Here is a 56,883-nt window from a genome sequence, read left to right on the forward strand (position 1 = left end):
ACGCGCTACAAGAGCGTGATGCAGCGCTGGCCGGATTCGATCGCCAAGGGCGCTGAGTTCACCATGCCGGTGGCGAAGTAGATTATTGTGCCTATCGGGCGGGGATCGCTTGACGGTCCCCGCTCCGTTCAGGCGCCAGCGGCCGCTTCTATGTGCGTGATCCGTTCGGGCGGCTGGTGAATATCCTCATGCATGCCTGAGCGAGGTTACCCGGCGCTGCACGTGCTGGCTTGCCGATAGGCGGGATCCTGTCGGCGCCCGGCTGCGGCGGCTGACATTCTCCTTCCGCAGCTTTGCTTGCAGTCAGTGCCGGCCAGCCTGGCCTTTCCTATCATTCGATGACGTGCCTGCCGCGCGCGGGCGCGCAATGTGACGCCTTCGCGCTGTGGCGGGCGTAAACTACCGCCCTTTTTCCGGGCCCGCGCGCCTTGCCGCCGCGTGCCCGGCCACAGTTGCAGGGAGTCTGAATGAGCTTGTTCCGCACCAAGGACATCGACGCGATGCTGGCCGTCGCGCGCGATGACGGCCTGAAGAAGGTGCTGGGTCCGACCGACCTGGTGATGATGGGCATCGGCGCCATCATCGGCACCGGCATTTTCGTGCTGACCGGCACCGGCGCGCTGACCGCGGGGCCGGCGCTGACGGTGTCGTTCGTGATCGCGGCACTGGCGTGCGGCTTTGCCGCGCTGTGCTACGCGGAGTTTGCCTCGGCGATCCCGGTGTCGGGATCGATCTATACCTACAGCTATGCCACGCTGGGCGAGATCGTCGCGTGGATGATCGGCTGGGACCTGCTGCTGGAATACGGGCTGGCCACGTCCGCCGTGTCGGTGGGATGGTCGGGCTACTTCCAGTCGCTGATGGCAGGCTTCGGGCTGAAGCTGCCGGCGGCGCTGACCGCGGCGCCAGGCTCGGTGCCGGGGGTGAAGACCATGCTGAACCTGCCGGCGTGCCTGATCATGCTGGCCATCACCTGGGTGGTGTCCTACGGCGTGCGCGAATCCACGCGCATCAACAACCTGATGGTGGCGGTCAAGATCGGCGTGGTGCTGCTGTTTATCGCGGTGGGCGTGTGGCATGTGCAGCCGGCCAACTGGCAGCCATTTGCGCCATTCGGCTTTGCCGGCATCTTCAATGCGGCGGCGCTGGTGTTCTTTGCCTTTATCGGCTTCGACGCGGTGACCTCGGCCGCGGAAGAGGTGCGCAACCCGCGCCGCGACCTGCCGATCGGCATTATCGGTTCGCTGGCGGTGTGCACGGTGCTGTATGTGGTGGTGGCGGCGATCATGACCGGCATCGTGCCGTTCGCGAAGTTTGCCGGCGTGGACCACCCGGTGTCGCTGGCGCTGCAGTTCGCGGGCCAGAACTGGGTGGCGGGCTTTGTCGACCTTGGCGCGATCCTGGGCATGACCACGGTGATCCTGGTGATGACCTACGGCCAGACCCGCGTGATCTTTGCGATGTCGCGCGACGGCCTGCTGCCCGAGCGGCTGTCCTCAGTGCACCCGGTGCATGCCACGCCGTATTTCGCCACCTGGACCGTGGGCATCGTGTTTGCCGCGATTGCCGCCTTCGTGCCGCTGAACGTGCTGGCCGAGCTGATCAATATCGGCACGCTGGCGGCTTTCACTCTGATCTCGGTGGCGGTGCTGGTGCTGCGCAAGACGCGCCCGGAACTGCCGCGCGCATTCCGTTGCCCGGGCGTGCCGGTGGTGCCGCTGCTGTCGATCGGCTTCTGCCTGTTCCTGATGGCGCACCTGCAGGCGCTGACCTGGATTGCCTTCCTGGTGTGGCTGGCGGTGGGGCTGGTGATCTACTTCGGCTACGCGCGGCGCAATGCCGTGCTGCATAACCACGGCGGCTGAGCGCCTTCAGCTGCCGCGCCCGGCCGCGGCCTTCATGAAGGCCACCGCGCGCGGCTCGTTGGCGTAGGCGGCGTTGATCCGGATCCATGCCGAGGTCTCGCCGCCCGGGCGGAAGTAGTTGCCCGGCGCCAGCGTCACGCCGTATTCCTCGCCCAGCGTCACCAGGTCGCGTGAATCCTCGATGCCGGGTGGGCGCGCCCACAGGAAGTTGCCGCCGGACGGCTGGCAGAACACCTCCCAGCCGTTGCCGGTCAGCTGCCGCACGGCATTGGCGCAGGCCTCGCGCACGCGCAGGCGCAGCCGCTCCACATACTTGCGGTAGCCGCCGCGCTCCAGCAGCGCCGCCGTGACTGCTTCCGCGAAGTGCGAGCCGGCCACGCTGGTCAGCACCTTCACATCGACCAGGTCCTTGACCAGCGCCTTGTCGGCCACCAGGTAGCCGACCCGCAGCGAGGCCGACACCGTCTTGGAAAAGCCGCCGATGTAGATCACGTGCTCAAGCTGGTCCAGCGTGGCCAGCCGGTCGGTGAAGTGGGTCTGGAAGTCCGAGAAGATATCGTCCTCGACAAAGCGGAAGCCATGCCGGCGCGCCAGCTCCAGCAGCCGGAATGCCACCGGCGGCGCCAGTGTCGACCCGGTCGGGTTCTGCAGCACGCTGTTGGTGAAGAACAGCTTGGGCTTGTGCTGGCGCAGCAGCGCCTCGGTGGCGTCCGGGTCGGGGCCGTTGGGCGTGTGCGGCACGCCCACCAGCTGCACCCCGTGCAGCCGCAGCAGGCCGAACAGGTTGTAGTAGCCGGGATCTTCCACGAACACCGTATCGCCGGGCTTGAGCAGGTGGCGCACCACCAGGTCCAGCGCCTGGCTGGCACCGGTGGTGATCAGCACTTGCGGCAGTTCGGCGGCGATGCCCAGCTGGCGCACGCGCAGCAACACCTGGCGGCGCAGTTCCGGATGCCCCATCGGCGTGGCGTAGTGGATCACGCTGTCGATCTCGTTGCGCGAGATCGCGCGGATCGCCTGTGTCAGCCCCTCAACGTCGCGCCAGGTCTCGGGCACGAAGCCGCCGGCCAGCTTGAGCGTGCCGCTGGGGTGGTTGAACTGCTCGAGGATGTGGTCGGAAAGATCCTCGGCCAGGCTCGGATCCGACCAGCCGCACGCTGAGCGCCCCGCCAGCGGACTGTCCGCCACATAGAAGCCCGAACCCTGGCGCGAATCCAGCAGCCCCTGCGATACCAGCCGGTCATAGGCTTCGATCACCGGGAAGCGGCTGATGCCATTCTCCGCCGCCAGCTGCCGGATCGACGGCAGCTTTGCGCCAGGCCGAGCCTCGCGGTTGCCGATCCACGACTTCACGCCGTTGACGATCTGATCGGTCAGTGGAATTCCGGTAGAAGCATCTAAGATTAGTTTCATAAGGCAGGGCAGCCGGGGGAAACCGGAGGGCGCAACTGTCAGGGAAAACTACTGAACAGTTCATCGAAAACTGTTCACAACTGTACATGGGATTGTAGTGAGGGATGCGAATAATGGAAGCGTGGCGGAGACAGGCGCCGGCTCCTGTGGTCATTCGGCATCCAGGAGTCGGCACCGGACCAGACCGCCGGGCTGATGAGGAGTGCGACATGCGCGAACTACGGACTTTCGAACTGGACGAGCCCGGACAGCCAGTGAGCTGGCGCGCCGGTTACGGGCAGACCGTCTGCGCGGCGGCGGGCAAGCTGTGGGTGACGGTGGAAGGCAATCCCAACGACATCTGGCTGGAGCCGGGCGCCGAACTGCCGTTGCCGGAAGGCTACCGGGTGTGGCTGTCGGGCGATGGCGCGGGCGCGCGCTTCACGCTGGCACAGGTGCCGGCACCGTGGTCGCTGCGGCGGCTGGCGGCATGGCTGCGGGTGATGCGGCACCGGGTGGAGGAGCACAGCACGGATGCGTTCGGGGAGTGCCCCAGGATCTGGGCCTGAGCGGCCACTCACGCTTTGCCGGAACGGCCACCTGCGGGTGGCCTTTTGTTTGCCCGGGCGCTTGCGCGGCGCGTGCCGCGGGCGCCTACTCTATAGGGACAGCCCGTCCCACGCACGCCGGTCTCGGGGTTCCGCCTCATTGCTTTACGTTAACGTCAACGTCATATAATCGATCGGCCCCGACCCGGGGGCGCAGCCCGCGCGTTTGCAGCCAAGCCGGCACAGAACGGCACTTCCGGCGCACGCCGCGGTGGCAGCCAACACCAGAAACGGTGGAGACAATGACCGACCTTTCCGATGTGCATGATGTGCGCCGCGGTGCGCCCCAGCCCAAGCCCACCGCGCAAGGCCGCGGTCCGGTCAACAAGGTGCGCTTTGTCACGGCGGCGTCGCTGTTCGATGGCCATGACGCCTCGATCAACATCATGCGCCGCATCCTGCAGTCGCATGGCTGCGAGGTGGTCCACCTCGGCCACAACCGCTCGGTCGAGGAAGTGGTGACGGCGGCGCTGCAGGAAGACGCGCAGGGCATCGCGATTTCCAGCTACCAGGGCGGCCATGTCGAATACTTCAAGTACATGGTTGACCTGCTGCGCGAGAAGGGCGGCGAGCACGTGCAGGTCTTTGGCGGCGGCGGCGGCGTGATCGTGCCGGACGAGATCCGCGAGCTGCAGGCCTATGGCGTGGCGCGCATCTTCAGCCCCGAGGACGGCCAGCGCATGGGCCTGGCCGGCATGATTGCAGACATGGTGCAGCGCTGCGACATCGACCTGTCGCGCTATGCGCCGGCCACGTTGGAACCCGTTGCCGGTGGCGACCGCCGCACGCTGGCCCAGCTGATTACCGCGCTGGAGAACGGCAAGGCCGATGCGGCGCTGGTGCAGGCGATGCATGCGCAAGCGGCAGCGGCATCGAGCCCGGTGCTCGGCATCACCGGCACCGGTGGCGCCGGCAAGTCGTCACTGACCGACGAACTGATCCGCCGCTTCCGCCTCGACCAGCAGGATGCGCTATCGATCGCCGTGATCTCGATCGACCCGTCGCGGCGCAAGTCGGGCGGCGCGCTGCTGGGCGACCGCATCCGCATGAATGCGATCAACCACCCGAACATCTTCATGCGCTCGATGGCGACGCGCGAGGCGGGCTCGGAGATCTCGCAGGCGCTGCCGGACGTGATCGCCGCGTGCAAGGTGGCGGGCTTCGACCTGGTGATTGTCGAGACCTCCGGCATCGGGCAGGGCGATGCGGCCATCGTGCCGCACGTGGACCTGTCGCTCTATGTGATGACGCCCGAGTTCGGCGCGGCCAGCCAGCTCGAGAAGATCGACATGCTGGACTTTGCCGACTTCGTCGCCATCAACAAGTTCGACCGCAAGGGCGCGCAGGACGCGTGGCGCGACGTGGCCAAGCAGGTGCAGCGCAACCGCGAGCAATGGCACGGCAAGGCCGAGGACATGCCGGTCTACGGCACGCAGGCGTCGCGCTTCAATGACGATGGCGTGACCATGCTGTACCAGGGGCTGCGCGCGGCGCTGGCCGAACGCGGCCTGAAGCTGCAGCCGGGCGTGCTGCCGGCGCAGGCGGGGCGCATCTCCACCGGCCAGAATGTGATCGTGCCGCCGGCGCGCAGCCGCTACCTGGCGGAACTGGCAGACACGGTGCGCGGCTACCACCGCCGCGTGATGGAGCAGAGCCGCATTGCACGCGAGCGCCAGCAACTGCGTGAATCGAGCCGCATGCTGCAGGCCGCGCAAGGCGATGGCGCCGCGCTGGATGCGCTGGCGGCGGAGCGTGACAACGCGCTGGGCCAGGTTGAGCGCAAGCTGCTGGCGATGTGGCCGCAGATGCGCGAAGCCTACAGCGGCGACGAGTACGTAGTGAAAATCCGCGACCGGGAGATCCGCACCGGGCTGGTTACGACCACGCTGTCCGGCACCAAGGTGCGCAAGGTGGTGCTGCCGCGCTTCGAGGATGACGGCGAGGTGCTGAAGTGGCTGATGCGCGAGAACGTGCCCGGCAGCTTCCCGTACACCGCCGGCGTGTTCGCCTTCAAGCGCGAGAACGAGGACCCCACCCGCATGTTCGCCGGCGAGGGCGATGCTTTCCGCACCAACCGGCGCTTCAAGCTGGTGTCCGAAGGCATGGATGCCAAGCGCCTGTCGACCGCGTTCGACTCGGTCACGCTGTACGGCGAAGACCCGCACGTGCGCCCCGACATCTACGGCAAGGTCGGCAACTCCGGCGTGTCGATCGCCACGCTCGACGACATGAAGGTGCTGTACGACGGCTTCGACCTGACCAGCCCGAGCACCTCGGTGTCGATGACCATCAACGGCCCGGCCCCGACCATCCTGGCGATGTTCATGAACACTGCCATCGACCAGCAGCTCGACAAGTTCCGCGCCGACAACCAGCGCGAGCCCACCGCAGACGAGGAAGCGAAGATCCGCGCCTGGGTGCTGCAGAACGTGCGCGGCACGGTGCAGGCCGACATCCTCAAGGAAGACCAGGGCCAGAACACCTGCATCTTCTCCACCGAGTTCTCGCTCAAGGTGATGGGCGATATCCAGGAGTACTTTGTCCACCACCAGGTGCGCAACTTCTACTCGGTGTCGATCTCCGGCTACCACATCGCCGAGGCCGGCGCGAACCCGATCTCGCAGCTGGCGTTCACGCTGTCCAACGGCTTCACCTATGTGGAGGCGTACCTGGCGCGCGGCATGCATATCGACGATTTCGCGCCCAACCTGTCGTTCTTCTTCTCCAACGGCATGGACCCCGAGTACAGCGTGCTGGGCCGCGTGGCGCGCCGCATCTGGGCCGTGACCATGCGCGACAAGTATGGCGCCAACGAGCGCAGCCAGAAGCTGAAGTACCACATCCAGACCTCGGGCCGCTCGCTGCATGCGCAGGAGATCGATTTCAACGATATCCGCACCACGCTGCAGGCACTGATCGCGATCTATGACAACTGCAACTCGCTGCACACCAATGCCTACGACGAGGCCATCACCACGCCCACCGGCGAATCGGTGCGCCGCGCGCTGGCGATCCAGCTGATCATCAACCGCGAGTGGGGCGTGGCCAAATGCGAGAACCCCAACCAGGGCAGCTTCCTGATCGAGGAGCTGACCGACCTGGTGGAAGAGGCGGTGCTGCAGGAGTTCGAGCGCATCGCCGAGCGCGGCGGCGTGCTCGGCGCGATGGAGACCGGCTACCAGCGCGGCAAGATCCAGGAAGAGTCGCTCTACTACGAGCAGCTCAAGCACGACGGCACGCTGCCCATCATCGGCGTGAACACGTTCCGCAACCCGGACGGCGACCCGACCCCGCAGAAGCTGGAGCTGGCGCGCTCCAGCGAGGCCGAGAAGCAGAGCCAGCTCGACCGCCTGCATGCGTTCCAGCAGGCCCACGCGGCCGAGGCCCCGGCCATGCTGGCGCAGTTGCGCCAGGCGGTGATCGACAACCAGAACGTATTCGCGGTGCTGATGGACGCGGTGCGGGTTTGCTCGCTGGGGCAGATCACGCATGCGCTGTTCGAGGTGGGCGGGCAGTACCGGCGCAATATGTAGAGCCGGCGGCACCGCGCAGCAAGCAGTGCCCGATTACCGCGCAGGGCGGCCGCAGTGAAGGGCCGCCCTGCGTTACACTCGAAGGCTGTGCCGGCGGCCGCGCCACGGCAAACGTATTCGAGACAACCGCAAGCCAACGATCATGGACACCCAGTACAACCCGACCAATATCTTCGCGAAGATCCTGCGCGGCGAGCTGCCGTGCATCAAGGTCTACGAGGACGACGACACCATCGCCTTCATGGACATCATGCCGCAGGCCGACGGCCATACGCTGGTGGTGCCCAAGGAAGCCGCGGTCAACCTGTTCGACCTGTCCGAGCAGGGCGCGCAGGCCGCCATCGTCGCCACGCAGCGCGTGGCGCGCGCGGTGCGCGCGGCGTTTGCGCCCGACGGCATCTCCATCGGCCAGTTCAACGGCGCGGCCGCGGGCCAGACCGTGCCGCACGTGCATTTCCATATCGTGCCGCGCTATGCCGACAGCGCGCTGCGCGGCCATGCGCGCGAGATGCAGGATCCGGAACAGCTCAAGGGCCATGCCGAGCGCATCATCGCAGCGCTGCGCGAGCAGGGCGCCTGAGCCGCGCCTGAACCGATCAATCAGCAATCCAACCAAGCAGAGGAAGACAAGATGAGCATCAGGACAGTGGGCATCGTCGGTGCCGGCACCATGGGCAATGGCATCGCCCAGGCCTGCGCAGTGGTAGGTCTCAACGTGGTGATGGTCGACATCAGCGATGCCGCCGTGCAGAAGGGTGTTGCCACCGTGGCGGGCAGCCTGGACCGGCTGATCAAGAAGGAAAAGCTGACCGAGGCCGACAAGGCCAGCGCGCTGGCGCGCATCAAGGGCAGCACCTCGTATGACGATCTCAAGGCCACCGATATCGTGATCGAGGCCGCCACCGAGAACTACGACCTGAAGGTCAAGATCCTCAAGCAGATCGACGGCATCGTCGGCGAGAACGTGATCATCGCGTCCAACACCTCGTCGATCTCGATCACCAAGCTGGCTGCCGTGACCTCGCGCGCCGACCGCTTTATCGGCATGCACTTCTTCAACCCGGTGCCGGTGATGGCGCTGGTGGAACTGATCCGCGGCCTGCAGACCAGCGACCCCACCCACGCCGCCGTCGAGGCCCTGTCGAAGCAGCTCGGCAAGTACCCGATCACGGTCAGGAACAGCCCGGGCTTCGTCGTCAACCGCATCCTGTGCCCGATGATCAACGAGGCCTTCTGCGTGCTGGGCGAAGGCCTGGCCTCGCCGGAAGAGATCGACGAAGGCATGAAGCTGGGCTGCAACCACCCGATCGGGCCGCTGGCGCTGGCTGACATGATCGGCCTGGACACCATGCTGGCCGTGATGGAAGTGCTGTACACGGAGTTTGCCGATCCGAAGTACCGCCCGGCGATGCTGATGCGCGAGATGGTCGCTGCCGGCTACCTGGGCCGCAAGACGGGCCGCGGCGTGTACGTCTATAGCAAGTAAGCTGCCCGGCACTTGCCGCGTGGTACAGCGGCCGCCTGCGGGCGGCCGCTGCTTTTTCCGGTGCCGGTTCCGGTTGCCGCCAAATCCCGCTTACACGGCGTTATATGCCGAAACACTCCGCCGCATCCGGTAACAGGAATGCGCGGTAGAGTGCACCCATTCCCTTTACGACAAGACAAGCTCCATGGCTCACCCGATTCTCTTTGCTGCGCTGCTCGCGGGCGCAATGTCCCTGCTGGCGGCCCGTTCGGCGATGGCCCATGTGGACGTGGGCGTGCAGATCGGCGCGCCGGTTTATGCGGCGCCGGCCCCGGTCTATGTGGCACCCCCGCCGCACGTGGTGTATGCGCCGCGCCATCACGGCTGGCATGGCGACCGTTATTGGGATGGCCGTCGCTGGTATGGCCGCCATGAGTGGCGCGGCCGCCATCACCACTATCATCGGCATCATCACTATCGCCACCACGGCCATGGGCATCGCGGTCATCACGGGCATCACGGCCATCGCGGTCATCACGGCCACTGATCGCCGCACCGGCTGAGGCGCCGCCCGGCACCACCGCCCGGCCGGCGTTCAGCGCAGCAGCACCAGCCGCGGCACCGCGTCCGCGCCGCTCCAGACCACCGCGTTCTGTTCGTATTTCTCGCCGAGTGCCCGTGCATCCGCCAGCGACAGCCCCGGCACCAGGAAGCTCGGCTCGGCCGGCCAGCCGTTGCGCGGATGCTCGCCGGCGGCTTCGATTGCGCGCAACCCCATCCTTGCCACGTCCTGCGCCAGCGCCTGCTGGCGCTTTGCGTTGGCGTCGTCGTCGCAGCGCAGGCTGAACGGGTTGGCGGCGGTAATGAAGGCGCTCGCTGCCACGCCCAGCGCGCGGTGCAGCGCCGCCAGCGGGGCGCTGGGTTGGTCTACCCGCAATATCATCGGCGGGTCGCCCAGCACGCGGTAATGGGTCTCGCGATAGGCCTGCAGCGTGGCGTCGTCGATGGTGCTGGCCATGTTATTCGCCGTACTGACGCAACCCCTCCAGGTCCAGCACCTCGATCACGCCGTAGTCCACCCGCACCAGGCCCTGCTGTTCCAGCACCTTGAGCGCCTGGTTGGCGCGCTGGCGCGAGATGCCAGCGAGCAGGCCGATCTCTTCCTGCGAGATCTCCAGCGTCTTGCCGATCCCCGGATACAGGTGCTCATTGAACAGCGACGACACCGCGCGCGCCACGCGCGAATCGATGTCGAGCAGCCGCTCGTATTCCACGGCGGCGATGAACTGTCCCAGGCGTTCGTTGAACTGGGTCAGCAGGAAGCGCGTGAACGGCAGGCTGGTATCCAGCAACCACAGAAAAGTGTCGCGCGGCAGGAAGGCGATGGTCGAGCGGCGCAGCGCCATCACGTCGTACTTGCGGATTTCCGACTTGAGCACCGCGCCTTCGCCGAACCAGCCGCCGGTGGGCACGCCGGTGAAGGTGACCGACTTGCCCGAGGGCGAAACCGTGGTGATCTTGACGATGCCTTCGAGCACGCCCATCCAGTGCTCGGCCATGTCACCCTTGTGACAGACGTAGTCGCCCTGGGTGTACTCGTGCACGAACATGGCGCGGCGCACGCGCTCGCGCTGCTCGGGACTCAGGTCTGCTGCCCACACGCAGCGGTCGACAAAATCGTTCAGCATGGCCTGCAGAAGCTCCCGTAGGGATTAACCCGGAATTGTCACCGGCGTGACAACCGGGGTTGTTGGCATGGGCTATCGTACGATCACAACGGAACCGCGGGTGCCACCAGCGGCACGCCGGGGCAAGGCGAAAACGCTTTCCCGGCGGCCTGACGCAAGGCACACCGGGCTTGATGCCAGGCGGCAATTGCTGCCGGGCAAAGCAAGCCAAGTATAACGATCGGACCGGCGCTTGACACCGGGCGTGGATCCCCACGCCGGAGGGACAGGAGACAGCGATGCAGGAATCGTCGGCGACGACCTTCCCGCGATGGCTGCTGGCGCACGCCCAGCAGCGGCCGGATCATCCGGCTCACCGCGAGAAGGATCTCGGCATCTGGCAGACATACAGCTGGGCCCAGGCGGCGCAGCAGGTGAGGGCACTGGCTTGCGGGCTGGCCGCACTCGGTTTCAGGCGCGGCATGAACCTGGCGGTGGTGGGCGACAACCGCCCGCGGCTGTACTGGGCCATGACCGCGGCGCAGGCGCTGGGCGGCGTGCCGGTGCCGCTGTACCAGGACGCCATCGCCAACGAGATGGTCTACGTGCTCAACGATGCGGAGATCGAGTTCGCCATCGTCGAGGACCAGGAGCAGGTCGACAAGCTGCTGGAAGTGGAAGCGCAGCTGGCCGAGTCCGGCCGCGCCGTGCGCCACGTCATCTTTGAAGACCCGCGCGGCCTGATGGACTACGACCATCCGTCGCTGATGTCTTATGAACAGCTACAGGAACTTGGCCGCGAGTTCGACCAGGCGCACCCGGGCTTCTATGACGAGGCCATTGCCGCCGGCCAGCCCGACGACACCGCGATCATCCTCTATACCTCCGGCACCACCGGCAAGCCCAAGGGCGTATGCCATTCGCACTACGGCCTGATCGGCGCGGCGCGCAACGGCTGCGCCTTTGACAAGCTCAGCGCGGACGACGACGTGCTGTCCTACCTGCCGATGGCATGGGTGGGCGACAACCTGTTCTCGTACGCGCAGGCGATGGTGGCGGGCTTCACGGTGAACTGCCCGGAATCGCGCGAAACGGTGATGACCGACCTGCGCGAGATCGGCCCCACCTACTACTTTGCGCCGCCGCGCATCTATGAAGGGCTGCTGACGCAGGTGATGATCCGCATGGAGGATGCCGGCTGGATCAAGCGCAAGCTGTTCCACTGGGCCATGGACGTGGCGAAGCGCTGCGGCACCGATATCCTCGACGGCAAGCCGGTATCGCTCGCGGACCGCGCGCGCTACGCCCTGGGCGAAACGCTGGTCTACGGCCCGTTGCGCAATGTGCTGGGCATGAGCCGCATCCGTGTGGGCTATACCGCGGGCGAGGCGATCGGCCCGGACCTGTTCCGCTTCTACCGCTCGATCGGCGTGAACCTGAAGCAGTTCTACGGTCAGACCGAGACCTGCGCCTATGTGTGCCTGCAGCCGGACGGCAAGGTCAAGTTCGATTCAGTCGGCCCGGCCGCGCCCGGCATGGAAATCCGCATCGCCGACAACGGCGAGGTGCTGGTGCGCGGCGTGGGCCTGCTCAAGTCCTACTACAAGCGCGACGAGGCCACGCGCGAGGCCATCAACGACGAGGGCTACTTCATGACCGGCGACGCCGGCGTGATCGACGCCGACGGCCACCTGAAGATCATCGACCGCGCCAAGGACGTGGGCAAGCTGGCCGATGGCTCGATGTTCGCGCCCAAGTACATCGAGAACAAGCTCAAGTTCTTCCCGTACATCAAGGAAGCGGTGGCCTTCGGCAATGACCGCGACCAGGTCTGCGCGTTTATCAATATCGACTTCGAGGCCGTGGGCAACTGGGCCGAGCGCCGCCACCTGCCGTATGCCGGCTATGTCGACCTGGCCGCGCAGCCCGAGGTGCTGGAAATGATCGGCGAGTGCGTGAACCAGGTGAATGCCGACCTGGCCAACGACCCGATGCTGGCCGGTTCGCAGGTGGCACGCTTCCTGGTCCTGCACAAGGAACTGGATCCGGACGACGACGAGCTCACGCGCACGCGTAAGGTGCGCCGCGGCTTTATCGCCGACAAATACGGCGTGCTGGTGGACGCGCTCTATGCGGGCAAGTCCGAGCAGTTCATCGAGACGCGCGTCAAGTTTGAAGACGGACGCGAGGGCAGCGTGTCGGCCACGCTGAAGCTGGTCAATGCGAAGCGCCTGCCTGTGGCGGCGCGCGCGGCATGAGCGAGGGCAGCAAGATGACACAAGTAGCCTGGCAAGGCGCGGGGCAGCGCGAATGGGCGGGGACGGCACGCACGGATGCCAGCGGCACGGGCAGCGGCGGCGCGATCGCCCCGGCAGGCCCGATGTCTCCCGCGGGTCTGGCGGATGACAGCGGTGCGCATCCCGGCGCGCAGCGCGCGCAGCGCACCGGCGAGCAGGCGCGCACCGGCGGCGAGGTGATCCTGGACCTGCAGCATATCTCGCTGTCGTTCGGTGGGGTCAAGGCGCTGACCGATATCTCGTTCGATGTGTGCGAGCACGAGGTGCGCGCCATCATCGGCCCCAACGGCGCCGGCAAGAGTTCCATGCTCAACGTGATCAACGGCGTCTATCACCCGCAGCAGGGACGCATCGTGTTCCGCGGCGAGGAGCGCAAGCAGATGCACCCGACCGCCGCGGCGCGCCAGGGCATTGCGCGCACCTTCCAGAACATCGCGCTGTTCAAGGGCATGACGGTGCTGGACAACATCATGACCGGGCGCAACACGCAGTTCCGCACCGGGCTCTTCGCCCACGCGCTGTGGTGGGGCCCGGCGCGCAACGAGGAGATGCGCCATCGCCAGAAGGTCGAGGAAGTGATCGACTTCCTCGAGATCCAGTCGATCCGCAAGACCCCGGTGGGGCGCCTGCCGTATGGCCTGCAGAAGCGCGTCGAACTGGCGCGCGCACTCGCGGCCGAGCCCTCGATGCTGCTGCTGGACGAGCCCATGGCCGGCATGAACGTCGAAGAGAAGCAGGACATGTGCCGCTTCATCCTGGACGTGAACCGGCAGTTCGGCACCACTATCGTGCTGATCGAGCACGACATGGGCGTGGTGATGGATATCTCCGACCGCGTGGTGGTGCTCGACTACGGCAAGAAGATCGGCGACGGCACGCCGGAAGAGGTCAAGGGCAACCCTGACGTGATCAAGGCGTACCTGGGCACTTCGCACTGAGGCTCTGAACCATGACGTTCTTCTTTGAAATCCTGATCGGCGGCTTGCTCTCTGGCCTGATGTACTCGCTGGTGGCGCTGGGCTTCGTGCTGATCTACAAGGCCTCGGGCGTGTTCAACTTCGCGCAGGGTGCGATGGTGTACTTCGCCGCGCTGGCGGTGGTGGGGCTGATGGACAAGGGCCTGCCGATGTGGGCCGCGGTGATCGGCGCCTTCGTGGTGATGATCCTGGTCGGCATGAGCACCGAGCGCTTCGTGCTGCGCAAGCTGGTCAACCAGCCGCCGATCACGCTGTTCATGGCGACCATCGGGCTGTCGTTCTTCCTCGAGGGCCTGGGGCCGCTGCTGTTCGGCAATGAGGTGCGCCCGATCAACCTGGGCATCGTCGACGAGCCGATCGAGTCGATCATGACCAACTTCAACATCGTGCTGTCCAAGTTCGATATTGCGGCGGCGGCCATTGCCGGCCTGCTGGTCGGATCGCTGGCGCTGTTCTTCCAGTACACCAAGGTCGGGCGCGCGCTGCGCGCGGTCGCTGACGACCACCAGGCAGCGCTGTCGCTGGGCATCCCGCTGCAGAACATCTGGGCGATCGTGTGGGGCGTGGCGGGCTTCGTCGCGCTGGTGGCCGGCATGCTGTGGGGCTCGCGCAATGGCGTGCAGTTCGCGCTCACGCTGACCGCGCTCAAGGCGCTGCCGGTGCTGATCCTGGGCGGCTTCACCTCGGTGCCCGGCGCCATCGTCGGCGGGCTGATCATCGGCGCCTCGGAGAAGCTGGCCGAGATCTATATCCCGCCGGTGTTCCAGTCGATGTTCGGGGGCAACTTCGGCGGCATCGAAGGCTGGTTCCCGTATGTGTTTGCCTTGCTGTTTCTGCTGGTGCGGCCCGAAGGGCTGTTCGGCGAGAAACACATCGATCGCGTCTGACCGACTTCGCACAGGAGACTTGCCATGTTTTATCGTGAAGCCGGCCAGTTCAAGACCAGCTACGTCGCCGACAGCCAGATCTTCCCCATCCGCCAGGACCGCATCGGCTTTGCCGTGCTGATGGCGGTGGCCTTCGTGGCGATCCCGTTCGTCGGGTCGGAATACTGGTTCTCGGCCATCCTGATCCCGTTCCTGATTTTCTCGCTGGCGGCGCTGGGGCTGAATATCCTGACCGGCTATGCCGGCCAGCTGTCGCTCGGTACCGCGGCCTTCATGGCGGTGGGTGCCTACGCGGCCTACAACTTCCAGCTGCGCGTGGAAGGCATGCCGGTGCTGCTGACATTCGTGATGGCGGGCCTTTCCGCGGCATTGGTGGGGGTGGCCTTCGGCCTGCCGTCGCTGCGCATCAAGGGCTTCTACCTCGCGGTGGCGACGCTGGCGGCGCAGTTCTTCGTGGTGTGGGCGCTGACCAAGTTCCCCTGGTTCTCCAACAACAGCTCGTCGGGCGTGATCACGGCGCAGCGGCTGGACCTGTTCGGCTTCGCCATCGACACCCCGGTGAAGAAGTACCTGTTCGTGCTGGCCATCGTCACGGTGCTGGCGCTGGCGGCCAAGAACCTGGTGCGCTCGGCCACCGGGCGCGCATGGATGTCGGTGCGCGACATGGACGTGGCGGCCGAGGTGATCGGCATCCCGCTGATGCGCACCAAGCTGCTGGCGTTCGCGGTCAGCTCGTTCTACTGCGGCGTGGCCGGCGCGCTCTATGCGTTCTGCTACCTGGGCTCGGTCGAGCCGGACGGCTTCTCGCTGGACCTGTCGTTCCGCGTGCTGTTCATGATCATCATCGGCGGCGTGGGCAGCATCCTGGGCTCGTTCCTGGGCGCGGCCTTCATCCTGCTGCTGCCGATCTTCCTGGACAACGTGCTGCCGCCGCTGGCCGCGCTGCTGCACCTGCCATTCACCAATGCCACCGTGTCGCACATCCAGCTGATGGTGTTCGGCGGGCTGATCATCTTCTTCCTGATCGTGGAGCCGCACGGGCTGGCCCGGCTGTGGCAGATCGCCAAGGAGAAGCTGAGGCTGTGGCCGTTCCCTCATTGACGGGAGGGGTGCCTGTATTACCGCAGTTCCTGTGTGAAGTTCTGAAGCTTACGCATAACGAAACGCTCCCTTGAGGGCGATGGAGACTGTCATGACCAACCTGATTCGCAATGTGCAACGCGCCGCCCTGGTGGTCAGCGCCGCGGCGGCACTGCTGGCGCCGGCGGCGCCGGCCATGGCGCAGACCAACGAGCAGTTCGTGGCGCTGCCAAGCTACCGCGTGGGGCCGTATGGCGCCAACGGCCAGTCCTGGTATGGCGGCTTCATCGACTACCTCAACTACGTCAACCTGAAGGAAGGCGGGGTCAATGGCGTCAAGCTGTCGTGGGAAGAGTGCGAGACCGAGTACAACAACGCCAAGGGCGTGGAGTGCTATGAACGCCTGAAGTCCAAGAACGCCACCACCAAGGGCACGGCCTACCACGCCATGTCCACCGGCATCTCGTACGCGCTGGTCGACAAGACCGCCGCCGACAAGGTGCCGCTGGTGATGATGGGCTACGGCCGCACCGACGCGGTGGATGGCTCGGTGTTCCCGTACGCGTTCCCGCTGGTGACCACGTACCAGATGCAGGTCTCGGCCATCGTCAAGTACCTGGCCTCGAAGAACGGCGGCTCGCTGGCCGGCAAGAAGATCGTCTACCTGTACCACGACTCGGCCTATGGCAAGGAGCCGATCGTGGCGCTGCAGGCCGAGGCCAAGCTGGGCAAGTTCAACCTGGTGGAGATCCCGGTGGCGCACCCCGGCAACGAGCAGGGCGCGCAGTGGCTGAAGATCCGCCAGGAGAACCCCGACTACGTGATCTTCTGGGGCTGGGGCGTCATGAACCAGACCGCGCTGAAGGCCGCGCAGAAGGTCGGCTTTGCGCGCGACAAGATGATCGGCTCGTGGTGGGCCGGCTCGGAAGAAGACACGGTGCCGGCGGGTGATGCCTCCAAGGGCTATATGAGCGCCACCTGGAACGTCGCCGGCCGCAACGTGCCGCTGATCGCCGATATCGAGAAGGTGGTCTACGGTGGCGGCAAGGGCAATATGCAGGACAAGAACAAGGTGGGTTCGGTGCTGTACAACCGCGGCGTGTCGGCGGCGGTGGTGACGGTGGAAGCGGTGCGCGTGGCGCAGGCCAAGTTCGGCAAGGGCAAGCCCATGACCGGCGAGCAGATGCGCTGGGCCTTCGAGAACCTGAACCTGACCAACGCGCGCCTGCAGCAACTGGGCGCGACCGGCCTGCTGCCGGAAATCAAGACCAGCTGCGACAACCACGAGGGCTCCGGCAAGGTGAAGATCCAGCAGTGGGATGGCACCAAGTGGGTGGTGGTGTCGGACTGGATCGAGGGCAACAAGAGCCTGATCCACCCGCTGTTCAAGGCCACGGCGGCGCAGTACGCGAAGGAGAAGGGGATTACGCCGGCTTGTTCGAAGTCCTGAGGCCGCCCCAATCGCGACTGGGTTCTCCCACTCCCGCTTGCGGGAGTGGGAGAACCCAACAGGCAAGCTGGAAACCGCAACACCAACACGAGCCGCACCATGAGCCTTCTGTCCGTCAACAATATCGAAGTCATCTACGATCACGTGATCCTGGTGCTCAAGGGCGTCTCGCTCGAAGTGCCGGAGGGCAAGATCGTGGCGCTGCTCGGCGCCAACGGCGCGGGCAAGACCACCACGCTCAAGGCCATCTCCAACCTGCTGCAGGCCGAGCGCGGCGATGTCACCAAGGGCTCGATCGAATATCGCGGCGACCGCGTCGACCAGCTCACGCCCAACGACCTGGTGCGCCGCGGCGTGATCCAGGTGATGGAAGGGCGCCACTGCTTCGCGCACCTGACCATCGAGGAGAACCTGCTCACCGGCGCCTACACGCGCGGCCTGTCGCGCGGCCAGACGCGCGACGAGCTGGAAAAGATCTACGAGTACTTCCCGCGGCTGAAGACGCGCCGCAAGTCGCAGGCCGGCTATACCTCCGGCGGCGAGCAGCAGATGTGCGCGATCGGCCGGGCCATGATGGCCAAGCCCGCGATGATCCTGCTGGACGAGCCTTCGATGGGGCTGGCGCCGCAGATCGTCGAGGAGATCTTCGAGATCGTGCGCGGCCTGAATTCGCGCGAGAACGTCAGCTTCCTGCTGGCCGAGCAGAACACCATGGTGGCGCTGCGCTATGCCGACTACGGCTACATCCTGGAAAACGGCCGCGTGGTGATGGACGGCGACGCCGAGTCGCTGCGCACCAACGAGGACGTCAAGGAGTTCTACCTGGGCGTGGCCGCCAACGATGCGGACGACGGTGCCGGGCGCAAGTCGTTCCGCGATGTGAAGAGCTACCGGCGCCGCAAGCGCTGGCTGGCGTAGGCACCCGACCGATTTCATCCGGCATTGCCACCACGCGCCCAGCGGCGCGGCGGCATGCCGCATCCCATTCCCTGACGCATAGCACCATGCCAGAACACTTCGATTCGCTCGAAACCCGCGCGCCGGAAGTCCGCGAGCAGGCGCTCCTTGCCGCCCTGGCACGCCAGGTGGCCCATGCGCGCGACAACGCGCCTTACTTTGCCGAGATGCTGGGCGGCGTCGACCCGCGGCTGCTGAGCTCGCGCGCGGCGCTGGCGGCGCTGCCGGTCACGCGCAAGTCGGACCTGACCGCGCGCCAGCGCGCGCTGCCGCCGCTGGGCGGGCTCAACGCCACGCCGCTGGGCAAGCTGCGCCATGTGTTCCAGTCGCCCGGCCCGATCCATGAACCCGACGGCCATGACGCCGACTGGTGGCGCGTGGCCCGCGCCATGCATGCGGCGGGCTTCCGCGCCGGCGAGCTGGTCTACAACACCTTCTCCTACCACTTCACCCCGGCCGGCATGATGATGGAGACCGGCGCGCACCGGCTGGGCTGCTGCGTGTTCCCGGCCGGCGTCGGCCAGACCGATTCGCAGGTGCAGGCGCTGGCCAGCCTGCAGCCGACGGCCTACGCCGGCACGCCGTCGTTCCTGAAGCTGCTGCTGGAGCGCGGCGACGAGCTGGGCACGCCCTGCACCAGCCTGGCCAAGGCGCTGGTCTCGGGCGAGGCGCTGCCGCCGTCGCTGCGGGCCTGGTTCCAGGCGCGCGGCGTGCGCGTGCAGCAGATGTATGGCACCGCGGATGTCGGCCTGATTGCCTATGAGACCGAGGGCGGCGATGGCTGGGTGGTGGACGAGGGCGTGCTGGTGGAGATCGTCGAGCCTGGCGGTTCCCGGCCGATGCCCGAGGGCGAGACCGGCGAGGTGGTGGTGACGGTGCTGGGCAACGGCGACTACCCGCTGATCCGCTTCGGCACCGGCGACCTGTCGGCCATCGTGGCGGAGTCGTCGCAGCGGCCCAGCCCGTGCGGGCGCACCAATATCCGGCTCAAGGGCTGGCTGGGCCGTGCCGACCAGGCCACCAAGGTCAAGGGCATGTTCGTGCATCCCGGGCAGGTGGCGGACGTGCTGCGGCGGCATCCGGAGATCCGCGCGGCGCGGCTGGTGGTGACTGGCGACCCAGGCGCGGACGTGATGACGCTGCGCTGCGAGGCCACGCGCGAGGATGGTGACTTGCAGCGTGCGGTGGCGGAATCGCTGCGCGAAGTGATGCGGCTGCGCGGTGAAGTGGCTTTCGTTGCGGCGGGGTCGTTGCCGCAGGATGGGAAGCTGATCGAGGATGCGCGCAGCTACGATTGAGTTGGGTGGCGGCTGGCAGGATCGATTTCGTTGATACGCTGGCCCTCTCCCCCGGCCCCTCTCCCGCAGGCGGGAGAAGGGCCGGCCGGGGAGAGGGCCGGTGCGTCGACGGAGTGACGCGCTTCAATACGCCCGCATCCTCAAGACTTTCCCTCCTCCACCGGCCGCGTCGGCAGCCTGACCATCCAGACACTCACCCCCACCGCGCAAGCCAGCAACGCCGCGGAGGCAATCGGCCGCGCGCGCAGCATCCACGCGGTCGTCCCCATCGACGCCCACATCATCGACAACGCCAGGCACTTGGCCCGGAAGGGAATGCTGCGATGGCGCTGCCAGTCGCTGACCAGCGGCCCGAAGCGCGGATGTCCCAGCAGCCATTCATGGAAGCGCCGGGACCCCCGCGCGAAGCATGCCGCGGCCAGCAGCACGAATGGCGTGGTCGGCAGCACCGGCAGGAAGATGCCGATCACCCCCAGCAGCAGGAAGACCGCGCCCAGCACCACCCACATGGCGCGCAGCGCCTGCTGCCGGCGGCTCAGCGTGGCGTCGGAATCGGGCGGGGTGGTGGAGCTTGGACCAGGCAATGGTTGAATGAAGGGCCGCAATAGCGGCCCGGTGAAAACTTCGGTTAGCGCGCGATACCCAGGCGCGCCTTGGCGGCATCGTACTCCGCTTTCATGCGCGCGACGATTTCGCCGGCGGTGGGGATGTCGTGGATCTGGCCCACGCCCTGGCCGGCGCCCCAGACGTCCTTCCACGCCTTGGCCTTGGAGGCGCCGCTGGAGAAGTCCATCTTGCTCTTGTCGGCCACCGGCAGGTTGTCCGGATCCAGCCCCACGTTGCTGATGCTTTCGCGGATGTAATTGCCGTGCACGCCGGTGAACAGGTTGGTGTAGATGATATCGGCGGCGGCCGAGCTGGTGATCGACTGCTTGTACGATTCGGCAGCGTGGGCCTCCTGCGAGGCGATAAAGCGCGTGCCGACGTAGGCAAAGTCCGCGCCCATGGCCTGCGCGGCCAGCACCGCCTCGCCGGTGGCGATCGAGCCCGACAGCGCGATCGGGCCGTCGAAGATCTTGCGCACCTCGCCCACCAGCGCGAACGGCGACAGCATGCCGGCATGGCCGCCGGCGCCGGCCGCCACCAGGATCAGGCCGTCGACGCCGGCCTCGATCGCCTTTTCGGCATGGCGCATGCTGATCACGTCGTGCAGCACGATGCCGCCATAGCTGTGCACCGCGTCGATCATTTCCTTGACCGGTGCGCGCAGAGAGGTGATGAAGATCGGCACCTTGTGGTCCACGCACACCTTTACGTCATGTTCCAGCCGCGCGTTCGACGTATGCACGATCTGGTTGACCGCGACCGGGCCCACCTGCGCGCCCGGGTTGGCGGCCTTGAAGGTGGCCAGCTCGCCTTCGATCTGGGTGAGCCACTCGTCGAGCAGCTCCGCCGGGCGCGCATTGAGCGCCGGGAACGAGCCGACGATGCCGGCCTTGCACTGCGCCAGCACCAGCTCCGGGTAGCTGACGATGAACATGGGCGAGGCGATGACGGGCAGGGCCAGGTTCTGCAGGGCCTGGGGCAGTTGCTTGGCGGCGGGCATGGTGTCTCCTGAACTACTGACGGGCACGTTGCAGGTGCCCTAAATGAACGGTCGTTCGATTATAGGGAGTTTCAGCGCGGTCACGTTAGAAGCCCCAGTCTATGCCGGTCCGGTCACCTCGTCGAACTACCCGGCCGGAAGGGTCAGTTCCGCCAGCGCGCCGCCGCCGGGGCGGTTGGCCAGCGTGACATCGCCATCATGCAACGTTGCCACCTCGCGTGCAAAGCACAGGCCCAGGCCGGTGCTCTTGTCCGCACCGTGCGGGCGCGGCAGCGAGTAGAAGCGCTCGAACACGCGCGGCAGGGCGTAGTCGGGGATGCCCGGGCCCTGGTCGGCGACGGCGATGGCCAGCGCGCCGCCGCGGCGCTCCAGCCGCACCGTGACTTCGCTGTCCGGCGGGGCGAAGTCGATGGCGTTCTCCAGCAGGTTGGCGATGGCCTGGCGCAGCAGGAACGGATCGCCGGCAACCAGGTCCGGGCTGGCGTCGGCGGCCAGCCGCAGCGTCACGCCGCGCTGGCGCGCGCGCGGTTCCAGTTCGCTGCCCAGTTGCGCCAGCAGCGGGGCCAGCCGCACCGGCTCGCGCACTTCCAGGCGCTGGCGCTGCTCCACATCGGCCAGTGCCAGCAGCTTGCGGATCATGGTTTCAAGCCGGCCCGACTGGGCCCGGATATTGGCGATGAAGCGCTGGCGGTCCGCCGCCGGCATCTCTTCCTGCAGCAGCTCGGCGGCGCCGCCGATCGCGGCCAGCGGGCTCTTCATCTCATGGGTCAGCGTGTGGATGTAGTGCTCGACATACTGCTTGTCTTCCAGCCGCTCGCGCATGCCCTGCACCGCGCGGCCCAACTCGGCCAGCTCGCTGCCGCCGCGCAGCGGCATCTCGGCGCGCTCGCCGGCCGCCACCGCGCGCGCATACCCGCGCAGCCGGCTCAGTCCATGCGCCAGCCACAGCGTGCAGGCCAGCCCGATCACGCAGGCAGCGCCGATCAGCAGACCGCCGTAGAGCAGGATCTTGCGCTGGCTGCGCTCGATAAACGGCGCCATCGCCGCATTGGGCTTGGCCACGGTCAGCACGCCGATGATGCGCTCGCCGTCCGCGTCGCGTATTGGCGCGGCCACGTGCATCACGGTGCTGGCCTCGTCGTCGGGGTCGGTGCGCGTGCTGCGTGCGCCGTACTTGCCGCGCAGCGTCAGGTAGACATCGTTCCAGCGCGAATAGTCGCGGCCCACGTCAGTACCGGTGGAGTCAAAGCGCACGATGCCGTTGGCATCGGTCACGTAGACGCGGTAGCCGATGCTGTCCTTGTGCAGGCCCGACACATCGGCATTCACCGGCACATCGCGCAGCGCCGCCATGTGCCGCGCGAAATCGCCGTCGGCAATGCGGCCGGCCTTCATGTCGTCGGCGGCAAGCGCCGCGAGCACGTGCGCGGTGTCGATCAGCGTGTCTTCCATGGCCTGGCGCACGCCGGGCTTGACCTCCTGCACGAACACGCGCAGCGTCAGCACCGTGGCCAGTCCCACGATCAGGAAGAAGCCGAAGAAGATGCGCAGGCCGATATGCATGGCGTGCGCTCAGGGTTCCAGCGAATAGCCCATGCCGCGATGGGTGCGGATGCGCTCGGCGCCGTCGGCGGAAGCCTCCCGCAGCTTGGCGCGCAGGGTCTTGATATGGGTGTCGACGGTGCGGTCGCTGGTGTCGAGTGCATCTTCCCAGACGCACTCCATCAGCTGCGCGCGCGAGTAGATGCGGCCCGGATGTGTCACCAGCCAGGCCAGCAGCAGGTACTCGTAGCGGGTCAGTTCCAGCCAGCGGCCGCGGTAGGCCAGGCGCGCGCCGTCCTTGTCGTGCGTGAAACCGGCGACCTCGTCGCCCTTCGCCGCCGCTGCACCGCCGCCGCGCGCCCGGCGCAGGATGGCGCGCACGCGCGCGGCCAGCTCGCGCGGCGAGAAGGGCTTGACCACGTAGTCGTCGGCGCCGATCTCCAGCCCGACGATGCGGTCGATCTCTTCATGGCGCGCGGTCAGGAAGACCACCGGCACATCGCAGAAGGTGCGCAGCGTGCGGCAGACCTCGAAGCCGCTCAGATCCGGCAGGCCCACGTCCAGGATCACCAGGTCGGCCGGGTCGGCGCGCATGCGCTCGAGCGCGGCGCCGCCGAGCGTGCAGTGCTCGGCCAGCATGCCGTCGGTGCGCAAGGCATAGAGGATGGTGTCGGCGATGGCCTGCTCGTCTTCCACCACCAGGATCCGCGGTTGTTCCATGCCCGGCATTTTAGTCCACTGAATCACAGAAATCGGTCGGCGCCTGCCATGTCATGCGGGCGCATCGCGTCGTTGCAAATGCTCGCAATAGCCGTGCTATTGCTGCGCTTTGCGTCTAGCGCTGCATCCCGCATGACATGTCCTTCGCCTCCCATTTCAGTGATTCAGTGGACCAGCCGGTCAGGCGCTGGTGGCTGCGCGCGGCGGCGGCGCGGGATCCTCGCCTCGGCGCTTGTGGAAATAGATCTGCTCCGCCGCCCAGCGCAGCGGCGGCGAGTACAGCATCAGGTCGAAGGGCCAGTCGCACTGGAAGCGGTCGAACATCCAGCGCAGCGCACGCTTGGCGCGAAAGCACGGCGCACTGGCGGTGGCGACGGCCTCCGGGGCCGGGCCGCCGCGCAGCAGGTGCGCGGCCACGGCCTGGCCGACCGACTCGCCATGGGCAAAGGCATAGTGGATGCCGCCTGCGGTGACCGGCGACACGATGCCGGCGGCATCCCCGGTCAGGATCACGCCGTCGCGCGCCAGCGGGAAGGCCGGGCCGCCGCATGGGATCAGCCCCGCGCGCGTCGCCGCAGGCTGCGCCAGCTGCGGCAGGCCGGCGCGCTCGCGCACATGCGCCAGCAGCCCGTCCAGGTCTGGCGCGCGGCCGTGCCGAGGCAGGTAGCGCAGCGCCAGGCCGGCCTGCACGCCGATGGGGTTCTGCGCGATCCAGCCGATATAGCCGGGCGCGAAGCGCCGGGTGATGAAGCAGTGCAACGCGCCCGGCTCGGGCAGCGCCAGTCCCGGGAACTCGTACTCCACGCCATACAGGAAGCTGTGCACGCGCCCCAGCCCGGCACACTGGGCCACGCGCGACTTCGCGCCATCCGCGCCGACCAGATAGCGCGTATTGCCCACGCCGGTCACATGCCAGCCGCCGTTGCGCGGCACCGCGCCCACGAACGCCTGGCCCAGGCGCAGTTCGACCCGGTGACGCACCAGTTCGGCGGCCATCCAGCGCATCAGCCGCGGCGTATCGGTGGTGTGGAAGTAATAGCCGGGCGCGCTCAGGTCGATGCTGCGCAGCCTGGGCGAGTACAGCCGCACCTGCTCCACGCGGTGCACGCAATCGGCCGGTGCGCGGCCCAGCCAGGTCTGTTCGATGGCTTCCTTGACCAGGATGCCGGTGGTGTGGAGCTTGTCGCCCGGATCGGTCTTGCGTTCCAGCACCAGCACGCGCAGGCCGGCGCGCGCCGCGGCCAGGGCGCAGGCGGCGCCGGCAAAGCTGGCGCCGGCGATGACGATGTCGTAGTCGAAAGAGGGCATGGCAGTTCCCGGAGATGGCAGGGCTCCAGTCTGGCCAGCGGGGGTGAGGGGAATGTGTGGCGAGTGTGAAGTGGCGGGGCGGGGTGAACAACCCCAAAAAAACGCCCCGCATACGCGGGGCCGTCAATTACCACGAAGATTGATACACACGGCGGGCACCTGCCAATGCCGCAGCCGCCATTGAAGAATAGGCCGCCAATGTGACGGCGGCATGGCAGCGCAATGAAGGCAGCATGACATCACAGCCCGTAGCGCTTGATCTTGTCATAGAGCGTGGCCTTGCCGACTTGCAGCAAGTCCGCCGCCTGGCTGACCGCGCCGCCGGTGCGTGCCAGTGCATCCGCAATCACCGCGCGCTCGAAGTGCTCCATCCGCTCTCGCAGCGGCGCGGTTTCATCGGGGCCCGCGGCCTGCGCACCTGCCTGCCCGCCCTCCGGCACGCCCAGCACCATCCGATCCGCCGCATTGCGCAGCTCGCGCACATTGCCCGGCCACGGACGCTGGGCCAGTGCCTGGCGTTGCGCCTCGGACAGGAGCGGCGCCGGCCGCTGGTAGCGCACCGCGGACACCAGCGAGAAATGCTCGAACAGCGGCACGATGTCCTCGCGCCGCTCGCGCAGCGGCGGCAGCGCGATGGTGACCACGTTGAGCCGGTAATACAGGTCCTCGCGGAAGCTGCCCTGTGCCACCAGCGCATCCATGTCGCCCTTGGCCGCGGCGACGATGCGCACATCGATCTTCACCGAGGCATTCGAACCCAGCCGCTCCAGCGAGCCTTCCTGCAGTACCCGCAGCAGCTTGACCTGCAGCGCCAGCGGCATGCTCTCGATCTCGTCGAGGAAGAGCGTGCCGCCCGAGGCATGTTCGAGCTTGCCGATGCGGCGCTTGCCGGCACCGGTGAAGGCGCCGGCCTCGTGGCCGAACATCTCGCTCTCGAAGATGGCCTCGGGCACCGCGCCGCAGTTCAGCGCGATGAACGGGCCTTCGGCGCGGCCGGACAGCGCATGCAGGCTGCGCGCCACCAGTTCCTTGCCGGTGCCGGTCTCGCCGTTGATCATCACCGGCACGTCGGTGGGCGCGACATTGGCCACCAGCGCGCGCACCTGCCCGATCGCGGGCGAGCGGCCGATGATGCGCGTGCCCGCCGCGGGGCCGGCCAGTTCGCGGCGCAGCGCCTGGTTTTCCAGTTCCAGCGCGCGGCGTTCCAGCGCGCGGCGCACGGTGTCGGTGAGGCGGTCGGCGCCGAAGGGTTTTTCGATGAAGTCGTAGGCGCCTTCGCGCATGGCCTGCACGGCCATGGTGATGTCGCCGTGGCCGGTCACCAGGATCACCGGCACGCCCGGCGCGGCGTTGCGGCAGTGCTGCAGCAGGTCCAGCCCGCTGGCGCCGGGCAGGCGCACGTCGGTCACCACCACGCCGGCAAAGGCGCCGTGCAGGTGCGGGATCGCGGCCTCGGCTGAGGCCAGCGCCAGCACCGCGAAGCCGGCCAGCTCCAGGCTCTGCGCGGTGGCCTGGCGCACCAGCGGCTCGTCTTCGACAAACAGGACACGCAGACCGTCTTGCATGGCAATACTCATTGAGAGGCGGAAACCGATGGCGCCGGATCGATGGCGGGCGCGCGCGCCAGCACCAGCGTGAACTGCGCGCCGCCGCCGGGCAGGTTGGCCACGCTCAGCTGGCCGCCGAACTCGCGCACGATCGACGACGAGATTGCCAGCCCCAGCCCCAGGCCCTGCCCGGTTTCCTTGGTGGTGAAGAAGGGTTCGAACAGGCGCGGCAGCGCTTGCGGCGCGATGCCGGTGCCGTTGTCGCGCACGACGATGGTGACGGCGTGATCCTCTGCCTGCATGTCGAGATCGATCTGTCCCTGCGTCGGCGCGGCCGCAGCAATCGCATCGAGCGCATTGCCGAGCAGGTTCAGCAGCACTTGCTCCAGCTTCAGCTCGTCGGCGCGCACGGCCAGCCCGGGCAGGGCGTCCAGGCCGGTGACGTTGACGGTGACCGCGCCAAGGCGCGGTGCCAGCAGCGCCAGCACGTGATCGACCGCCGCGCGCAGCGCGACCGGCCGGTGCACCGGGCGCGCCTTGCCGGCGAACAGCTTGAGTTGGCCGGTGATCTTGCCCATGCGCTCGGTCAGGTCGGCAATGGCGGTCAGGTTGCCTTCGGCCGCGGCCAGCTGGCCGCGCTCCAGCAGCACGCGGGTGTTGTCCGAGAACGTGCGCAGCGCCGCCAGCGGCTGGTTCAGCTCATGCGTGATGCCGGCCGCCATCTGCCCCAGCGCGGCCAGCTTGCTGGCCTGCACCAGTTCGTCCTGGGCCGCGCGCAGCTCGCTTTCAGCACGGGTACGCTCGGCCACTTCGTCTTCCAGCTTTTCATTGATCGCCATCAGGTCGGCGGTGCGGGCCTCGACGCGGCGCTCCAGCTGGTCGTAGGCGGCCTCCAGCAGGCGGCGGCTGTACTGCATGTCGCGCGCGCGCTGGCGGCGCTGGCGCCAGTTGACCAGCAGCAGGCAGATGCAGGCATAGGCAAGCGCCGCCGCCACGGTGGCGTTGCGCGCATTGGCCAGCACCGGCTCCAGCGGCGCCATCACCTGCATGGTCCAGCCAGCCGGGCCGACCGTGCGGTCCAGTTCCAGGTAGCGGACGGCGCGTTCGGCGCCGTCCGGGGCAAAGGTGGTCTTGCTGGCGGGCGATTCGTCGCGCACGCGCACCAGCCGCGCGCCGTCGGCCAGCGTGGTGTCCGCCAGCCAGCGCGTGACCGGCGAGGTCAGCGGCTTCAGCGGCAGCGGCGTCACCGCGCGGCCGTGGTACTGGCGGGTCTTTTCCATGTCGGCCTGCAGCGCCGGCGGCAGCGGGCGCAGGGTGCGGTACTGCCAGGCCGATACCGACGACAGGAAGATCACGCCATGGTCGTCGCTGACCATCAGCGGCTCGGCGCCGCTGCCGGCGCGCTGGAACCACTCCAGGTTGAGCTTGACGACGGTCACGCCGATGACCTTGCCGCCGGACTCGACCGGCTGCGCGAGGTAGTAGCCGGGCTCGTCGCTGGTGATGCCGATGGCATAGAAGCGCCCCATCTTGCCGCCCGCGGCGGTCTGGAAGTAGGGGCGGAAGCGGTAGTCGGTGCCGACAAAGCTGCCGGGCTGGCCGTGGTTGCTGGCCGCCAGCGCAATGCCGTTGGCGGCGATCACATAAGTGGCCGAGGCATGCGCGCGGCGGTTGACCTCCGCCAGGTACTGGTTGGCGGCGGCCACGCGTTGCGGGTCGTTGGGGGAGTCCAGCAGCCCGCGCACGAAGGGGTGCAGCGAGACCAGCGCGGGCAGGAATTCGTAGCGGTCGAGGGTGCTTTCCAGCGTGGCGGCGTAGCGGTCGGCGCGCGTGGCCGTGCTTTGCTGCAGGCTGGCCAGGCCGCGCTGGACCGAGACCAGCCAGGTCAGCACGCACAGCAGCAGGAGACCGGCGGCCAGCGCCACGGCAAAGCCCCACCACCGCCCGCTGCCGGCGTCCGGCGCGTGGGCCGGACGGGTGGCGGCGGGGTCATGCACGGCGAGAAAATCGTCTGAGTGGGTCATCGGCGCGCGCGGGGGCTGTCGCGCCGATGATACCCGCTGGCGGGCGGCCGGGGCAGCCGTCCGCGCAGCGGTGGTGGCGCCCTCAGCGGACGCCCTGGCCCACGTCGGCAAGATCCGCCACATCGCCGCTGCCGCCGTTCAGCACGCTGGCCAGGCGCTTGCGGTCAAGCTCGCGCTCCCACGCAGAGACCACCACCGTGGCCACGCCGTTGCCGATGATGTTGGTCAGCGCGCGGCACTCGCTCATGAAGCGGTCGATGCCGAGGATCAGCACCATGCCCGCCACCGGGATGGCCGGCACCACCGCCAGCGTCGCGGCCAGCGTGATGAAGCCCGAGCCGGTCACGCCGCTGGCGCCCTTGGAGGTGATCATCGCCACCGCCAGGATGGTCAGCTGCTGCATCAGCGTCAGTTCGATGCCGGTGGCCTGCGCGATGAAGATCACCGCCATCGTCATGTAGATGTTGGTGCCATCCAGGTTGAACGAATAGCCGGTGGGCACCACCAGTCCCACCACCGAGCGCGAGCAGCCGAGCTTTTCCAGCTTCTCCATCATGTGCGGCAGCGCCGCTTCCGACGAGCTGGTGCCCAGCACGATCAGCAGCTCTTCCTTGATGTACGAGATAAAGCGCACGATGCTGAAGCCGGTCATGCGTGCGATCGTGCCCAGCACCACCAGCACGAAGATGATGGCGGTGAAGTAGAAGGTGCCGATCAGCTTGAGCAGCGGCACCAGCGAGCCCAGGCCGTACTTGCCGATGGTGAACGCCATCGCGCCGAAGGCGCCGATCGGGGCCACCTTGGTGATCACGTGGACGATGTGGAAGAACACCTTGGAGACCTGCTCGATCAGCTGCACCACGATGCGCGCGCGCTCGCCGAGCACGGCCAGCGCGGCGCCGAAGAACAGCGACACCAGCAGGATCTGCAGGATGTCGCCGTTGGCGAAGGCGCTGAAGACCGTGTCCGGGATGATGTGCATCAGGAACTCGATCGTGCTCTGGCCGTGCGCCTTGGACACGTACTGGGCGATCGCCTTGGTGTCCAGCGTGGCCGGGTCGATGTTGAAGCCCACGCCCGGCTTGAGCAGGTGCGCGGCGCCCAGCCCGATCAGCAATGCGAAGGTCGACACCACCTCGAAGTACAGCAGCGCCTTGCCGCCGACGCGGCCGACCTTCTTCATGTCGCTCATGCCGGCGATGCCGGTCACCACGGTGCAGAAGATGATCGGGCCGATGATCATCTTGATCAGCTTGATAAAGCCATCGCCGAGCGGCTTCATGGCCACGCCGGTGTCGGGCCAGTAGTGGCCGAGCAGGATGCCGACGCAGATGGCGAACAGGACCTGCACGTACAGGATCTTGTAGAAGGGTTTTCTCATGATGTCGTCCTCGGTGTTGACCGTACCCGGGCGCTATCGCGCGGGCCGCGCGCCGTCACGGTTGCGGCGCGTTCAGGGACGGGAATTCGCAACCGCCGTGCCAGTCAAACCGGCATTGCTAACTGGTTGATTCACAAGGAAACGCCGGCCAGGCAGGGGCGCGCGACCTCCGGGATTCCGGAAATCCGGACGGCGCGACTCCGGGGTTTCGGAATGCCGGATGTATTGCAGGTGCGCGAAGCGCCACCCGACGGGGGCCGGCGGCAACTTCGGCCGCCGTGCCAGGGCGCCGCCATCGCGGCCATGCCGCCGCGACACCGTATAATTCCGAGCTTCCGTTCAATGCCGTCCGGGCCGTGCCGCCGTCCGGGGCCGCCTTCTCACACCGTACGCATGAGCAGCTACTACCAGCACCACGTCTTCTTCTGCCTGAACCAGCGCGAGGCCGGCGAGAACTGCTGCGCCAACCACAACGCCCAGGCGATGCAGGAGTACGCCAAGAAGCGTTGCAAGGAACTGGGCATCGCCGGCGGCGAAGGCCGGGTGCGCATCAACAAGGCAGGCTGCCTGAACCGTTGTGAACTCGGCCCGGTGCTGGTGGTCTACCCCGAGGCCATCTGGTACACCTTTGTCGACGAGCACGACATCGATGAAATCATCGACAGCCACCTGATGAAGGGCAAGCCTGTCGAACGGCTGATGGTGGACCGCTGAACCAACCGAAGCCGGCGCATGCCGGCTTGTTGCTTCCCTGTTTTGCCGCTTTGCTGTATTGCCCCGCCGCCCGCCAGCCGGACGGTTTTTTCATTTTTGCCCGGGCTTCCCGCCGGGCGCTGGCTTCACCGCCATCCTGACCGCCATCATGAACGCGCATACCCAGGTACTTTCCATCGCCGGTCCCGCCGGTGCGATCGATCTCTCGGTAGACCTGCCGCAAGGTGAGCCGCGCGGCCTGGCGCTGGTAGCGCATCCGCATCCGCTGTTCGGCGGCACCAAGGACAACAAGGTCGCGCAGACGCTGGCGCGCAGCTTCGTGCAACTGGGCTATGCCACGGTGCGCCCCAACTTCCGCGGCGTCGGCGGCAGCGCCGGCGAGCATGACAACGGCATCGCCGAGCAGGACGACCTGCTGGCCGTGGTGGCCTGGATGCGCCAGCAGAGCGCGTGGTCGGCACAGGCCGCAACGCTGCCGCTGGCCATGGGCGGGTTCTCGTTCGGCAGCTTCGTCACCACCCACGTGGCGCGCCGCCTGGCCGAGGCCGGCACGCCCGCGCAGCGCCTGGTGCTGGTGGGCACCGCCGCCAGCCGCTGGCAGGTGGCCGAGGTGCCGGCCGACACCATCGTGATCCATGGCGAACAGGACGACACCGTGCCGCTGGCCAGCGTGTTCGACTGGGCCCGCCCGCAGGAGCTGCCGGTGATCGTGATCCCCGGCGCCGACCATTTCTTTCACCGCAAGCTGCATCTGATCAAGCAGCTCGTCGTCAATGCGTGGGACCGGTGAGGCCGGCACGCCGCCACCCGGACCATCCCCGCGCCACCTTCTTACTGTCGGAAAACAGAAACATGCTGAATAGAGCCACGACACGCCTTTCGTCCGCTTTTGCTCCCGCTGCCATTGCCGCCGCCATCGCGCTGGCCGCCGCGCCTGCCGCCGTCCTGGCGCAGGGCGTGCCGATGCCGCAAGTCGCAGCCAAGTCGTGGATGCTGTATGACGTGACCAGCGGCCAGGCCCTGGCGTCGCAGAATGCCGACGCGCGCATCGAGCCGGCCTCGCTGACCAAGCTGATGACCGCCTACCTGGCGTTCGAGGCACTCAAGGAAAAGCGCCTGACGCTGGACCAGGCGGTGGTGCCGACCAGCGTGGTGCTCAAGGTCAAAAGCGACGAGTCGCGCATGTTCATCGAGCCCAACAAGCCGGTCACCGTGCAGGACCTGCTGCTGGGCCTGATCGTGCAGTCGGGCAACGACGCCGCGCTGGCGCTGGCCGAAGCCGTGGGTGGCTCGGAAGAGGGCTTCGTCGCGATGATGAACCGCGAGGCCCAGCGCATGGGCATGAAGAACACCCACTTCACCAACACCGACGGCATTCCCGACCCGAACCACTACACCACCGCGGTCGACCTGGCCACGCTGACCACGCGCCTGATCAAGGACTTCCCCGAGTACTACGCCATGTACTCGCAGAAGGAGTTCACCTATAACAAGATCAGGCAGCCCAACCGCAACCGCCTGCTGTACATCGACCCGACCGTGGACGGCGTCAAGACCGGCCACACCAAGTCTGCCGGCTACTGCCTGATCTCGTCGGCCAAGCGGCCGCTGGCCAACGTCCCGGACGGCTCGCGCCGCCTGATCTCGATCGTGATCGGCACCACCACCGAACAGGTGCGCACCCAGGAAAGCCTGAAGATCCTCAACTACGGCTTCCAGTTCTTCGACACGCTGCGCCTGTACGACAAGGGCCAGGTGCTGGCCACGCCGGACATCTACAAGGGCAAGAGCGGCACGGTCAAGATCGGCGTGCAGAACGAGACCTTCGTCACCGTGCCCAAGGGCACCGGCGGACGCCTCAAGCCGGTGCTGGAGCGCCAGGAACTGCTGATCGCGCCGATCTCGGCAGGCCAGCAGGTGGGCATGGTCAAGCTGATGGACGGCACCAACAAGGTGGCGGAGTTCCCGGTGGTGGCGCTGGAAGAAGTGCCCGAGGCCGGCTTCTTCGGCCGCCTGTGGGACACCATCCGCCTGTGGTTCAAGCGCAAGTGACCTGAATGCGCGTAAGCCGGCGCGCCATGCGGCGCGCCGGTTTCGTGCCGGAGAATCCGACATGACAACCGACAACCAAGGCAGCAACAAGCCGGGCGACATTCCGCCGGAGCAGTCGCTGATCGAATACCCCAGCCACTTTCCCATCAAGGTGATGGGTGCGATGCAGGACGGCTTTGCCGAGGCCATCGTCACGCTGGTGCAGGAGTTCGATCCCGACTTCCACGCCGGCAAGATGGAAATGCGTCCCTCCAGCGGCGGCAACTACCTGGGCCTGACCGTGACGGTGTGGGTCACCAGCCGCGAGCAGCTCGATGATTTGTATCGGGCGTTGACTTCGCATCCGATGGTGAAGGTCGTCCTCTAAGGCGGCTTTCCCGCATTGTTTTCTCCCCTCTCCCGCGCGCGGGAGAGGGGCCGGGGGTGAGGGCAGGCGCTGGCATACCGACACGCGCCACTACGTTGACGCTCCCGCCCTCTCCCCCAACCCCTCTCCCGCCGTGCGGGAGAGGGGAGCCCGACCGCTGCGTGGGAAGTGTTTCCGCAGCGGCATGCATTCTCCCTGATCGACATGAACACCATCACCCTGAAACCCGGCAAGGAAAAATCCCTGCTGCGCCGCCACCCGTGGATCTACGCCACCGGCATTGCCACGACCGAAGGGCGCTGCGAGCCGGGCGCGACCGTGATCGTGCGCGCCGCCGACGGCCGCTTCCTGGCCAAGGCCGCCTACAGCCCCGAGTCGCAGATCCGCGCGCGCGCGTGGACCTTCGATGAAAACGAGCCGGTCGACCACGCCCTGTTCAAGCGCCGCGTGGCCGCGGCCATTGCCTACCGGCGCCAATGGGTGAAGGACAGCGACGCAGTGCGGCTGATCTTCGGCGAATCCGACCGGCTGCCCGGCCTGATCGTCGATTACTACGGCAACGGTGATAAGGGCCAGCTGGTGTGCCAGTTCAATTCGGCCGGCGTGGAACACTGGAAGACCGCGATCGTGCAGGCACTGGTCAAGGAAACCGGCTGCCCCAACGTCTATGAGCGTTCCGACGCCGCCGTGCGCCAGCGCGAAGGCCTGGAGCTGGTGACGGGCGTGCTGGCCGGCGCCGAGCCGGATCCGGCGCTGTCGGTCACAGAACACGGCGTGCGCTACTACGTCGACGTGCGCAATGGCCACAAGACCGGCTTCTATGTCGACCAGCGCGACAACCGCAAGCTGGTGGGCGACCTGGCCGCCGGGCGCGAGGTGCTGAACTGCTTCTGCTATACCGGCGGCTTCTCGCTGGCCGCGCTGCGCGGCGGCGCGAAAGCGGTGACGTCGATCGATTCGTCGGGCGAGGCGCTAAAGATCGCGGCGGGCAACGTGACGCTGAACGGCTTCGACCCGGAGCGCGCGGCGTGGCTAGACGCCGACGTGTTCAAGACGCTGCGCGAATTCCGCGCCGAAGGGCGTCAGTTCGACCTGATCGTGCTGGACCCGCCCAAGTTCGCGCCGTCGGCGCAGCATATCGACCGTGCCGCGCGTGCGTACAAGGAGATCAACCTGGTCGGCACGCAGCTGCTGCGGCCGGGCGGTCTGCTGTTCACGTATTCGTGCTCGGGCGCGATCAGCATGGAACTCTTCCAGAAGATCGTGGCAGGCGCGGTGACCGATGCGCGGGCGGATGCGCGCATCCTGCGCAGGCTGTCGGCTGGCACCGATCACCCGATGCTGGCAGCCTTCCCGGAAGGGGAGTATCTGAAGGGGTTGTTGTTGGAGCGGGTGGGGTAAGGCCGGATCAACGAGCGGCTGTGGCGTTGGCCGGCCGCTTGTTTTCTCCCCTCTCCCGCGCGCGGGAGAGGGGAGCACGGCGAGAGAAATCTGACCCTCACCGCCACATATTCCGCATCCGGCTGGCCAGGTCCACCGGCGCCAACGCCGGTTTCACTGACCCTTCGCCAGGCATCGGCGGCGGCGGCCATGACCGGCTGTGGAAATTCGGCATCACGCGATTCGGGATGAATCGCGTACGCGACGCATACACATGCCGGTCGCCAAATCCCACCTGCTGGTGCACGTAGAACCGCTGCGGCACGATGACGTCCAGATGGTCCTTGGCCCGCGTCATCGCCACATACAGCAGGCGCCGCTCTTCCTCGATCTCCTCGGTCGTGCCCGTCGCCAGATCGCTCGGCATGCACCCGTCCACGGCGTTCAACACATACACTGCCTTCCACTCCTGCCCCTTGGCCGAATGGATGGTCGACAGGATCAGGTAGTCCTCGTCGCGCGAGGGCACGCCGGATTCATCGCTGGAGGCGCTGGGCGGGTCCAGTGTCAGCTCGGTCAGGAAGCGCTCGCGCGCCCCATAGGTGGCGGCGATGCGCTCCAGCTGCTGCAGGTCGGCCTGGCGCGCGGCGGCGTCGTCGTGCAGGCGCTCCAGGTGCGGCGCGTACCAGGCCAGCACCTGCTCGAATTCCGACGGCCACGGCGAGGTGGGCGCCATCAGCGCGCGCGCCAGTGCCAGCAGGTCGGCCCAGGCGGGTGCGGCGGCCGGCGGCGGCTCGAATTCCTCCAGCGAGAACAAGGGCTCGGTGGCCAGCGCCATCGCATCGAGCACGCGCGCCGCGGTCTTGGGGCCGATGCCGGGCAGCAGCTGCAGCGTGCGGAAGCCCGCCATGCGGTCGCGCGGGTTTTCCAGCCAGCGCACCACCGCCAGCACGTCCTTGACGTGGGTCGATTCCAGGAATTTCAGCCCGCCGAACTTCACGAACGGGATATTGCGCCGGGCCAGCTCGATCTCTACCTGCGCGCTGTGGTCGGCGGCGCGGAACAGCACCGCCTGTGCCATCAGCGTCAGGCCCGCCTCGCGCCGTGCCAGCACCTGCTCGACCACGTAGCGGGCCTGGTCGGCCTCATCGTTGACCACGATCACGCCGGGCTTTTCGGCCGAGGCGCGCTCGGACCACAGGTCCTTGGTATAGCGCTCGGCCGCCAGCCCGATCACGGCGTTGGCGGCCTGCAGGATCGGCTGCGTCGAGCGGTAGTTCTGCGACAGCGTGACCTGCTGCGCGGCCGGCGTGAACCGAGCCGGGAAGTCCAGGATATTGCGCACGGTGGCGCCGCGGAAAGCGTAGATCGACTGCGCGTCGTCGCCCACCACGGTCAGGCCGCGGCCGTCCGGCCGCATGGCCAGCAGGATCGACGCCTGCAGCGCATTGGTGTCCTGGTATTCGTCGACCAGCACGTGGTCGAAGCGCGCGCCCATGTCCTGCGCGATGGTGGGCTCGGCCATGGCCTGCGCCCAGTACAGCAGCAGGTCGTCATAGTCCAGCACATGCTGCTTCTGCTTGGCCTCGACATAGCCGGCGAACAGGGTGCGCAGCGCATCGGCCCACATCGCGTAGCGCGGGAACTGCTGCTTGAGCACGTCTTCCAGCGGCGCCTGGGTATTGACCACGCGCGAGTAGATCGCCAGGCAGGTTTCCTTCTTCGGGAAGCGGCTGGCGGTCTCGGACAGGCCCAGGTCGTGGCGCACCACGTGCATCAGGTCGGCGGCATCGCCGCGGTCGCTGATGGTGAAGGCGGGCGACAGGCCCAGGGTCTCGGCGTATTCGCGCAGCAGGCGCGCGCCGATGGCGTGGAAGGTGCCGGACCACTGCAGCGCCGCGCGCCCCGCGCCGGTCTGGGTGCCGAGTGCCTGGTCGACGATGCGCTCGACGCGCCGTCCCATCTCGGCCGCGGCGCGGCGCGAGAAGGTCAGCAGCAGGATGCGGCGCGGATCGGCGCCGGCCAGCACCAGGTGCGCGACCCGGTGCGCCAGCGTATTGGTCTTGCCCGAGCCGGCGCCGGCGATGATCAGCAGCGGCGCGTCGCTGCCGTGTTCCACCGCGGCGCGCTGCTCCGGGTTGAGCCGGGACAGGTAGGCGGGGACGTCATCGGCTTCAGGGGCCGCGAGTGCGGCGGCGGGGGCTAGGTCCAAAGTCACAGGCGGGGCTCGGGGATGGCTCAGAAAAGGCTGGCGCCAACTGTATATCCATACAGGGATGTCGCGCAACCTGCTGCCCTGGCGATCATGCGTAAAAACAAAAAAAGGTGCTCGATGAGCACCTTTTTGCTGCGGTTGCCGCCGGGAACGTTACGCGGACTTTGCCAGCGCGCCATCCAGCAGCTTGTGCAGCGCATCCCACTCGGGCTCGCCCACATAGCGCTTCAGGATGCGGCCGTCCTTGTCGACCACGAAGGTGGTCGGCGTCAGCTGCACATTGCCGAAGGCCTTGGCCGCGCTGCCGTCGGAATCCATCGCCACCTTGAACGGCAGGCCGCGCGTCTTGGCGTAGTTCATCACATACATGGGCGGGTCGTAGTTCATCGCCACGGCGACGAATTCCAGCCCCTTGCCCTTGAACTGCTCATAGGTGCGGACCATGTCCGGCATTTCCTTGACGCAGGTGGCGCAGCTGGTGGCCCAGAAATTGATCATGTAGACCTTGCCCTTGAGGTCGGCGGTGCTGACCTTCTCGCCCGACAGCAGCGTGAAGGTGGCCGCCGGGGCCGTATTGGCCGGCGACAGCGCGCGGTAGCCGAACCAGCCCAGCAGCGCGAGCACGACCACGGCCACGGCGATGGGCCAGGGCTTGCGGGAGGTTTTGGTGGCAGGGGCAGCAGTGGTCATGGAATCCGGGTCAGGCAGGTTCGGTCAGCAATGGGACATTCTAATGCCGCGGGCGTTCGCGCGCTGCGCGGGGCCGGGCTGCGGCAATCTGCCGCAAGCGCCCCAACCGGTTCAGCGCCGGGTGGCGATGGCGGCGCGTGCCTGGTCCAGCGCCTGTTCCAGGTAGGCGCCGTAGAAATCCGGCTGCATGCCGCGCAGCGGGCCGGCGGCGGCGCGGCCCTGGCGGTCCAGGAACAGCACCGTGGGCGCCACCCGCACCTGGTGCGCGCGGGCCCACGCGCGCGCGGTGGTCAGGCTGCCGTCGGCATCGCGCAGCGGGGTGTCGGCGGTCATGTCGAGCTCGCGCACGGCAATTTCGCCGGCGGCGGCCTGCGGGCCCAGGTAGTTGCGGCGCACCGCATCGCAATAGCTGCAGCCCGGCATCGACACCAGCACCACCAGCGGCTCGCCGCGGCGCGCGGCCTCGGTGCCGTGGGCGCCCAGGTCGGTGGCCGGCGGCAGGTGGGCGGGGCTGGCGGCGGCGGGCATGCCGGTCGCGGCTGCCAGCAACGCGCTCGCGGCCACCCAGCGCAAGCTGGTGATGGCAAAGGCGTGGCGGGCGATGCGGGCGGCAGGCATGGTGGAAACCGGGGCAGTGGGGCAGCGGGAGCGGCGCGGCAAGCACTGGCGCGCCGCTTTCGGGATAATACCGGTTTCCGCCCGCAGGCGATGGCGCCCGCCAGCGCCGCCCGCAGCCTGTCCGCGCCGTCCCCCCATGGATTCCCGATGCGTCTTGTGCCGCCCCCGCCGAGCTTTCCTGCCGCTGTCCGCCGGCCGCTGCTGTGCTGTGCCGCTGTGCTGGCATTTGCCCTGTGCGCCTGTTCGCCGCGCTATGACTGGCGCACCATCCAGTCCGGCGAGGGCGCCTATGCCGCGCTCTATCCGGGCAAGCCCACCAGCGCCGCGCGCGATGTGACCATTGCCGGGCGCAAGCTGCCGATGACGATGGAAGCCGCGCGCGTCGACGACACGCTGTTCGCCGTGGGCGTGGTGACGCTGCCCGCCGATGACGAAGCGCTGCGGCGCGAGGCGCTCGCGGCGATGCAGGCCGGCCTGCTGGCCAACCTTGGCACGCCCTCGGGCGAGCCGCGCGCGCGGCCCGTCACCGTGATGAGTGCAGACCGTCCGGGCCGCCCGCTTGCCGGCGTGGAAGTGCAGGCGAGCGGGGTGTCGCCGCAGGACCAGTCGCCGCGCCGGCTGACGGCGCGCCTGGTGGCCGTGGGTACGCGCGCGTACCAGGCGGTGGTGCTGGAATCGGGCGATGCCGCGCGCGACGCGCGCCAGGCCGAGCAGGTGGAGCAGTTCCTGGGCGGCTTCCACCCGTTCTGACGCGCCGCGCCGCAGGAAACATTGTTTGTGCCGTGGCTGCGGGATCGTGGCCCCGGCATGGTAGTCGTCAAAGGAGAGTTGGAATGCGTTGGGAAGTCTGGTTGGCTTATTTCGCCGCGTGCTGGGTGATCGCCGTGTCGCCAGGGTCGGGCGCGGTGCTGTCGATGAGCCATGGGCTCTCGTACGGGCTGCGCAGGACCACTACCACCATCTTCGGCCTGCAGGCCGGGCTGGTGATCGTGCTGCTGGTGGCGGGCGGCGGCCTGGGCGCGCTGCTGCTGGCCTCGGAGCAGGCCTTCATGGTGGTCAAGACGATTGGCGCGCTGTACCTGATCTACCTCGGCGTGCAGCAATGGCGCGCGCAGGTGGAGAGCGGGGCGGACCAGGGTGGCAGCGCCGCCCCCGCGCGCGTGGCGGTGATGAGCCGGCGCCGGCGCTTTGCCGCCGGCCTGCTGACCAATGTGACCAACCCCAAGGGCATCATCTTCATGGTCGCGGTGCTGCCGCAGTTCATCGATCCCAACCGGCCGCTGGCGCTGCAGCTGGCGATCCTGGCGGCCACCATGTGCTGCGTGGACCTGGTGGTGATGCATGGCTATGCGCTGCTGGCTTCGCGTATGCAGGGGCTGTTCCGCAATGCGCGCGCGGTGCGCTGGCAGAACCGATTTTTCGGCAGCGTGCTGATGGCGGTGGGCGCGGCGCTGTTCTTCGTGCGCCGGCAGCACGCCTGAACGGGGCCTCGATCAACACTGGCGCGCACTGGCCGGGTTTGCTTCAATGAGGAGGTACCCCGGTCACGGAGACTCCGCATGCCCGCCTCGCTGAACCCCTACGCCGGTGCGCGCTTGCAGCCGCGCCATACCGTGCCCCCGGACGAAGAGCCCGCGCCGCCGGGCGTGCCTCCGAACTTGCCGTTGCCGCCAGAGGAAGACCCGACCCCATCCCCGGTCGAGCCGCCTGTGGCCGGCCGCTACTGCTTGAGCTCGTAGAAGTCGTTCAGGCAGTAGGCGTCGGTCAGTTCGACCGGCTTGTCGCCATGGGTATAGCCGGTGCGCAGGATATGCAGCAGCGGCTCCCCCGGCGCGATATTCAGGCGCGTGGCCAGTTCCTCGCTGGCGACGATCGCGCGCAGCTTCTCGGTCACGCGCAGCACTGGCTGGCCGATCCGCTCCAGGTAGGCATAGAGTGATTCGCCGATGGCGCTGGCGTCCGGCAGAACCGCCAGCGCCAGCGTGGTCACGTCCATCCAGAAGGTCTGGCCGTCGGCCTTGCGCAGCCGGGTCAGCCTGACGATCTCTTCGCCTTCCGGCAGTGCCAGCGCCGCGGCCTCCTGCGTCGTGGCGCGGCGGCGTTCGAACGCCACCAGCTCGCTGGCCGGCGTCATGCCGCGCCGGCGCGCCAGCTCGCTGAAGTTGTCCAGCCGCGCCGCCTTCTGCTCAGGGCGCGGCGCGATAAAGGTGCCCGCGCCGCGGCTGCGCGTGATCGCGCCTTCCTCTGCCAGCATCTGCAGCGCGCGCCGGGCCGTGACGCGTGAAATCCCCAGTGAATCCACCAGCGTGCGCTCGGACGGCAGCGCGTCGCCCACCCGCCATTGGCCGGCCTGGATGGCCGCAGCCAGCCTGCGCGCCACTTGCAGGTAGATCGGCGTCGCCTCCGCTTCGTCTGGCTTGAGGGCCTGCAGCCGTTGATCCATTGCGAATCCTCGTAGGTACCAGAATGTGGGGGATGATGATACCACTTTAGGACATGTCAAGTCGATGTGGATGGACTTGCGCCGCTTGGGTGACGAAGGCGCCACAGCCTCGCTTGTCGTCAATTGGTATTAAAAAGGTTTCACTGATTATGCTGGCGGAAAGCGCTGCCGGGGTTGAGGGAAATCCTGGCCGTCTTCAAGGATTGTGTGATGAATCTGCCAAATGTGCGGGCCGTGCAAGCGCTGCTTTGCCTCACCTCAATAAAGATGCCACTTAGATACAATATCGTTGTAGTGGTTTTCACTGGTATTTTTATTGTCGGTGGCCGTCTATCTTTCCCCTGACCCTGGCGCCGCCGCATTCCCGCGCCGGCTGCCGCGATTTCTGGAAGCAAGATGGCTGAGACGAGCGAAACCCTGTTGCTGCGGGCTCCGGTGAGCGGAGTGCTGCTTCCCCTCGCGGCGGTGCCGGACCCGGTTTTTGCCGACGGCATGTTCGGCGACGGCCTGGCCATCGACCCCCTGAGCGACACGCTCGTGGCGCCTTGCGACGGCACCATCGTCCACCTGGCTGCTACCGGCCACGCCCTGACGCTGCAGGCCCCGTGCGGGGCGCAGGTGCTGCTGCATGTCGGCATCGATACGGTGTCGCTGCGCGGCGAAGGCTTTGCGCCTTGCGTGGCGCAGGGCGCTGCCGTGCGCCAGGGCGATGCGCTGATCCGTTTCGATGTCGACCGCGTCGCGCAGCAGGCGCCGAGCCTGGTGACGGTGATGGCGATCGCCAATGGCGATGCCTTCACGGTCGCCGCCAGGACCGACGCGGCGCAGGCCGAGGCAGGCCGCACGGTGCTGCTGCAGGTGCGTGCCGCGAATGCTGCGGCGCCTGCGCGGGAAGACCACGCGACCGCGGCCGAACAGCGGCGCTCGGTCACGCTGGCCTGCCCGGGCGGCCTGCACGCCCGGCCCGCGGCACGGGCGCGCGAAGCCGCGCGCGGCCTGGACGCCACCGTCGCATTGCACTACGGCGGCCGGCAGGCGAGCCTGGCCAGCCTGGTGGCGCTGCTGGGCCTGGCCGCCGGCGAGGGCGCCACGGTCGAGCTGGTCGCGACCGGGCGCGATGCCGGCGCCGCGCTCGATGCGGTCGCGTACGAACTGCAACGCGCCGGCGTGGGCGAAGAAGAACCCGTACCCACGGTGGCCGCATCGGTGGCGCAGCCCGGCCCGGGCGCCGACCTGCCGGCGGGTGGCATCCCCGGCGTGGCCGCCGCCCCCGGCATCGCGATCGGCACGCTGCACTGGTGGCGCGAGACCACGCCGGAGCCGGCCGAGGCCGGCCAGGGCATTGCTGCCGAGCGCGAGACCCTGCGCGCCGCGCTGGCGGCCATCGACGCCCAGCTGGCCCATGAGAGCGAAGCCGCCGCCGCGCGCCGCGCCGGCGCCGAGGCCGGCATCTTCGCCATGCATCGCGCGCTGCTGGAAGACCCGGCCCTGCAGGCCGCGGCCGAGACCATGATCGCCGCCGGCAAGAGCGCGGGCTTTGCCTGGCGCGAGGCCACCCGGGCCGAAGCCGCCATGCTTTGCGCGATGGCCGACCGCCGCATGGCCGAACGTGCCGCCGACCTGCTGGATCTGGGCAAGCGCGTGCTGCGTGCGCTGGCCCCGGCGGGCAGTGTCCCGGTCCAGCTGCCCGCACCGGCCGCCGACGGCGATGTCATCGTGCTGGCCGCCGGGGAATTCACGCCCTCCGACCTGACCGGACTGGACCGCACCCGGGTTGCCGCACTGGTGATGGCGCGCGGCGGCCCGACCTCGCACGCGGCCATCATCGCGCGCCAGCTCGGCATCCCTTGCCTGGTGGCGCTGGGCAGCGCGCTGGAGCGCCTGCAGGACGGCACGCCGGTCATCGCCGACGGCGACAGCGCCCGCCTGCACGCCTGCCCCGATGCGCATTTGCTGGCCGCCGCCGCCAGCGCCGTCAGGCTGCGCACGCAGCAGCACGAGGCCGACCTGCGCGCCGCGCACGCCGCCGCCAGTACCCGCGACGGCGTGCCTGTCGAGGTGGCCGCGAATATCGGCAGCCTCGACGACGCCCGCAATGCCGTGGCGCATGGTGCCGATGCGGTCGGCTTGCTGCGCACCGAACTGCTGTTCCTGCACGGCGACGCAGCCCCCGCGGCGGCGGACCATACCGCCAGTTGCCAGGCGATTGCCGATGCCCTGCAGGGCCGCAGCGCGATCGTGCGCACGCTTGATATCGGCGCCGACAAGGACGCCGCCTGGCTGCACCTGCCTGCCGAAGACAACCCCGCCCTGGGCCTGCGCGGCGTGCGCCTGGCACAGGTGCGCCCGCAACTGCTGGACGACCAGCTGCGCGGCCTGCTGGCCGTGCGCGCGAGCGCGCCGCTGCGCATCCTGCTGCCGATGGTCAGCGAGGTCGGCGAACTGCTGGCCTGGCGCGAACGCATCCGTGCGCTGGCGGCCGAAGCCGGCGCCGATCCCGAGATCGAGGTCGGCGTGATGATCGAAGTCCCGTCCGCCGCGCTGCTGGCCGATCAGCTGGCGGAGCACGCCGATTTCTTCTCGATCGGCACCAACGACCTGACCCAGTACACCCTGGCCATGGACCGCTGCCAGCCGGAACTGGCGGCGCGCATGGATGGCCTGCATCCCGCGGTGCTGCGCATGATCGCCGCCACCACCGAGGGCGCCGCGCGCCACGGGCGCTGGGTAGGCGTGTGCGGCGCGCTGGCGGGCGACCCGCTGGCCGTGCCGGTGCTGGTCGGGCTGGGCGTGACCGAGCTTTCCGTCGACGCCGGGCTGGTGCCGGGCGTCAAGGCGCGCGTGCGCGCGCTCTCGCATGCCGATTGCCGGCAGCGCGCAGGCGAACTGCTGCGGCTGCCGTCGGCCGCAGCGGTGCGCGACGCGTGCCGCCGCTACTGGCCGGCATAAGCGCCGGTCGACCACAACCCAATACGCGCCACGCGCGCACAGATTCGGAGAACGCCAATGAAGATGGACCTGCTGCCCAGGGTGCAACGCCTGGGCGCCACGCTGATGCTGCCGATTGCGGTGCTGCCGGTGGCCGGCCTGCTGCTGCGCCTGGGCCAGCCCGACGTATTCGACATCAAGCTGATGGCCGAGGCCGGCAATGCGGTCTTTGCCAACCTGGCCCTGCTGTTCGCGATCGGCGTGGCGGTGGGCTTTGCGCGCGACAACAACGGCGCGGCGGCGCTGGCCGGCACCATCGGCTACCTGGTGCTAACCACGGTGATGAAGACCATCGACAAGTCGCTCGACATGGGCGTGCTGGCCGGCATCGTCGCCGGAGCGGTGGCGGGCGGGCTCTACAACCGCTATCGCAACGTCGCGCTGCCACCCCATCTGGGCTTCTTCGCCGGCAAGCGCTTCGTGCCCATCGTCACCGCGCTGTGCTGCCTGCTGCTGGGCATCGTGCTGGCCTATGCGTGGGCGCCGGTGCAGGCCGGCATCAACGCGGCCGGCGCGTGGCTGACCACGGCGGGTTCGGCCGGCGCCTTTGTGTTCGGGCTGCTGAACCGGCTGCTGCTGGTGACCGGGCTGCACCACCTGATCAACACGCTGGCGTGGTTCGTGTTCGGCAGCTACGCCGATCCGGCCACGGGGGCGGCGGTATCGGGCGACCTGCACCGCTACTTTGCCGGCGACCCCGGCGCGGGCCTGTTCATGACCGGCTTTTTCCCGGTGATGATGTTCGGCCTGCCCGCCGCCTGCCTGGCGATGTACCACGAGACGCCGCCGGCGCGGCGCGCGCTGGTGGGCGGCATGCTGTTCTCGATGGCGCTGACCTCGTTCCTGACCGGCATCACCGAGCCGATCGAGTTCAGCTTCATGTTCCTGGCGCCGGTGCTGTACGGCCTGCATGCGCTGATGACCGGGCTGTCGATGGCGCTGTGCCATGCGCTCGATATCCGGCTGGGCTTCACCTTCTCGGCGGGCGCGATCGACTATGTGCTGGGCTACGGGCTGTCCAGCCGCGGCTGGCTGGCGATTCCGCTGGGGCTGGCCTATGCGCTGGTCTATTACGGGCTGTTCCGCTTCTTCATCCGCCGCTTCAACTTGCTGACGCCGGGCCGCGATGAAGTGGTGCCCGTGATGGCCGTCGACGGTGGCGCGCAGCCGGCCGCGGGCAGCGTGGCGCAACAGTATGTCGAAGCGCTGGGCGGCCTTGCCAACCTGGTCGTGGTCGATGCCTGCACCACGCGTCTGCGGCTGAATGTGGCCGATATCAGCGCGGTGTCAGAGCCGCGGCTCAAGGCGCTGGGCGTGCGCGGCGTGCTCAAGCGCCCGCCCAATGTGGTGCAGGTGGTGATCGGGCCGCAGGCCGAGCAGGTTGCCGGTGATATCCGCGCGGTGCTGCAGCAGGCGCCGCAGGCCACGGCCGTGGTGGCTGCTGCGCCCGCCGCTGCAACCCAGGCGCCCGTGCCGGCTGCCGGCGCCTTCGATCCCGCCTGGTGGATCGATGCACTGGGCGGCGCCGCCAATATCGCCTCGGTCGGCGTGGTGGCACTGACGCGGCTGCGCGTGGTGGTGCGCGAGCGCGCCCGGGTGCGTGCCGACCACCTTGCCGGCAGCCAGCTGATGTGGATCGGCGATGACACCGCCCACATCGCCTTCGGCCATGCCGCCGACGGACACGCGGCCGCCTTCGAGCGCGCCCTGCAAGCCATGCCCACCTGACCCCCGCCGCCGCAGCCGTGCGCGGCTGCGGTCGACCTTTCCCATCGGCCACAACAACGACGGCCGCGACGACAGCCGCGCCGGTGGATACCGTCTGCCTATCCAGGAGTCATTGATCGTGAAACGCATTGCACTGACGGCGCTGCTCGCAGCGTCGGCCGGGGGCGCCTGCGCCCAGTCCGCCGGCACCGGCATCACCTTGTACGGCCGCGCCGTGGCCGGCCTCGACTATGTCAGCGGCATCGCCCGCCCGGGCGGCGACGTGGACACCTTTCGCTTCGGCAGCAACCAGTACGGCGTCAGCTTCTGGGGCATGCGCGGCGCCGAGGATCTTGGCGGCGGCCTGCGCGGGGTGTTCAACCTGGAGGGCATGATCACCTCCGGCACCGGGCGCTCCGATCCGCTGTTCAACCGGCGCGCGCAGGTGGGCCTGGCCAGCAACAACTGGGGCGCGCTGCTGCTGGGCCGGGCCATGAGCCTGACCGACGACGAGAGCGGCGCGATCGACCCGATGGGCCTGCAGGCCAGTTCGGTCGCCACGCTGGTCTATGGCCGCAACTGGGGCTCGCGCGCCAATGCCGTGACCTACAACTCGCCGGTGTGGGGCGGGCTGAGCCTGCGCGCGCAGGCCGGCAGCGACGGCGTGGCGGGCAGCTTCAACAGCGGCAAGCAGCTGAGCGCGGCCGTCAAGTACGCGCAGGGCAACCTGAACCTGACCGGCATCTACGAGGAACTGCGCGACGCGCAGGGCCGCATGGACAACCTGTATGGCAATTCGCGCCAGTACACGCTCGGCAGCAGCTATGCGCTGAACAACCTGCGCCTGTTCGCCGGCTACAACCTGACCGTGTCCTCGGGCGGTACCGTGGCCACGCCGGAGAACCCCTACGCCGCCACGCGCAGCCAGATGGCATGGGTCGGCGCCAACTACCGCCTGCTGCCGGCGCTGACGCTGCTGTCCGGCGTCTACTACGCCACCCTGAACAAGAGCGGCGGGCATGGCACGCTTGTCACACTGGGCGCAAAGTATGACTTGTCGAAGCGCACCTCGCTGTATGGCACGGTGGCGTCGGTGTTCAACTCGCGCAATGCCACCTTTTCGGTGGAGGCGTCGCCGGACACCATGCCGCGCGCCGGGGCGAACCAGCAGGGCGCCTATGCCGGCATCATCCACCTGTTCTGACGGCGGCTGGCCGGTGATTCCAATGTATTGGAGAGCATTGCCATGAAAGGAAACATCCTGACGCCGGCCGGCTGGATCTTCGGAGAGATCCATGCCGGCCCGGACGGACGCATCGCGCGCATCGAGGGCGTGCCCGCCACGCCTGAGCACAACGATGCCCCGTACGTGCTGCCGGGGTTTGTCGACCTGCTCAACCACGGCGGCGGCGGCAAGGACTTCATGGATGGCGAGGCCGCGGTGCCGGTGATCCTGCGCGCGCATGTGCGCTTTGGCACCACCAGCCTGCTGGGCGGCACCATGACCTCGCCGCGCGACGTGCTGCTGCCGGCACTGCAGGCGCTGAACCGGGCCTGCGCGCAGCGCCCGCCCGGCGCGGCGCGCATGCTGGGCGTGCACCTGGAAGGGCCGTATATCAATCCCGGCAAGCTGGGCGCGCAGCCGGATACCTCGGCCACTGCCACGCCCGAAGAACTGGAGCAGTACCTGGGCGCCGCGCCGCTGAAGGTGGTGACGCTGGCGCCCGAACTGCCGGGGCATCTGGACATCATCCGCCTGCTGGCCGCGCGCGGCGTGCGCGTGCAGCTGGGCCACACGCTGGGCACCTATGAAGACGCGGTGGCCGCGCTGGACGCCGGCGCCAGCGGCTTCACCCATCTGTTCAACGCGATGACCCCGCTGCAGCACCGCGCGCCGGGCGTGGTGGCGGCAGCGCTGGCGCATGCCGAGTTTGCCGAGCTGATTCCCGACCTGCTGCACGTACACCCCGGCGCCATCCGCGCCGCGCTGCGCGCGATCCCGCGGCTGTATGCGGTGACTGACGCCACCGCCGCCGCGGGCATGCCGGACGGCGTGTACCACCTGGGCAGCCAGACCGTCTACAAGGTCCACGGCAGCGTGCGCCTGGCCGACGGCACCCTGGCCGGCAGCGTGCTGACCATGGACCAGGCGCTGCGCAACTTCGTTTCGATCGGGCTGGATCTGGCCGATGCGTCGCGGCGCGTGTCGCTGTATCCGGCCCAGTACCTGGGCATGTCCGACCGCGGCCTGCTGGCACAGGGCTGCTGGGCCGACGTGGTCGTGCTGGACCGCGCGCTCTCGGTGCGCACCGTTTATGTCGAAGGAGAATGCTGTGTCGAGAATGCTTGAAGAGGCGCTGAGCGCGCCGGCCGTGGTGGCTGCGCAGCTGGCGCAGGCGCCGCGCGTGGCCGCGCTCGCTGCGCAACTCGCCGCGCAGGCCTGGCCCGCGGCGCTGACCGTGGCGCGCGGCAGCTCGGACCATGCCGCCAGCTACTTCGCCACGCTGGTCACGCGTCGCCTGGGCGTGCCGGTGGCTTCGCTGCCGATGTCGACGGTGACGCTGCACGACAGCGCGCTGCGCGTGGCCGGGCAGCTGGCGGTTGCATTCTCGCAGTCGGGCCGCAGCCCCGACCTGGTCGAGACCATGCAGGCGCTGCGCGACGGCGGCGCCGCCACCGTGGCGCTGGTCAACGCCCCGGATTCGCCGCTGGCGCAGGCGTGCGCGCATGAACTGCCGCTGCTTGCCGGCCCCGAGCAGAGCGTGGCCGCGACCAAGAGCTATATCGCCATGCTGTCGATGTCGGCGCTGCTGGTGGGGCATCTCGAGGCCGCGCGCAGCGGCGAGCGCGAGCTGGTCGATGCCTGCGCAGGCTTGCCGGCCGCGCTGGCGCAAGCGGCCGCGCAGGACTGGTCGGCGCTGGTGCCCGCGCTGCGCGACGTCGAGCGCATGATCGTGCTGGGCCGCGGCGCGGGCCTGGCGATCGCACAGGAAGCGGCGCTCAAGCTCAAGGAGACCTCCGGCATCCAGGCCGAGGCTTTCTCCGGCGCCGAAGTGCGGCACGGTCCGATGGAAATCATCGGCGACGGCTACCCGCTGCTGGTGTTCGCGCCGCGCGGACCGGAACAGGCCGGGCTGCTGGCGCTGGCCGCCGAGATGCGCAAGCGTGGCGCGCGCGTGCTGCTGGCGGCGCCTCCTGGCACGGTTGATGCGGAGCTGCCCCTGGAATTGCCGCTGGTGCCGGCCGGCCATCCGCTGCTCGATCCGGTCTGCGCCATCCAGAGCTTCTATGTCGCGGCGCAGGCGCTGGCGCTGGCGCGCGGCCGCAATCCCGACCAGCCGCAGTACCTGCGCAAGGTGACCGAGACGCGCTGAGCTGGCCAATACCGCCCCAATACCGCCCCACGCCGCCCCGGCAAGCAAGGAGTCCGTCATGCAAACCACCCGAACCGCCTCTTCTTCCGGCACTGCCGACGCGCGGCCGCTGGACCTCGTCATCTTCGGCGGCGCCGGCGACCTGTCGGCGCGCAAGCTGCTGCCATCGCTATACATGTGCCACCGCGACGGCAACCTGCCCGACGGCACCCGCATCATCGGCGTGGGCCGGCACCGCTGGGACCGCGAGGCCTTTGTCAATTTTGCCGACGAAAGCGCGCAACCCTTTGTCGAAGCGCGCTATCTCGAGCCGGCCAAATGGCAGACCTTCCTGCAGCGGCTGGATTTCGTGCACGTTGACGCCTCGCAGTCCGGGGACTATCCGGCGCTGGCCGCGCAGCTGCGCCAGGACGCGCTGCGCATCTACTACATGGCGATGCCGCCCGGCTTGTTCGCGGCCACGTGCGACAACCTTGCCAGCCATGGCCTGATCGCCAACGACACGCGGCTGGTGCTGGAAAAACCGCTGGGCGTGGACCTGGCCTCGGCCATCGGCATCGGCGAGGTGGTCAGCCGCTACTTCAGCGAGGACCGCACCTACCGGATCGACCACTACCTGGGCAAGGAAACGGTGCAGAACCTGATGGCGCTGCGCTTCGGCAATTCGATCTTCGAGCCGCTGTGGCGCACGCCGTTCGTGCGCAGCGTGCAGATCACCGTGGCCGAGACCGTGGGCGTGGGCACGCGCGGCGGCTTCTACGACGAGGCCGGCGCCATGCGCGACATGGTGCAGAACCACCTGCTGCAGCTGGTCAGCATCCTGGCGATGGAGCCGCCGGCATCGCTCACCTCCGATGCGGTGCGCGATGAAAAGCTCAAGGTGCTGCGCTCGCTGCGGCCGATGTCGCCCGAGGGCGTGCGCCGCAATACCGTGCGCGGCCAGTACACCGCGGGCGCCATCGCCGGCGAGCTGGTGCGCGGCTACCTGCAGGAACAAGGCATTCCGCCCGACAGCCGCACCGAGACCTTCGTCGCGATGCGCGCCGAGCTGGGCACGTGGCGCTGGAACAAGGTGCCGTTCTACCTGCGCACCGGCAAGCGCATGCAGGAGCGCGTGACCGAGGTGGTGATCAACTTCGCCGAGGTGCCGCATTCGATCTTCGATGCCGGCAGCACGCTGCAGCCCAACCGCATGGTGATCCGGCTGCAGCCGGAGGAATCGGTGCGGCTGACGCTGATGGTCAAGCAGCCGGGCGAGGGCATGAAGCTGAAACCGCTGAGCCTGGCGCTGAACCTGGACTCGGCCTTCACCACCCGGCGCGCCGAAGCCTACGAGCGCCTGCTGCTCGACGTGATCCGCGGCCGGCTGGCGCTGTTCGTGCGGCGCGACGAACTGCAGGCCGCCTGGACCTGGGTCGACCCGATCCTGGAAGCGTGGCGCCAGCAGGACCAAGGTCCGCGCCCCTATACCGCCGGCACCTGGGGCCCGGCGGCATCGTCGGCGTTCATGGCGCGCGAAGGCGTGCAGTGGTCGGAGGAGGCGTGATGCGGCTGACCGAATGCCCTGCATGGCGGGCTCTTGGCGCGCTGGCCGCGCAGCCGCTGCCGCATCTGCGTGAACTGGTGCACGAGCCGGGCCGTGGCGACTACGCGCGCTTGTCGGCTGCCGGCATCGAACTGGACTTCACACGGCAACGCATCAACCGCGCTGTCCATGAAGCGCTGCTGGCCCTGGCCCTGGCGCAAGACGCGGGCATCGAGGACGCGCCCACGATGAAACGCTGGCCGCGCTGGCGGCATTCGGCCTGCCGCCGCAGGAAGCCGAGCGGCTCGCGCCGCATCGCACCTTCCCCGGCAACGTGCCGGTCAGCCTGCTCTGGCTCGACACGCTCGACGCCGCATCGCTGGGCGCGCTGATCGCGCTGTACGAGCACAAGGTCTTCGTGCAGGCCGCGATCTGGGGCATCCATGCCTATGACCAGTGGGGTGTGGAACTGGGCAAGGCGATCGCGTCGGGCATGCAGGGGTGCCTGGCGTGGCGCGAGGTGCCCAAGGAGATGGATCCGGTGGGGGCTGCGACGCTGGCATCGCTTTTAGGTTAAGCATTCAACCGCCCGCCATCCGCAACGCCCGCCGGTACTGGATCGCCTCGCCCACATGCGCGGCGGTCAGCACCTCGGCACCTTCCAGGTCCGCGATGGTGCGGGCCACCTTCAGCACGCGGTAGTACGAACGCGCCGACCACGCCAGCCGCGTCATCGCGCCGCGCAGCAGCGCCTGCGCCTGCGGTTCCATCGTGCAGTGCTGTTCGATCTCGCGTCCGCCGAGTTCATTGTTGGGCTTGCCCTGCCGGGCCAGCTGGCGCTCGCGCGCGGCCAGCACGCGGGTGCGCACCATGGCGCTGGGTTCGCCGGGCGGGCCGTCGAGCATCTCGCCCTGGTCCTGCGCGGGGACTTCCACCTGCAGGTCGATGCGGTCGAGCATCGGGCCGGAGATGCGGGACTGGTAGCGCCGCACCTGGTCGGGCGTGCAGCGGCAGGGGCGGTCGGGATGGCCGAGGTAGCCGCACGGGCAGGGGTTCATCGCCGCGACGAACTGGAAGCAGGCGGGGAAGTCGGCGTGGCCGGCGGCGCGGGCGATGGTGATGCGGCCGGATTCCAGCGGCTCGCGCAGGACTTCCAGCACCCTGCGGTCGAATTCGGGCAGCTCGTCCAGGAACAGCACGCCGTGGTGCGCCAGCGAGATCTCGCCCGGGCGCGGGTTGCCGCCGCCGCCGACCATGGCCGGCCCGGATGCCGTGTGGTGCGGCGACCGGAACGGGCGCTGGCCCCATAGCGCGGTGCGGAAGCCGCCCGGCGTCAGGCTCATGACCGCGGCGGACTCCAGTGCTTCGTGCAGCGTCATCGGCGGCAGCAGCCCCGGCAGGCGCTGCGCCAGCATCGACTTGCCGGTGCCCGGCGGGCCCACCAGCAGGGCGGAGTGCTGACCGGCGGCGGCCACTTCCATGGCCCGGCGCGCCTGGGCCTGGCCGCGCACGTCGCGCATGTCGGGGCCGCGGTCCGTGGTGGCGGGCAGCAACGCCGGCATGGCGCGGGGCAGCCGTGCCTCCGGCACGGGGCAGAGGTGGTCGCAGGCCTGGCGCAGCGTGGCCGCGGCATGCACCGCCAGGTCCTCGATCAGCGCGGCTTCGGCGCCATTGCCTGCGGCCACCAGGAAGGCGCGCGGCGACTCGCCGGCGGCGGCGCGGGCGGCGTTGTCGCGCGCCAGGCCCATGGCCATGGCCAGCGCGCCGCGCACGGGGCGCAGTTCGCCGGACAGGGACAGCTCGGCGGCGAACTCATGCGCATCCAGTGCCTCGGACGGAATCTGGCCGCTGGCGGCCAGGATGCCCAGCGCGATGGCCAGGTCGAAGCGGCCGGATTCCTTGGGCAGGTCGGCCGGGGCCAGGTTGACGGTGATGCGGCGGTTGGGGAACTCGTAACCGCTGTTGAGGATGGCGGCGCGCACGCGCTCGCGGCTTTCGCGCACGCCGGTGTCGGCCAGGCCGACGATGGTGAATGCCGGCAGGCCGTTGGCGAGGTGGGTCTCGACCCGCACCGGCGGCGCGGCGATGCCGGTCAGTGCCCGGCTGCGTAGGACGGCAAGGCTCATGTCATCGAACTGTTAACGAAAAAGGCCGCCAGGAGTGGCGGCCTTCAAGCGGCGGGTTGGATCGGGCAGGACCGGCGTGCTCACGCGCCCCCGGTCGAGTCCACCGAGCCAGCGCCGGGCGTGATGCCGGCGCGGCGCTCAAGCTCCGCCACGCGGCCCTCCAGTTCCTCCAGGCGGGCGCGGGTGCGGGCCAGCACCTGCGACTGGACGTCGAATTCCTCGCGCGTGACCAGGTCCAGCTTGGCAAAGCCCTGGGTCATCATGCTGCGCACGTTCTTTTCGATGTCCCTTGCCGGCGAGTTGCGCAGCGCCTCGCTGACCTTGTTCTGCAGGTCGTTGAAGAGATCGGTCGGTTTCATGGTTTCTCCTTTGCGCACCTAACTGGTGCCAATCCGGGTGGGCATCTGGCGTTTAGCGCGCTTTCGCACAGGAATTGGGCGCCCCGATTGCGGGCGCGCAGCCTGGGTGTCGCGCACGCAGCCACCGTCAGGACTCAATTATCGCCCGTGAGGCACGTGGGCGAAAGCTCCCGCGCATCGGCGTTCACACCTTTTAACCCGATCTGGCTTCGCTGCAGGGCAGATTCAAGTCTGGCTTTGGTCACGGCACGCCATCACGGCCGCCATGGACCGCAGATTTCCGGGGAGCTGGCATGGCAGTTGCAGTAGTAGGTGCGCCTGCCTCATTGAATCACCGAAATCCAATAAACGAAATCCGAGCCTCAGGAATAAGGAGAAGAAACCCATGAAGAAGTTGGCCCTTGCAGTCAGCGCGGTTGTCCTGACCAGTGCCGCCGCCACCGCCTACGCGCAAAGCACGGAAGCGGCGGCCCCGGCACCGGCCGCCGCCGCTGCCGAGCCGGCATCGCCGCATACGTTCACGGCCAACGTGTCGCTGGTCTCGGACTACCGCTATCGCGGCATCAGCCAGACCAACCTGCGCCCGGCCATCCAGGGTGGCTTTGACTACGCCCACGAAAGCGGCTTCTATGTGGGCAACTGGAACTCCAGCATCAGCTGGCTCGAGGATGCCAACCCGGCGGTCTCGGCCCCGGTCGAAATGGATTTCTACGGCGGCTTCAAGAACACCTTCAAGGTCGCCGGCACCGAGTTCAACTATGACCTGGGCGTGCTCGAGTACTACTACCCGGGCGGCTACAACAACCCGCGCCCCTACACCACGGAACTGTACGCCGGCATCGGCTGGGGCCCGGTCATGCTCAAGTACTCGCACTCGGTCACCAACCTGTTTGGCTGGGCCGACAGCAAGAACAGCTACTACGTCGATCTGAGCGCCAATGTCCCGCTGAATTTCTGGGACCTGACGCTGAACGCGCACGTCGGCTACCAGGGCGTCAAGCATAACAGCGACGCCTCGTACACCGACTGGAAGATCGGCCTGACCAAGGACCTGGGCAAGGGCTTCGCGCTGGCGGTTGCCTATGTCGATACCAACGCCAAGGAAGTGGCCTACACCAGCGCCAACCGCGGCCGCTACCTGGGCAAGGCCACGGCCTGGGCCTCGATCACCAAGACTTTCTAATCATTGCCGCAGGCCGGGCGGGCAGCGCCGGCCTGCCCCGAGGAGAAATCGGATGAAACTCATCATCGCAGTCATCAAGCCGTTCAAGCTCGACGAAGTGCGCGAAGCGCTGTCGGACGTGGGCGTGTCCGGCATTACCGTGACCGAAGTGAAAGGCTTCGGCCGCCAGAAGGGCCACACCGAGCTGTACCGCGGCGCCGAATACATCGTCGACTTCCTGCCCAAGGTGAAGATCGAGGTGGCGGTGCCCGACGACGTGGTCGAGCGCGCCATCGAGGCGGTCGAGAAATCGGCCCGCACCGGCAAGATCGGCGACGGCAAGATCTTCGTGGCACCGATCGAGCAGGTCATCCGCATCCGCACCGGCGAGACCGGCGGCGATGCCCTGTGACCCGAGACAGCACATCACAAGAGGTTAAGCACATGAAAACCTGGTTCAAGCGATTCCTGACGGCCGGCGCGATGGCGCTGGCCATCGGCACGGCGGGCGTGGGCATCTCCACGCCGGCCGCCGCACAGGACAAGCCGGCCGCCGAGGCATCTGCCCCGGCCGCCTCCGCCGCCCCCGCCGCAGCCGCTGCCGAAGCGTCGGCGCCGGCTGCTGCCGCTGCGCCTGCCGCGGCAGCACCGGCCGCCGCCCCCGCGGAAGCTGCCGCCGCGCCGGCCGCACCGGTGCCCAACAAGGGCGACACCGCCTGGCTGCTGGTCTCGACCGCCTTCGTGATCCTGATGACGCTGCCTGGCCTGGCGCTGTTCTACGGCGGCCTGGTGCGCTCCAAGAACATGCTGTCGGTGCTGATGCAGTGCCTGGTGATCTTCTCGCTGGTGGCGCTGCTGTGGGCGATCTACGGCTACAGCTTTGCCTTCACCGAGGGCAACGCCTTCTTCGGCGGCACCGACCGGCTCTTCATGAAGGGGCTGACGGTCGAGGCCGTGGCTGCCACCTTCAGCAAGGGCGTGGTGGTGCCGGAACTGGGCTACTTCGCCTTCCAGTGCGCCTTCGCCTGCATCACCTGCGGCCTGATCATCGGCGCCTTCGCCGAACGCGCCAAGTTCTCGGCCGTGCTGGTGTTCGTGGTGCTGTGGTTCACCTTCTCCTACATCCCGATGGCCCACATGGTCTGGTTCTGGCCGGGTCCTGACGCCTACACCGACGCTGCTGCCGGCGCCGCCGCGACCGCCAAGTCGGGCTGGCTGTTCCAGAAGGGCGCGCTCGACTTCGCTGGTGGCACCGTGGTGCACATCAACGCGGCCGTGGCCGGCCTGGTCGGCGCCTATATGTTCGGCAAGCGCATCGGCTTCGGCCGTGAGGCGATCCGTCCGCACAGCCTGACCTTCACCATGGTGGGTGCCTCGCTGCTGTGGTTCGGCTGGTTCGGCTTCAACGCCGGCTCGGCGCTGGAAGCCAACGGCTCGGCCGCGCTGGCCTTCGTCAACACGCTGCTGGCCACCTGCGCCGCCGTACTGGCGTGGACCTTCGGCGAGTGGATCGGCAAGGGCAAGCCGTCGATGCTGGGCGGTGCCTCGGGTGCGGTGGCCGGCCTGGTGGCGATCACCCCGGCGGCCGGCTTTGTCGGCCCGATGGGCTCGATCGTGATGGGCCTGATCGCCGGCCTGCTGTGCCTGTGGGGCGTGACCGGCCTGAAGCGCATGCTGGGCATGGACGACTCGCTGGATGTGTTCGGCGTGCACGGCGTGGGCGGCATCGTGGGTGCGCTGCTGACCGGCGTGTTTGCCGCGCCCAGCCTCGGCGGCACGGGCATCTACGACTACGTGGCCAACAAGGTGGCGGACGACTACTCGATCGCCGGCCAGCTCTGGATCCAGTTCGAAGGCGTGCTGACCACCGTGGTGTGGTCCGGCGTGGTCGCCTTCGTGGCCTACAAGCTGGTGGACATGCTGATCGGCCTGCGGGTGCCGGAAGACGAAGAACGCGAGGGCCTGGATATCACCTCGCACGGCGAGACCGCGTATGAAGTCTGACCGCAAAAGTGTTGTGCTGGAGAGCTGATTGGGAATCTTCTCTCAGGAGTTTTCGCCCGGCCGCGTGCCGGGCTTTTTTCTTTCCGGCATTGCCTGAGATTGCAGACATTTGCCGCTCAGCCGCGCCGAACCACGCGTGTCGCGAATGCTCCTGGAGGACTTCCGTGGTTCCTCGCAAAACCCGCCAGCCGAGTGCCGGCAAGGGCTGGCAGGCGATCCCCCCGCGCCCCGCGCGGGTTTTTCGCAAAGTGCTTAACTCCGATCTTAAAAAGCTTCAATTGTCTTTAATGTGCGGGGCACATACATTGCCAGTGAGGCAGTTTCCTCCACCTGCAGAACGCTCCCCGTATCTGTCAGGCCATTTAAGAGCGCGGCATCGCCGCGCTTTTTTTTGCCTGTGCGGCCGGCTCTTTATTTCGCGCCGCCCATCCCCATATCGTTATCCCTTAGGCCCGGCCATGCATATCCTTATAAAGGGGTGCCAGCGCCTGGTTGGCCGTTCCTCTACAATCGGGGCGAACGATTAAGACGACGATTTATAGGATGGATATGGTCCCGCATCTCATCACCGCGCTGAACGGTCCGCTGCTCGAACTGGAAAAGAAGATCCTGGACGCCACGCCGTCCATCGAGCGCTGGTTCAGGCTGGAATGGCAGGAGCATACCCCTCCGTTCTATTGCTCGGTGGACCTGCGCAACGCCGGCTTCAAGCTGGCGCCGGTCGACACCAACCTGTTCCCGGGCGGCTTCAACAACCTGGCCCCGGAAATGCTGCCGCTGGCGGTGCAGGCGGCGATGGCGGCGATCGAGAAGATCTGCCCGGACGCCAAGAACCTGCTGCTGATCCCCGAGCGGCATACCCGCAACATGTTCTACCTGCAGAACGTGGCGCGGCTGTCGCTGATCATGCGCCAGGCGGGCTTGAACGTGCGCCTGGGCTCGCTCTCCGAGGAAATCACCGAACCGACCCCGATCGAGCTGCCCGACGGCCAGACCCTGGTGGTCGAGCCGCTCGCGCGCCTGGGCACCAAGGGCCGCCGGCTCGGGCTGAAGGACTTCGACCCCTGTTCGATCCTGCTGAACAACGACCTGTCGGCCGGGATCCCGCCGATCCTGGAAAACATCAACGAGCAGTACCTGCTGCCGCCGCTGCACGCCGGCTGGTCCACCCGCCGCAAGAGCAGCCACTTTGCCGCCTATGACGAGGTTGCCAAGAAGTTCGCCAAGCTGATCGACATCGACCAGTGGATGGTCAACCCGTACTTCGCCCGCTGCTCCGGCGTGGACTTCCATGAGCGCGTGGGCGAGGAAGAACTCGCCGACGCGGTCGAGGGCGTGCTCAAGAAGGTGGCCAAGAAGTACCGCGAGTACGGCATCAAGGAGACCCCGTACGTGGTGGTCAAGGCCGATGCCGGCACCTACGGCATGGGCATCATGACCGTGCGCGACCCGTCCGAGGTCAAGGGCCTGAACCGGAAGGAGCGCAACAAGATGAGCGTCGTCAAGGAAGGCCTTGAGGTCAGCGACGTCATCATCCAGGAAGGCGTGCACACCT

Annotated in this window: 49 protein-coding genes (1 of these 49 only partly in view); 32 read left to right on the plus strand and 17 right to left on the minus strand. The window is 68.0% G+C overall.

Annotated features, from left to right (window positions below):
• The first annotated feature begins 467 nt into the window (after positions 1-467).
• Positions 468-1,865, plus strand: a complete 1,398-nt coding sequence (gene bcaP, locus AC3WVS_RS12525) for a branched-chain amino acid transporter BcaP (RefSeq protein ID WP_492318889.1) — start codon at positions 468-470, stop codon at positions 1,863-1,865.
• A 6-nt stretch (positions 1,866-1,871) separates the two neighbouring features.
• Here the strand turns inward: bcaP and AC3WVS_RS12530 are convergent, their stop codons facing one another.
• On the minus strand, positions 1,872-3,278 hold the full coding sequence (locus tag AC3WVS_RS12530) for an aminotransferase-like domain-containing protein (RefSeq protein WP_492318890.1): 1,407 nt from the start codon (positions 3,276-3,278) through the stop codon (positions 1,872-1,874).
• Positions 3,279-3,487: 209 nt separating this feature from the next.
• Here AC3WVS_RS12530 and AC3WVS_RS12535 point away from each other — a divergent pair, with 209 nt between their 5' ends.
• From AC3WVS_RS12535 to AC3WVS_RS12555, 5 genes are all read left to right on the plus strand, one after another.
• Entirely contained in the window at positions 3,488-3,826 is a 339-nt protein-coding gene (locus AC3WVS_RS12535; RefSeq protein WP_035819806.1) for a DUF2917 domain-containing protein, read from the plus strand.
• A gap of 281 nt (positions 3,827-4,107) precedes the next feature.
• Complete coding sequence (gene icmF / locus AC3WVS_RS12540; RefSeq protein ID WP_492318891.1) at positions 4,108-7,398, plus strand: fused isobutyryl-CoA mutase/GTPase IcmF; 3,291 nt, start codon at positions 4,108-4,110, stop codon at positions 7,396-7,398.
• Positions 7,399-7,540: 142 nt separating this feature from the next.
• A complete protein-coding gene (locus AC3WVS_RS12545; protein WP_013955378.1) occupies positions 7,541-7,978 on the plus strand; it encodes an HIT family protein in 438 nt (145 codons plus the stop codon).
• 51 nt (positions 7,979-8,029) lie between these two features.
• Positions 8,030-8,884: a 3-hydroxybutyryl-CoA dehydrogenase gene (locus AC3WVS_RS12550; protein ID WP_492318892.1), complete on the plus strand. Its 855-nt coding sequence runs from the start codon at positions 8,030-8,032 to the stop codon at positions 8,882-8,884.
• A 184-nt stretch (positions 8,885-9,068) separates the two neighbouring features.
• Positions 9,069-9,410, plus strand: coding sequence for a hypothetical protein (locus tag AC3WVS_RS12555; RefSeq protein WP_010814881.1), 342 nt, complete (start codon positions 9,069-9,071; stop codon positions 9,408-9,410).
• Positions 9,411-9,458: 48 nt separating this feature from the next.
• Here AC3WVS_RS12555 and AC3WVS_RS12560 read toward each other — a convergent pair whose 3' ends face one another.
• Both AC3WVS_RS12560 and AC3WVS_RS12565 read right to left on the minus strand, forming a co-directional pair.
• The gene (locus tag AC3WVS_RS12560) at positions 9,459-9,881 is read right to left on the minus strand and encodes a DUF3293 domain-containing protein (RefSeq protein ID WP_492318893.1); all 423 of its coding nucleotides are present in this window, start codon (positions 9,879-9,881) and stop codon (positions 9,459-9,461) included.
• 1 nt (position 9,882) lies between these two features.
• Positions 9,883-10,551, minus strand: coding sequence for a Crp/Fnr family transcriptional regulator (locus AC3WVS_RS12565; protein WP_010814879.1), 669 nt, complete (start codon positions 10,549-10,551; stop codon positions 9,883-9,885).
• Between the two features lie 278 nt (positions 10,552-10,829).
• On the opposite strand from AC3WVS_RS12565, the gene AC3WVS_RS12570 reads away from it, so the two are divergent.
• The 7 genes from AC3WVS_RS12570 to AC3WVS_RS12600 all read left to right on the plus strand — a co-directional run bounded on the left by AC3WVS_RS12570 (position 10,830) and on the right by AC3WVS_RS12600 (position 19,476).
• The gene (locus tag AC3WVS_RS12570) at positions 10,830-12,788 is read left to right on the plus strand and encodes an AMP-dependent synthetase/ligase (RefSeq protein ID WP_492318894.1); all 1,959 of its coding nucleotides are present in this window, start codon (positions 10,830-10,832) and stop codon (positions 12,786-12,788) included.
• A gap of 14 nt (positions 12,789-12,802) precedes the next feature.
• Positions 12,803-13,765 carry an ABC transporter ATP-binding protein gene (locus AC3WVS_RS12575; RefSeq protein ID WP_492318895.1) on the plus strand — a complete coding sequence of 321 codons (963 nt, stop codon included), beginning with the start codon at positions 12,803-12,805 and terminating at the stop codon, positions 13,763-13,765.
• Positions 13,766-13,776: 11 nt separating this feature from the next.
• Entirely contained in the window at positions 13,777-14,691 is a 915-nt protein-coding gene (locus AC3WVS_RS12580; protein WP_010814876.1) for a branched-chain amino acid ABC transporter permease, read from the plus strand.
• Positions 14,692-14,715: 24 nt separating this feature from the next.
• Positions 14,716-15,792 (plus strand): branched-chain amino acid ABC transporter permease, encoded by a 1,077-nt coding sequence (locus AC3WVS_RS12585; RefSeq protein WP_492318896.1) that lies wholly within the window; start codon positions 14,716-14,718, stop codon positions 15,790-15,792.
• 91 nt (positions 15,793-15,883) lie between these two features.
• Positions 15,884-17,221: an ABC transporter substrate-binding protein gene (locus AC3WVS_RS12590; protein WP_492318897.1), complete on the plus strand. Its 1,338-nt coding sequence runs from the start codon at positions 15,884-15,886 to the stop codon at positions 17,219-17,221.
• 99 nt (positions 17,222-17,320) lie between these two features.
• The gene (locus AC3WVS_RS12595) at positions 17,321-18,139 is read left to right on the plus strand and encodes an ABC transporter ATP-binding protein (RefSeq protein WP_010814873.1); all 819 of its coding nucleotides are present in this window, start codon (positions 17,321-17,323) and stop codon (positions 18,137-18,139) included.
• 86 nt (positions 18,140-18,225) lie between these two features.
• Positions 18,226-19,476, plus strand: coding sequence for a phenylacetate--CoA ligase family protein (locus tag AC3WVS_RS12600; protein ID WP_010814872.1), 1,251 nt, complete (start codon positions 18,226-18,228; stop codon positions 19,474-19,476).
• A gap of 140 nt (positions 19,477-19,616) precedes the next feature.
• Here AC3WVS_RS12600 and AC3WVS_RS12605 read toward each other — a convergent pair whose 3' ends face one another.
• The 8 genes from AC3WVS_RS12605 to AC3WVS_RS12640 form a co-directional block, all read right to left on the minus strand.
• Positions 19,617-19,985: a YbaN family protein gene (locus AC3WVS_RS12605; RefSeq protein WP_492319065.1), complete on the minus strand. Its 369-nt coding sequence runs from the start codon at positions 19,983-19,985 to the stop codon at positions 19,617-19,619.
• Positions 19,986-20,104: 119 nt separating this feature from the next.
• A complete protein-coding gene (locus AC3WVS_RS12610; protein ID WP_010814870.1) occupies positions 20,105-21,082 on the minus strand; it encodes an NAD(P)H-dependent flavin oxidoreductase in 978 nt (325 codons plus the stop codon).
• 126 nt (positions 21,083-21,208) lie between these two features.
• On the minus strand, positions 21,209-22,645 hold the full coding sequence (gene creC, locus AC3WVS_RS12615) for a two-component system sensor histidine kinase CreC (RefSeq protein ID WP_492318898.1): 1,437 nt from the start codon (positions 22,643-22,645) through the stop codon (positions 21,209-21,211).
• Positions 22,646-22,654: 9 nt separating this feature from the next.
• The gene (gene creB / locus AC3WVS_RS12620) at positions 22,655-23,353 is read right to left on the minus strand and encodes a two-component system response regulator CreB (protein WP_492318899.1); all 699 of its coding nucleotides are present in this window, start codon (positions 23,351-23,353) and stop codon (positions 22,655-22,657) included.
• A gap of 171 nt (positions 23,354-23,524) precedes the next feature.
• The gene (locus tag AC3WVS_RS12625) at positions 23,525-24,652 is read right to left on the minus strand and encodes an NAD(P)/FAD-dependent oxidoreductase (protein ID WP_492318900.1); all 1,128 of its coding nucleotides are present in this window, start codon (positions 24,650-24,652) and stop codon (positions 23,525-23,527) included.
• A gap of 239 nt (positions 24,653-24,891) precedes the next feature.
• Entirely contained in the window at positions 24,892-26,217 is a 1,326-nt protein-coding gene (locus AC3WVS_RS12630; protein ID WP_492318901.1) for a sigma-54-dependent transcriptional regulator, read from the minus strand.
• A gap of 8 nt (positions 26,218-26,225) precedes the next feature.
• Entirely contained in the window at positions 26,226-28,223 is a 1,998-nt protein-coding gene (locus AC3WVS_RS12635) for a sensor histidine kinase (protein WP_492318902.1), read from the minus strand.
• Between the two features lie 82 nt (positions 28,224-28,305).
• Positions 28,306-29,604 (minus strand): dicarboxylate/amino acid:cation symporter, encoded by a 1,299-nt coding sequence (locus AC3WVS_RS12640; RefSeq protein WP_492318903.1) that lies wholly within the window; start codon positions 29,602-29,604, stop codon positions 28,306-28,308.
• Positions 29,605-29,997: 393 nt separating this feature from the next.
• Between AC3WVS_RS12640 and AC3WVS_RS12645 the strand changes: the two genes are divergently transcribed.
• The 5 genes from AC3WVS_RS12645 (at position 29,998) to AC3WVS_RS12665 (ending at position 34,138) form a co-directional block, all read left to right on the plus strand.
• Positions 29,998-30,318: a (2Fe-2S) ferredoxin domain-containing protein gene (locus tag AC3WVS_RS12645; protein WP_010814863.1), complete on the plus strand. Its 321-nt coding sequence runs from the start codon at positions 29,998-30,000 to the stop codon at positions 30,316-30,318.
• 148 nt (positions 30,319-30,466) lie between these two features.
• Positions 30,467-31,108: an alpha/beta hydrolase gene (locus AC3WVS_RS12650; RefSeq protein WP_492318904.1), complete on the plus strand. Its 642-nt coding sequence runs from the start codon at positions 30,467-30,469 to the stop codon at positions 31,106-31,108.
• Positions 31,109-31,170: 62 nt separating this feature from the next.
• Complete coding sequence (locus AC3WVS_RS12655) at positions 31,171-32,370, plus strand: D-alanyl-D-alanine carboxypeptidase family protein (RefSeq protein WP_492318905.1); 1,200 nt, start codon at positions 31,171-31,173, stop codon at positions 32,368-32,370.
• Positions 32,371-32,431: 61 nt separating this feature from the next.
• Entirely contained in the window at positions 32,432-32,737 is a 306-nt protein-coding gene (locus tag AC3WVS_RS12660; RefSeq protein ID WP_492318906.1) for a YbeD family protein, read from the plus strand.
• Positions 32,738-32,941: 204 nt separating this feature from the next.
• Complete coding sequence (locus tag AC3WVS_RS12665; protein WP_492318907.1) at positions 32,942-34,138, plus strand: class I SAM-dependent rRNA methyltransferase; 1,197 nt, start codon at positions 32,942-32,944, stop codon at positions 34,136-34,138.
• Between the two features lie 97 nt (positions 34,139-34,235).
• On the opposite strand, the gene AC3WVS_RS12670 is transcribed toward AC3WVS_RS12665, so the two are convergent.
• The 3 genes from AC3WVS_RS12670 to AC3WVS_RS12680 form a co-directional block, all read right to left on the minus strand.
• A complete protein-coding gene (locus tag AC3WVS_RS12670) occupies positions 34,236-36,335 on the minus strand; it encodes an ATP-dependent helicase (protein ID WP_492318908.1) in 2,100 nt (699 codons plus the stop codon).
• Between the two features lie 150 nt (positions 36,336-36,485).
• Positions 36,486-37,022, minus strand: coding sequence for a TlpA disulfide reductase family protein (locus tag AC3WVS_RS12675; protein ID WP_492318909.1), 537 nt, complete (start codon positions 37,020-37,022; stop codon positions 36,486-36,488).
• A gap of 111 nt (positions 37,023-37,133) precedes the next feature.
• On the minus strand, positions 37,134-37,640 hold the full coding sequence (locus tag AC3WVS_RS12680) for a SoxW family protein (RefSeq protein WP_492318910.1): 507 nt from the start codon (positions 37,638-37,640) through the stop codon (positions 37,134-37,136).
• Positions 37,641-37,787: 147 nt separating this feature from the next.
• Between AC3WVS_RS12680 and AC3WVS_RS12685 the strand changes: the two genes are divergently transcribed.
• Positions 37,788-38,390, plus strand: a complete 603-nt coding sequence (locus AC3WVS_RS12685) for a hypothetical protein (protein ID WP_010814855.1) — start codon at positions 37,788-37,790, stop codon at positions 38,388-38,390.
• An 83-nt stretch (positions 38,391-38,473) separates the two neighbouring features.
• Positions 38,474-39,121, plus strand: coding sequence for a LysE family transporter (locus AC3WVS_RS12690; RefSeq protein ID WP_492318911.1), 648 nt, complete (start codon positions 38,474-38,476; stop codon positions 39,119-39,121).
• Positions 39,122-39,360: 239 nt separating this feature from the next.
• On the opposite strand, the gene AC3WVS_RS12695 is transcribed toward AC3WVS_RS12690, so the two are convergent.
• Complete coding sequence (locus AC3WVS_RS12695) at positions 39,361-40,083, minus strand: GntR family transcriptional regulator (protein WP_492318912.1); 723 nt, start codon at positions 40,081-40,083, stop codon at positions 39,361-39,363.
• 396 nt (positions 40,084-40,479) lie between these two features.
• Between AC3WVS_RS12695 and ptsP the strand changes: the two genes are divergently transcribed.
• The 8 genes from ptsP to AC3WVS_RS12735 all read left to right on the plus strand — a co-directional run bounded on the left by ptsP (position 40,480) and on the right by AC3WVS_RS12735 (position 50,254).
• A complete protein-coding gene (gene ptsP / locus AC3WVS_RS12700) occupies positions 40,480-43,032 on the plus strand; it encodes a phosphoenolpyruvate--protein phosphotransferase (protein ID WP_492318913.1) in 2,553 nt (850 codons plus the stop codon).
• A gap of 63 nt (positions 43,033-43,095) precedes the next feature.
• Positions 43,096-44,799: an N-acetylglucosamine-specific PTS transporter subunit IIBC gene (gene nagE, locus AC3WVS_RS12705; RefSeq protein ID WP_492319066.1), complete on the plus strand. Its 1,704-nt coding sequence runs from the start codon at positions 43,096-43,098 to the stop codon at positions 44,797-44,799.
• A gap of 118 nt (positions 44,800-44,917) precedes the next feature.
• A complete protein-coding gene (locus AC3WVS_RS12710; protein ID WP_492318914.1) occupies positions 44,918-45,982 on the plus strand; it encodes a porin in 1,065 nt (354 codons plus the stop codon).
• A gap of 42 nt (positions 45,983-46,024) precedes the next feature.
• Positions 46,025-47,128 (plus strand): N-acetylglucosamine-6-phosphate deacetylase, encoded by a 1,104-nt coding sequence (nagA, locus tag AC3WVS_RS12715; protein WP_492318915.1) that lies wholly within the window; start codon positions 46,025-46,027, stop codon positions 47,126-47,128.
• Entirely contained in the window at positions 47,121-48,152 is a 1,032-nt protein-coding gene (locus tag AC3WVS_RS12720) for an SIS domain-containing protein (protein ID WP_492319067.1), read from the plus strand. Before nagA ends, AC3WVS_RS12720 begins: the two co-directional genes overlap by 8 nt.
• A gap of 58 nt (positions 48,153-48,210) precedes the next feature.
• Positions 48,211-49,698, plus strand: coding sequence for a glucose-6-phosphate dehydrogenase (gene zwf / locus AC3WVS_RS12725; protein WP_492318916.1), 1,488 nt, complete (start codon positions 48,211-48,213; stop codon positions 49,696-49,698).
• Positions 49,698-50,069, plus strand: coding sequence for a hypothetical protein (locus AC3WVS_RS12730; RefSeq protein WP_492318917.1), 372 nt, complete (start codon positions 49,698-49,700; stop codon positions 50,067-50,069). Before zwf ends, AC3WVS_RS12730 begins: the two co-directional genes overlap by 1 nt.
• Entirely contained in the window at positions 50,012-50,254 is a 243-nt protein-coding gene (locus tag AC3WVS_RS12735) for a phosphoglucose isomerase-related protein (protein ID WP_492318918.1), read from the plus strand. Before AC3WVS_RS12730 ends, AC3WVS_RS12735 begins: the two co-directional genes overlap by 58 nt.
• A 4-nt stretch (positions 50,255-50,258) precedes the next feature.
• Here AC3WVS_RS12735 and AC3WVS_RS12740 read toward each other — a convergent pair whose 3' ends face one another.
• Positions 50,259-51,803, minus strand: coding sequence for a YifB family Mg chelatase-like AAA ATPase (locus tag AC3WVS_RS12740; RefSeq protein ID WP_492318919.1), 1,545 nt, complete (start codon positions 51,801-51,803; stop codon positions 50,259-50,261).
• A gap of 80 nt (positions 51,804-51,883) precedes the next feature.
• A complete protein-coding gene (locus AC3WVS_RS12745; RefSeq protein ID WP_010814845.1) occupies positions 51,884-52,162 on the minus strand; it encodes an accessory factor UbiK family protein in 279 nt (92 codons plus the stop codon).
• A 385-nt stretch (positions 52,163-52,547) separates the two neighbouring features.
• Here AC3WVS_RS12745 and AC3WVS_RS12750 point away from each other — a divergent pair, with 385 nt between their 5' ends.
• The 4 genes from AC3WVS_RS12750 to gshA form a co-directional block, all read left to right on the plus strand.
• Positions 52,548-53,345 (plus strand): TorF family putative porin, encoded by a 798-nt coding sequence (locus tag AC3WVS_RS12750; RefSeq protein ID WP_492318920.1) that lies wholly within the window; start codon positions 52,548-52,550, stop codon positions 53,343-53,345.
• Between the two features lie 52 nt (positions 53,346-53,397).
• Entirely contained in the window at positions 53,398-53,736 is a 339-nt protein-coding gene (locus tag AC3WVS_RS12755; RefSeq protein WP_010814843.1) for a P-II family nitrogen regulator, read from the plus strand.
• A gap of 32 nt (positions 53,737-53,768) precedes the next feature.
• The gene (gene amt, locus AC3WVS_RS12760) at positions 53,769-55,328 is read left to right on the plus strand and encodes an ammonium transporter (protein WP_492318921.1); all 1,560 of its coding nucleotides are present in this window, start codon (positions 53,769-53,771) and stop codon (positions 55,326-55,328) included.
• A 549-nt stretch (positions 55,329-55,877) separates the two neighbouring features.
• Positions 55,878-56,883, plus strand: the 5' portion of a protein-coding gene (gshA, locus tag AC3WVS_RS12765) for a glutamate--cysteine ligase (RefSeq protein ID WP_492318922.1). The gene runs 290 nt beyond the window's last position; the window shows 1,006 of its 1,296 coding nt (coding positions 1-1,006); it begins with the start codon at positions 55,878-55,880; its stop codon lies off the right edge, out of view.

The sequence above is a fragment of the Cupriavidus sp. CPT47-8839-RL05A genome (genome assembly GCF_058792255.1).

Excerpts from the sequence above, each read along its gene's own strand:
- AC3WVS_RS12550 (WP_492318892.1), top strand. The coding sequence starts at position 8,030 with ATGAGCATCAGGACAGTGGGCATCGTCGGTGCCGGCACCATGGGCAAT.
- AC3WVS_RS12650 (WP_492318904.1), top strand. The coding sequence starts at position 30,467 with ATGAACGCGCATACCCAGGTACTTTCCATCGCCGGTCCCGCCGGTGCG.
- AC3WVS_RS12740 (WP_492318919.1), bottom strand. The coding sequence starts at position 51,803 with ATGAGCCTTGCCGTCCTACGCAGCCGGGCACTGACCGGCATCGCCGCG.
- AC3WVS_RS12555 (WP_010814881.1), top strand. The coding sequence starts at position 9,069 with ATGGCTCACCCGATTCTCTTTGCTGCGCTGCTCGCGGGCGCAATGTCC.
- nagE (WP_492319066.1), top strand. The coding sequence starts at position 43,096 with ATGGACCTGCTGCCCAGGGTGCAACGCCTGGGCGCCACGCTGATGCTG.
- AC3WVS_RS12755 (WP_010814843.1), top strand. The coding sequence starts at position 53,398 with ATGAAACTCATCATCGCAGTCATCAAGCCGTTCAAGCTCGACGAAGTG.
- AC3WVS_RS12605 (WP_492319065.1), bottom strand. The coding sequence starts at position 19,985 with ATGTGGGTGGTGCTGGGCGCGGTCTTCCTGCTGCTGGGGGTGATCGGC.
- nagA (WP_492318915.1), top strand. The coding sequence starts at position 46,025 with ATGAAAGGAAACATCCTGACGCCGGCCGGCTGGATCTTCGGAGAGATC.
- AC3WVS_RS12685 (WP_010814855.1), top strand. The coding sequence starts at position 37,788 with ATGCGTCTTGTGCCGCCCCCGCCGAGCTTTCCTGCCGCTGTCCGCCGG.
- AC3WVS_RS12655 (WP_492318905.1), top strand. The coding sequence starts at position 31,171 with ATGCTGAATAGAGCCACGACACGCCTTTCGTCCGCTTTTGCTCCCGCT.
- AC3WVS_RS12565 (WP_010814879.1), bottom strand. The coding sequence starts at position 10,551 with ATGCTGAACGATTTTGTCGACCGCTGCGTGTGGGCAGCAGACCTGAGT.
- AC3WVS_RS12560 (WP_492318893.1), bottom strand. The coding sequence starts at position 9,881 with ATGGCCAGCACCATCGACGACGCCACGCTGCAGGCCTATCGCGAGACC.
- AC3WVS_RS12690 (WP_492318911.1), top strand. The coding sequence starts at position 38,474 with ATGCGTTGGGAAGTCTGGTTGGCTTATTTCGCCGCGTGCTGGGTGATC.
- AC3WVS_RS12530 (WP_492318890.1), bottom strand. The coding sequence starts at position 3,278 with ATGAAACTAATCTTAGATGCTTCTACCGGAATTCCACTGACCGATCAG.
- AC3WVS_RS12665 (WP_492318907.1), top strand. The coding sequence starts at position 32,942 with ATGAACACCATCACCCTGAAACCCGGCAAGGAAAAATCCCTGCTGCGC.
- AC3WVS_RS12720 (WP_492319067.1), top strand. The coding sequence starts at position 47,121 with ATGCTTGAAGAGGCGCTGAGCGCGCCGGCCGTGGTGGCTGCGCAGCTG.
- AC3WVS_RS12585 (WP_492318896.1), top strand. The coding sequence starts at position 14,716 with ATGTTTTATCGTGAAGCCGGCCAGTTCAAGACCAGCTACGTCGCCGAC.
- bcaP (WP_492318889.1), top strand. The coding sequence starts at position 468 with ATGAGCTTGTTCCGCACCAAGGACATCGACGCGATGCTGGCCGTCGCG.
- creC (WP_492318898.1), bottom strand. The coding sequence starts at position 22,645 with ATGCATATCGGCCTGCGCATCTTCTTCGGCTTCTTCCTGATCGTGGGA.
- creB (WP_492318899.1), bottom strand. The coding sequence starts at position 23,353 with ATGCCGGGCATGGAACAACCGCGGATCCTGGTGGTGGAAGACGAGCAG.
- AC3WVS_RS12575 (WP_492318895.1), top strand. The coding sequence starts at position 12,803 with ATGACACAAGTAGCCTGGCAAGGCGCGGGGCAGCGCGAATGGGCGGGG.
- ptsP (WP_492318913.1), top strand. The coding sequence starts at position 40,480 with ATGGCTGAGACGAGCGAAACCCTGTTGCTGCGGGCTCCGGTGAGCGGA.
- icmF (WP_492318891.1), top strand. The coding sequence starts at position 4,108 with ATGACCGACCTTTCCGATGTGCATGATGTGCGCCGCGGTGCGCCCCAG.
- AC3WVS_RS12595 (WP_010814873.1), top strand. The coding sequence starts at position 17,321 with ATGAGCCTTCTGTCCGTCAACAATATCGAAGTCATCTACGATCACGTG.
- AC3WVS_RS12545 (WP_013955378.1), top strand. The coding sequence starts at position 7,541 with ATGGACACCCAGTACAACCCGACCAATATCTTCGCGAAGATCCTGCGC.
- AC3WVS_RS12625 (WP_492318900.1), bottom strand. The coding sequence starts at position 24,652 with ATGCCCTCTTTCGACTACGACATCGTCATCGCCGGCGCCAGCTTTGCC.
- AC3WVS_RS12610 (WP_010814870.1), bottom strand. The coding sequence starts at position 21,082 with ATGCCCGCCGCCAAGCAACTGCCCCAGGCCCTGCAGAACCTGGCCCTG.
- AC3WVS_RS12590 (WP_492318897.1), top strand. The coding sequence starts at position 15,884 with ATGACCAACCTGATTCGCAATGTGCAACGCGCCGCCCTGGTGGTCAGC.
- AC3WVS_RS12640 (WP_492318903.1), bottom strand. The coding sequence starts at position 29,604 with ATGAGAAAACCCTTCTACAAGATCCTGTACGTGCAGGTCCTGTTCGCC.
- zwf (WP_492318916.1), top strand. The coding sequence starts at position 48,211 with ATGCAAACCACCCGAACCGCCTCTTCTTCCGGCACTGCCGACGCGCGG.
- AC3WVS_RS12645 (WP_010814863.1), top strand. The coding sequence starts at position 29,998 with ATGAGCAGCTACTACCAGCACCACGTCTTCTTCTGCCTGAACCAGCGC.
- AC3WVS_RS12675 (WP_492318909.1), bottom strand. The coding sequence starts at position 37,022 with ATGACCACTGCTGCCCCTGCCACCAAAACCTCCCGCAAGCCCTGGCCC.
- AC3WVS_RS12580 (WP_010814876.1), top strand. The coding sequence starts at position 13,777 with ATGACGTTCTTCTTTGAAATCCTGATCGGCGGCTTGCTCTCTGGCCTG.
- AC3WVS_RS12695 (WP_492318912.1), bottom strand. The coding sequence starts at position 40,083 with ATGGATCAACGGCTGCAGGCCCTCAAGCCAGACGAAGCGGAGGCGACG.
- AC3WVS_RS12730 (WP_492318917.1), top strand. The coding sequence starts at position 49,698 with ATGCGGCTGACCGAATGCCCTGCATGGCGGGCTCTTGGCGCGCTGGCC.
- AC3WVS_RS12635 (WP_492318902.1), bottom strand. The coding sequence starts at position 28,223 with ATGACCCACTCAGACGATTTTCTCGCCGTGCATGACCCCGCCGCCACC.
- amt (WP_492318921.1), top strand. The coding sequence starts at position 53,769 with ATGAAAACCTGGTTCAAGCGATTCCTGACGGCCGGCGCGATGGCGCTG.
- AC3WVS_RS12535 (WP_035819806.1), top strand. The coding sequence starts at position 3,488 with ATGCGCGAACTACGGACTTTCGAACTGGACGAGCCCGGACAGCCAGTG.
- AC3WVS_RS12660 (WP_492318906.1), top strand. The coding sequence starts at position 32,432 with ATGACAACCGACAACCAAGGCAGCAACAAGCCGGGCGACATTCCGCCG.
- AC3WVS_RS12745 (WP_010814845.1), bottom strand. The coding sequence starts at position 52,162 with ATGAAACCGACCGATCTCTTCAACGACCTGCAGAACAAGGTCAGCGAG.
- AC3WVS_RS12750 (WP_492318920.1), top strand. The coding sequence starts at position 52,548 with ATGAAGAAGTTGGCCCTTGCAGTCAGCGCGGTTGTCCTGACCAGTGCC.
- AC3WVS_RS12600 (WP_010814872.1), top strand. The coding sequence starts at position 18,226 with ATGCCAGAACACTTCGATTCGCTCGAAACCCGCGCGCCGGAAGTCCGC.
- AC3WVS_RS12680 (WP_492318910.1), bottom strand. The coding sequence starts at position 37,640 with ATGCCTGCCGCCCGCATCGCCCGCCACGCCTTTGCCATCACCAGCTTG.
- AC3WVS_RS12630 (WP_492318901.1), bottom strand. The coding sequence starts at position 26,217 with ATGCAAGACGGTCTGCGTGTCCTGTTTGTCGAAGACGAGCCGCTGGTG.
- AC3WVS_RS12570 (WP_492318894.1), top strand. The coding sequence starts at position 10,830 with ATGCAGGAATCGTCGGCGACGACCTTCCCGCGATGGCTGCTGGCGCAC.